52 protein-coding genes (1 of these 52 running past the window's edge) are annotated in these 57,671 nt (G+C 49.0%); 27 read left to right on the top strand and 25 right to left on the bottom strand.

Going from position 1 to position 57,671, the window contains the following annotated elements; all coding sequences use genetic code 11:
• Positions 1–770, top strand: partial view of an LPS export ABC transporter periplasmic protein LptC gene (gene lptC, locus H6G00_RS19040; RefSeq protein ID WP_190797942.1) — the 3' portion only. Its footprint begins 388 nt before the window's first position; only the last 770 of its 1,158 coding nucleotides appear in the window; its start codon lies beyond the left edge, outside the window; it ends in the stop codon at positions 768–770.
• Positions 771–779: 9 nt separating this feature from the next.
• Here the strand turns inward: lptC and tsaB are convergent, their stop codons facing one another.
• Positions 780–1,442, bottom strand: a complete 663-nt coding sequence (gene tsaB / locus H6G00_RS19035; protein ID WP_242042366.1) for a tRNA (adenosine(37)-N6)-threonylcarbamoyltransferase complex dimerization subunit type 1 TsaB — start codon at positions 1,440–1,442, stop codon at positions 780–782.
• An 86-nt stretch (positions 1,443–1,528) separates the two neighbouring features.
• Positions 1,529–3,442 (bottom strand): serine/threonine-protein kinase, encoded by a 1,914-nt coding sequence (locus H6G00_RS19030; RefSeq protein WP_190797940.1) that lies wholly within the window; start codon positions 3,440–3,442, stop codon positions 1,529–1,531.
• A 262-nt stretch (positions 3,443–3,704) separates the two neighbouring features.
• Between H6G00_RS19030 and H6G00_RS19025 the strand changes: the two genes are divergently transcribed.
• The 7 genes from H6G00_RS19025 (at position 3,705) to H6G00_RS18995 (ending at position 10,649) form a co-directional block, all read left to right on the top strand.
• Positions 3,705–4,217: a DUF4347 domain-containing protein gene (locus tag H6G00_RS19025; RefSeq protein ID WP_190797939.1), complete on the top strand. Its 513-nt coding sequence runs from the start codon at positions 3,705–3,707 to the stop codon at positions 4,215–4,217.
• Positions 4,218–4,354: 137 nt separating this feature from the next.
• Positions 4,355–4,543, top strand: coding sequence for a hypothetical protein (locus tag H6G00_RS19020; protein WP_190644706.1), 189 nt, complete (start codon positions 4,355–4,357; stop codon positions 4,541–4,543).
• A gap of 142 nt (positions 4,544–4,685) precedes the next feature.
• On the top strand, positions 4,686–5,600 hold the full coding sequence (locus H6G00_RS19015; protein ID WP_190797938.1) for a putative selenate ABC transporter substrate-binding protein: 915 nt from the start codon (positions 4,686–4,688) through the stop codon (positions 5,598–5,600).
• On the top strand, positions 5,597–6,349 hold the full coding sequence (locus tag H6G00_RS19010) for a phosphonate ABC transporter ATP-binding protein (RefSeq protein ID WP_190797937.1): 753 nt from the start codon (positions 5,597–5,599) through the stop codon (positions 6,347–6,349). Before H6G00_RS19015 ends, H6G00_RS19010 begins: the two co-directional genes overlap by 4 nt.
• A 4-nt stretch (positions 6,350–6,353) precedes the next feature.
• Positions 6,354–8,147: an ABC transporter permease subunit gene (locus H6G00_RS19005; RefSeq protein WP_190797936.1), complete on the top strand. Its 1,794-nt coding sequence runs from the start codon at positions 6,354–6,356 to the stop codon at positions 8,145–8,147.
• Between the two features lie 372 nt (positions 8,148–8,519).
• Complete coding sequence (locus H6G00_RS19000) at positions 8,520–10,232, top strand: AarF/ABC1/UbiB kinase family protein (protein ID WP_347277721.1); 1,713 nt, start codon at positions 8,520–8,522, stop codon at positions 10,230–10,232.
• A gap of 36 nt (positions 10,233–10,268) precedes the next feature.
• Positions 10,269–10,649, top strand: coding sequence for a hypothetical protein (locus H6G00_RS18995; RefSeq protein ID WP_190644710.1), 381 nt, complete (start codon positions 10,269–10,271; stop codon positions 10,647–10,649).
• A gap of 78 nt (positions 10,650–10,727) precedes the next feature.
• On the opposite strand, the gene H6G00_RS18990 is transcribed toward H6G00_RS18995, so the two are convergent.
• A complete protein-coding gene (locus tag H6G00_RS18990; protein WP_190797935.1) occupies positions 10,728–11,411 on the bottom strand; it encodes an ATP-dependent Zn protease in 684 nt (227 codons plus the stop codon).
• Between the two features lie 3 nt (positions 11,412–11,414).
• Positions 11,415–12,227 (bottom strand): M15 family metallopeptidase, encoded by an 813-nt coding sequence (locus H6G00_RS18985; RefSeq protein WP_347278202.1) that lies wholly within the window; start codon positions 12,225–12,227, stop codon positions 11,415–11,417.
• A gap of 94 nt (positions 12,228–12,321) precedes the next feature.
• On the opposite strand from H6G00_RS18985, the gene H6G00_RS18980 reads away from it, so the two are divergent.
• The gene (locus H6G00_RS18980) at positions 12,322–13,359 is read left to right on the top strand and encodes an AEC family transporter (RefSeq protein WP_190797934.1); all 1,038 of its coding nucleotides are present in this window, start codon (positions 12,322–12,324) and stop codon (positions 13,357–13,359) included.
• 149 nt (positions 13,360–13,508) lie between these two features.
• Here the strand turns inward: H6G00_RS18980 and H6G00_RS18975 are convergent, their stop codons facing one another.
• Complete coding sequence (locus H6G00_RS18975) at positions 13,509–13,973, bottom strand: hypothetical protein (RefSeq protein ID WP_190644713.1); 465 nt, start codon at positions 13,971–13,973, stop codon at positions 13,509–13,511.
• A gap of 639 nt (positions 13,974–14,612) precedes the next feature.
• On the opposite strand from H6G00_RS18975, the gene H6G00_RS18970 reads away from it, so the two are divergent.
• Positions 14,613–16,295: a HAMP domain-containing sensor histidine kinase gene (locus tag H6G00_RS18970; protein WP_190644714.1), complete on the top strand. Its 1,683-nt coding sequence runs from the start codon at positions 14,613–14,615 to the stop codon at positions 16,293–16,295.
• Here the strand turns inward: H6G00_RS18970 and H6G00_RS18965 are convergent.
• On the bottom strand, positions 16,252–16,770 hold the full coding sequence (locus H6G00_RS18965) for a phosphoribosyltransferase (protein WP_190644715.1): 519 nt from the start codon (positions 16,768–16,770) through the stop codon (positions 16,252–16,254). The two genes, H6G00_RS18970 and H6G00_RS18965, sit on opposite strands and share 44 nt — an antisense overlap.
• A gap of 295 nt (positions 16,771–17,065) precedes the next feature.
• Between H6G00_RS18965 and H6G00_RS18960 the strand changes: the two genes are divergently transcribed.
• Together H6G00_RS18960 and H6G00_RS18955 are read left to right on the top strand one after the other, a co-directional pair.
• Positions 17,066–18,568, top strand: coding sequence for an MFS transporter (locus H6G00_RS18960; protein ID WP_190689249.1), 1,503 nt, complete (start codon positions 17,066–17,068; stop codon positions 18,566–18,568).
• Between the two features lie 44 nt (positions 18,569–18,612).
• The gene (locus H6G00_RS18955) at positions 18,613–19,350 is read left to right on the top strand and encodes a 4'-phosphopantetheinyl transferase superfamily protein (RefSeq protein WP_199318590.1); all 738 of its coding nucleotides are present in this window, start codon (positions 18,613–18,615) and stop codon (positions 19,348–19,350) included.
• A gap of 46 nt (positions 19,351–19,396) precedes the next feature.
• Here the strand turns inward: H6G00_RS18955 and H6G00_RS18950 are convergent, their stop codons facing one another.
• Positions 19,397–19,993, bottom strand: a complete 597-nt coding sequence (locus H6G00_RS18950) for a rhomboid family intramembrane serine protease (protein ID WP_190797933.1) — start codon at positions 19,991–19,993, stop codon at positions 19,397–19,399.
• Between the two features lie 266 nt (positions 19,994–20,259).
• Between H6G00_RS18950 and H6G00_RS18945 the strand changes: the two genes are divergently transcribed.
• Complete coding sequence (locus H6G00_RS18945) at positions 20,260–22,383, top strand: DNA polymerase III subunit gamma/tau (RefSeq protein ID WP_190797932.1); 2,124 nt, start codon at positions 20,260–20,262, stop codon at positions 22,381–22,383.
• 155 nt (positions 22,384–22,538) lie between these two features.
• On the opposite strand, the gene H6G00_RS18940 is transcribed toward H6G00_RS18945, so the two are convergent.
• The 4 genes from H6G00_RS18940 to H6G00_RS18925 form a co-directional block, all read right to left on the bottom strand.
• Positions 22,539–23,300, bottom strand: a complete 762-nt coding sequence (locus H6G00_RS18940) for a metallophosphoesterase family protein (RefSeq protein WP_190644719.1) — start codon at positions 23,298–23,300, stop codon at positions 22,539–22,541.
• 270 nt (positions 23,301–23,570) lie between these two features.
• Entirely contained in the window at positions 23,571–24,281 is a 711-nt protein-coding gene (locus tag H6G00_RS18935; protein WP_190797931.1) for a DUF1995 family protein, read from the bottom strand.
• 42 nt (positions 24,282–24,323) lie between these two features.
• Positions 24,324–24,836: a hypothetical protein gene (locus H6G00_RS18930; protein ID WP_190797930.1), complete on the bottom strand. Its 513-nt coding sequence runs from the start codon at positions 24,834–24,836 to the stop codon at positions 24,324–24,326.
• Positions 24,837–24,973: 137 nt separating this feature from the next.
• Positions 24,974–25,282: a SemiSWEET transporter gene (locus tag H6G00_RS18925; RefSeq protein ID WP_190797929.1), complete on the bottom strand. Its 309-nt coding sequence runs from the start codon at positions 25,280–25,282 to the stop codon at positions 24,974–24,976.
• Positions 25,283–25,479: 197 nt separating this feature from the next.
• Here H6G00_RS18925 and H6G00_RS18920 point away from each other — a divergent pair, with 197 nt between their 5' ends.
• A complete protein-coding gene (locus H6G00_RS18920; protein ID WP_190797968.1) occupies positions 25,480–26,265 on the top strand; it encodes an ABC-2 family transporter protein in 786 nt (261 codons plus the stop codon).
• A gap of 73 nt (positions 26,266–26,338) precedes the next feature.
• Here the strand turns inward: H6G00_RS18920 and H6G00_RS18915 are convergent, their stop codons facing one another.
• Complete coding sequence (locus tag H6G00_RS18915) at positions 26,339–28,195, bottom strand: hypothetical protein (protein ID WP_190797928.1); 1,857 nt, start codon at positions 28,193–28,195, stop codon at positions 26,339–26,341.
• Between the two features lie 378 nt (positions 28,196–28,573).
• Entirely contained in the window at positions 28,574–30,613 is a 2,040-nt protein-coding gene (locus H6G00_RS18910) for an AarF/ABC1/UbiB kinase family protein (RefSeq protein WP_190644724.1), read from the bottom strand.
• Between the two features lie 470 nt (positions 30,614–31,083).
• Between H6G00_RS18910 and recN the strand changes: the two genes are divergently transcribed.
• Complete coding sequence (recN, locus tag H6G00_RS18905; RefSeq protein ID WP_190797927.1) at positions 31,084–32,913, top strand: DNA repair protein RecN; 1,830 nt, start codon at positions 31,084–31,086, stop codon at positions 32,911–32,913.
• Positions 32,914–33,251: 338 nt separating this feature from the next.
• Positions 33,252–33,905, top strand: a complete 654-nt coding sequence (locus H6G00_RS18900) for a hypothetical protein (RefSeq protein ID WP_190644726.1) — start codon at positions 33,252–33,254, stop codon at positions 33,903–33,905.
• Between the two features lie 358 nt (positions 33,906–34,263).
• Here the strand turns inward: H6G00_RS18900 and H6G00_RS18895 are convergent, their stop codons facing one another.
• Positions 34,264–35,862, bottom strand: coding sequence for a S8 family serine peptidase (locus tag H6G00_RS18895; RefSeq protein WP_190797967.1), 1,599 nt, complete (start codon positions 35,860–35,862; stop codon positions 34,264–34,266).
• Positions 35,863–36,002: 140 nt separating this feature from the next.
• Here H6G00_RS18895 and rpe point away from each other — a divergent pair, with 140 nt between their 5' ends.
• Positions 36,003–36,710 (top strand): ribulose-phosphate 3-epimerase, encoded by a 708-nt coding sequence (gene rpe / locus H6G00_RS18890; protein ID WP_190797926.1) that lies wholly within the window; start codon positions 36,003–36,005, stop codon positions 36,708–36,710.
• Between the two features lie 164 nt (positions 36,711–36,874).
• Here the strand turns inward: rpe and H6G00_RS18885 are convergent, their stop codons facing one another.
• Positions 36,875–37,867, bottom strand: coding sequence for an endonuclease/exonuclease/phosphatase family protein (locus tag H6G00_RS18885; RefSeq protein ID WP_190797925.1), 993 nt, complete (start codon positions 37,865–37,867; stop codon positions 36,875–36,877).
• Between the two features lie 106 nt (positions 37,868–37,973).
• On the opposite strand from H6G00_RS18885, the gene H6G00_RS34800 reads away from it, so the two are divergent.
• The 3 genes from H6G00_RS34800 (at position 37,974) to mutS (ending at position 41,551) form a co-directional block, all read left to right on the top strand.
• Positions 37,974–38,420: an Rpn family recombination-promoting nuclease/putative transposase gene (locus H6G00_RS34800; protein ID WP_199318588.1), complete on the top strand. Its 447-nt coding sequence runs from the start codon at positions 37,974–37,976 to the stop codon at positions 38,418–38,420.
• A 120-nt stretch (positions 38,421–38,540) separates the two neighbouring features.
• On the top strand, positions 38,541–38,711 hold the full coding sequence (locus H6G00_RS34795; RefSeq protein WP_199318587.1) for a DUF4351 domain-containing protein: 171 nt from the start codon (positions 38,541–38,543) through the stop codon (positions 38,709–38,711).
• Between the two features lie 38 nt (positions 38,712–38,749).
• A complete protein-coding gene (gene mutS / locus H6G00_RS18875; RefSeq protein ID WP_190797924.1) occupies positions 38,750–41,551 on the top strand; it encodes a DNA mismatch repair protein MutS in 2,802 nt (933 codons plus the stop codon).
• Here mutS and H6G00_RS18870 read toward each other — a convergent pair.
• The 3 genes from H6G00_RS18870 to H6G00_RS18860 all read right to left on the bottom strand — a co-directional run bounded on the left by H6G00_RS18870 (position 41,535) and on the right by H6G00_RS18860 (position 42,516).
• Positions 41,535–41,738 carry a hypothetical protein gene (locus H6G00_RS18870; protein ID WP_190644731.1) on the bottom strand — a complete coding sequence of 68 codons (204 nt, stop codon included), beginning with the start codon at positions 41,736–41,738 and terminating at the stop codon, positions 41,535–41,537. The genes mutS and H6G00_RS18870 overlap by 17 nt on opposite strands.
• 183 nt (positions 41,739–41,921) lie before the next feature.
• Complete coding sequence (locus H6G00_RS18865) at positions 41,922–42,245, bottom strand: hypothetical protein (protein ID WP_190644732.1); 324 nt, start codon at positions 42,243–42,245, stop codon at positions 41,922–41,924.
• Positions 42,246–42,315: 70 nt separating this feature from the next.
• A complete protein-coding gene (locus H6G00_RS18860; RefSeq protein ID WP_190644733.1) occupies positions 42,316–42,516 on the bottom strand; it encodes a hypothetical protein in 201 nt (66 codons plus the stop codon).
• Between the two features lie 138 nt (positions 42,517–42,654).
• Between H6G00_RS18860 and H6G00_RS18855 the strand changes: the two genes are divergently transcribed.
• The 3 genes from H6G00_RS18855 to H6G00_RS18845 all read left to right on the top strand — a co-directional run bounded on the left by H6G00_RS18855 (position 42,655) and on the right by H6G00_RS18845 (position 46,132).
• Positions 42,655–43,944, top strand: coding sequence for a serpin family protein (locus tag H6G00_RS18855; protein ID WP_190797923.1), 1,290 nt, complete (start codon positions 42,655–42,657; stop codon positions 43,942–43,944).
• A gap of 161 nt (positions 43,945–44,105) precedes the next feature.
• The gene (locus H6G00_RS18850; RefSeq protein ID WP_190644735.1) at positions 44,106–44,465 is read left to right on the top strand and encodes a hypothetical protein; all 360 of its coding nucleotides are present in this window, start codon (positions 44,106–44,108) and stop codon (positions 44,463–44,465) included.
• Positions 44,466–44,761: 296 nt separating this feature from the next.
• On the top strand, positions 44,762–46,132 hold the full coding sequence (locus H6G00_RS18845) for an LCP family protein (protein ID WP_190797966.1): 1,371 nt from the start codon (positions 44,762–44,764) through the stop codon (positions 46,130–46,132).
• 189 nt (positions 46,133–46,321) lie between these two features.
• On the opposite strand, the gene H6G00_RS18840 is transcribed toward H6G00_RS18845, so the two are convergent.
• From H6G00_RS18840 to H6G00_RS18820, 5 genes are all read right to left on the bottom strand, one after another.
• A complete protein-coding gene (locus H6G00_RS18840; protein ID WP_190797922.1) occupies positions 46,322–47,248 on the bottom strand; it encodes an alpha/beta fold hydrolase in 927 nt (308 codons plus the stop codon).
• A 217-nt stretch (positions 47,249–47,465) separates the two neighbouring features.
• Entirely contained in the window at positions 47,466–48,272 is an 807-nt protein-coding gene (gene pstB / locus H6G00_RS18835; RefSeq protein ID WP_190689282.1) for a phosphate ABC transporter ATP-binding protein PstB, read from the bottom strand.
• A gap of 62 nt (positions 48,273–48,334) precedes the next feature.
• A complete protein-coding gene (gene pstA / locus H6G00_RS18830; RefSeq protein ID WP_190797921.1) occupies positions 48,335–49,255 on the bottom strand; it encodes a phosphate ABC transporter permease PstA in 921 nt (306 codons plus the stop codon).
• Positions 49,252–50,193 carry a phosphate ABC transporter permease subunit PstC gene (gene pstC / locus H6G00_RS18825; protein WP_190797920.1) on the bottom strand — a complete coding sequence of 314 codons (942 nt, stop codon included), beginning with the start codon at positions 50,191–50,193 and terminating at the stop codon, positions 49,252–49,254. The genes pstA and pstC overlap by 4 nt, the downstream gene beginning before the upstream one ends.
• A gap of 108 nt (positions 50,194–50,301) precedes the next feature.
• A complete protein-coding gene (locus tag H6G00_RS18820; RefSeq protein ID WP_190797919.1) occupies positions 50,302–51,366 on the bottom strand; it encodes a PstS family phosphate ABC transporter substrate-binding protein in 1,065 nt (354 codons plus the stop codon).
• Positions 51,367–51,604: 238 nt separating this feature from the next.
• On the opposite strand from H6G00_RS18820, the gene H6G00_RS18815 reads away from it, so the two are divergent.
• From H6G00_RS18815 to H6G00_RS18805, 3 genes are all read left to right on the top strand, one after another.
• A complete protein-coding gene (locus tag H6G00_RS18815; protein WP_190797918.1) occupies positions 51,605–52,015 on the top strand; it encodes a DCC1-like thiol-disulfide oxidoreductase family protein in 411 nt (136 codons plus the stop codon).
• A 427-nt stretch (positions 52,016–52,442) separates the two neighbouring features.
• Positions 52,443–54,107, top strand: a complete 1,665-nt coding sequence (locus H6G00_RS18810; protein WP_190797917.1) for a Ppx/GppA phosphatase family protein — start codon at positions 52,443–52,445, stop codon at positions 54,105–54,107.
• A 381-nt stretch (positions 54,108–54,488) separates the two neighbouring features.
• Entirely contained in the window at positions 54,489–54,677 is a 189-nt protein-coding gene (locus H6G00_RS18805) for a hypothetical protein (RefSeq protein ID WP_190642812.1), read from the top strand.
• A 139-nt stretch (positions 54,678–54,816) separates the two neighbouring features.
• Here the strand turns inward: H6G00_RS18805 and H6G00_RS18800 are convergent, their stop codons facing one another.
• Entirely contained in the window at positions 54,817–55,308 is a 492-nt protein-coding gene (locus H6G00_RS18800) for a Tic20 family protein (protein ID WP_190642811.1), read from the bottom strand.
• Positions 55,309–55,432: 124 nt separating this feature from the next.
• Entirely contained in the window at positions 55,433–55,630 is a 198-nt protein-coding gene (locus H6G00_RS18795; RefSeq protein ID WP_190642810.1) for a hypothetical protein, read from the bottom strand.
• Between the two features lie 276 nt (positions 55,631–55,906).
• On the opposite strand from H6G00_RS18795, the gene glyA reads away from it, so the two are divergent.
• Positions 55,907–57,193, top strand: a complete 1,287-nt coding sequence (glyA, locus tag H6G00_RS18790) for a serine hydroxymethyltransferase (protein ID WP_190797916.1) — start codon at positions 55,907–55,909, stop codon at positions 57,191–57,193.
• Positions 57,194–57,671 lie beyond the last annotated feature (478 nt).

The following is a 57,671-nucleotide window of genomic DNA, read 5'->3' as shown; positions in this document are numbered from 1 at the left end:
TGCGGGATGGAATGGTGTTGCGGGGCAATCAGCTAGAGTGGCGTCCTGAGGAGGATCTGCTGGTTGTGCGAAACAATCTCAGTGCAACCCATCCTCAGCTTCGAGTTTCGGCGACAGAAGCGCGAGCCTACAGTCGGGATCGCCGAGTAGAGCTATTAGGCAAAGTGGTTGTGACCTCACGTGACCCAGCTTTGCGGCTCAATGCTGAGCATTTGACCTGGAGGCCACAAGACCAAAGGATTGTGAGCGATCGCCGCATTCAGGTTGAGCGTCTGAATGGCAATCGAGTCACGGATCGAGCAAACGCCGATCGAGCAGAAGTCAATCTCAAAACTAAAGTTGCCACCCTCAGGCAAAGAGCGAACCTGGCTCTGCAAGACCCTCCAGTCGTAGTCACCAGCAACCTACTGGTGTGGAATCTGCAGAACGAGACTCTAGTTTCCACCCAACCTGTTACAGTGCAGCAGCGTCAACAGCAGATCACTCTGACGGCTGACCAGGGACGCATGGACATCAACCGCAAAATCGTTTACCTGAATCGCAACGTCACAGCAGTCAGCCAGCGCAACCAGTCAGAACTGGATTCAGATAGCTTGACGTGGAATATGAACAACCAACAGGTTGTCGCTGAAGGGAACGTAACCTACAACCAGTCTAATCCACCGCTGAATTTGCGAGGTCCTAGAGCCGTTGGAAGGCTTCAGGACCGAACAGTTGTTGTGAGCGGTGGGCGAGTCGTTACAGAGATTATTCCTGGCAGTATTAATTGAGTTAGCTCATTAAGCAGAAACAGGATGCTGTCCATAAAATGGCAAGACGGTTGACCAGTCAGGACGCAATTCTTGTTGCCAGCCAAGGTGAGCTAACTCCAGCAAACTCATAGCAGTCATTCCTAAACCGCCTTCAGCTTGAATCAAGCGATAGGGACGTGTCCAGGTCTGTAACATCTGCTGCCATCTTTCCTCTGGCATAACGGTATCTGGCAAAAGCTCGACTAGTCCTACATCATTAATGCCATAGATGGCAACAAACAGCTCTCCTCGCTGGGCACGCATTTGTACAGCTATATCAGCCCTATTAGCTTGATCAATCAAAGCAGTAGAACTAGCTTCAACGCTGGCAGGGTTTAAACCAATCGTTTGCGATCGCCCATGCCACGCTACTGCTGCCAGAGATGAAATACCGAAGAGCGGAAGATTAAGCTGCTGTGCCAAAGTTCGAGCGGCAACGACACCAATTCGCGTTCCAGTGAAGCCGCCTGGACCTTTAGCAACAGCAATGTACTGTAGATCTGCCCAGGTTTGAGGTTGCATAAAGTCGATCAAATATTGATGTAGGTGACTGGAGAGCGATCGCCCCAAATCCCAATGCTGCGATCGCCCTTCTCCAGCAAAGTTGCTTAACGCCAACCCTAAATCAGAACTACTAGTATGAATCGCCAATCCATAGCTGCTCAACTGTTATTGCTCCCTTTCATGCTTAAACGGTAAGTGATAAATCAGAAGGAATTCTTCACCCCTCATCCTGCTTACCTATCCTCCTGCCAAATCTTTATTTTCCGATCCCAGCCGCCGCTGGCAAACATTCTTCCGTCCGAGCTAAAGGCGATCGCCGTCACATTTCCAGTATGTCCCTCAAGATCACATAACCGTTTTCCAGTTTCAACCTGCCAAATTCTTACTTTTTTACCGCTGCCGCTAACGAGGTGTGACCCATCAGGACTAAACGCAATGGAGCGAATGCCTGCACTACCAGAAGCTTCCTTAGAAAAGGTATTAAGAACTCCCCCTGTACCCAAATCCCAAAGTTTAATCGTATCCGCATAACAAGCAGCAAGTGTTTTCCTGTCTGGGTTGAAGGCGAGGGCGTAAACAATTTCTAAAAAGCCCTTTAGCGTAAGCAACAATTCTCCTGTATCAACTTCCCACAAATTAACCACATAGTCATATCCGACACTGGCAAGAATTTTTCCGTCAGGACTAAAGGCGATCGCTTTCACTCCATTGACCCAACCTACATGTCCTCTCAACGTGCGGATTTCCTTCCCTGTACGAAGATCCCAGAGTTTAATTGTGCAATCATCGCTACCACTAGCCAAAATTTGCCCATCAGGATGAATTGCAACAGTAGTTATAGCTCTGGAATGTCCAGCAAAAGTACGAATCTTAGGGCCAGTTTTTAAATCCCACTGCTTAATTGTGCAATCATAGCTACCGCTAATCAAAAACTGCCCTTTTGGGCTGAAGGCTACAGCGCTGACAAAATCCAGGTGTCCAGGTAATGTCAGTTTTGCTTGCCCAAGCTGGGGGTTCCACAGCCTCACATTTCTGTCCTGACCCACACTAGCTAACGTTTGCCCGTCGGGACTAAAAGCTAGCGCCAGAATTGGAGTGAAAACGCTCCGCTGCCCCTGTACCGTGTAAGTACATTGCCAGATGGAAGCTGCGGGAGCGGGCGAGGTTTGCTCAACTTCACGCAATGGTGCAGCGATAGAAGCAGACTTTGCTTTTTGTAGCGTTTTTGCCTGTTCCACTAGTTGAAGTGACGATACCGTATGCGAGGACTCAGCCACATACAAATCTTGAAGAATTTGGTCGGGAGCCTGGTAGCGTTTGTTGGTTGCCCGCTCTAGCATTTTGTCGAGAATTTGACCGAGGCGATCGCTCACTGGGTAACTCAAATAATCTCGCCAAATCCAAGCATCATCTCCGACACTCAGCAAATCAAACAAGTGCATTCCGGTCAGCAGGTGCACACACACAACCCCCAAGCTGTAAAGATCACTTGAATATCCGGCTTTGCCAACCGTCTGCTCTGGTGACGCATATCCGGCACTGCCAATCATGGTGCCAGTTCTAGCCAGGGCAGTTTCTGAGGCGCGTTTAGCAGCACCAAAATCAACCAGCACCAATTGTTGATCGACCCTACGCCGAATCATATTTTCAGGTTTAATGTCTCGATGAATGACCTGATGATTGTGGACAAACTTCAGTACAGGCAGAATCGCAATCAAAAGCTGGCGAATCTGAGCTTCATCAAAGCAGCCCACTTCCAACAACTCTTCGGACAAATTGCGTCCATCTACAAATTCCTGAACCAGATATTGAGATTGCTCCTGTTCAAAGTAAGCAATCAGCGCTGGAATCTGAGCATGTTTGCCCAACTCATCCAAGCGGCAAGCCTCTTGACGAAATAACTCTGCCGCCTTGTCACTATCGCGCAGGTGGGGCGTTTGTGGAAAAAACTGCTTAATCACATAGCGCTGATCCGTTGGGTCTTGCTCATCTGTGACTAAAAAAGTTCTGCCAAAGCCGCCCTGCCCAATGGGTTTCAATGCTCGGTAGCGATCGCCCACTAGCAGTTTCGAGCCACAACTCTGACAATACTTCGCCTCAGTAGGGCTATAAGGCTTTTGGCAAGCAGGATTGAAACAGTAACTCATGCAAAAGAGTGGCAACGAAAGCGGTGTAGGCAAAAAAAACACCTACTTTCATCATGAACAACTTTCATAACTTGTGCAGTTCCATCTCCGTCTAAATACTGCAAGTCCTACAAAACCATCCAAAGACTGCGTATTTCCTGCATTTCGAAGGCAAAGTCACTTCTGTTAGCTTACTTTCTAAACCAGACTGGAAGCTGCTTTAAAGCCTTTCAGTCTGACACCAAGCCAAGCTTCGCTCACAAGAATCTGGAGTTCTAATCTTATGGTTTCAGCAAACGGACAGGGTGCGGCATGTAGCACCGATATCTTGGAGCGATCGCTACCCGTCAAAGACCTACATGGCAACGCGCTTTATTTCCCATCCTCCATCCTAGAGTCACCTCAGAAGCTAGTGATCGTTGATCCCAGTATTGAGAACCACCGCGCCTGGATGAAGCAGACTGAAATCAAAACCAAGAAGTTTTTGCTCAATCCCGACTCAGATGGAGTTGAGCAAATCACCCAAATCCTTGATCGACATTCTGAAATCTTTGGACTTCACATCATTTCTAGCGGAACATCCAACCACCTCTGTCTGGGCAGTACTAAACTGGGACTCCACAACCTCGATCGCTACGCTTGGGATTTACAAGACTGGTGCAGTTCCTTTTCTGCCACAGGTAGCGGAAAGATTGTTCTTTACGGCTGTACTGTTGTAGCTGAAAGTCATGGCTTTGAGTTTGTACACCGCTTCAGTCAACTTACAGGTGTAGATGTAATCGCTTCCAGTACCTAGTTCACAACTTTGCCTTTGAGCTTCATGATCCCTTGATAATCAGGGTTTTCTTGCTTTTGAGGGATAAAAACTGAAGATTATCGGGCATTCTGCAAATAGTTCTGGTGGAAGTACGACCTTAATAGTGCAACCTCATCATGTGCGACATTCCTGATTGCATTAGCCCAAGAGATCTGTTTTGGCTGTGGTATAACCGGGCAACGTTACGCCAGAAGAAGAACGCACGTCAACTTTTCAAGCGGTTTGTTACAGCCGCAGAAACTGAACGGGTGCTTCAGGTAATGTTGCAGCTTGAAAGCTTGTCCGATAATTCCCCTCACCTATAGTCTGGCTGACATACAGTTTGCGTGACCCACATTCTGTCTGCCTTCCTGTTTGCTCCCCTCCCGGTGCATCCTATTCTGGTAGATTTAGCGATACCATCAACTCTTGGTTTATTTCTGCTAAAGAAACAAGATTGGTGCGCTAATGAAAAGAATATTGCTGTCTGCTCTGCTGGTGCTGATGCTGCCCTTGGCTGCTTGTTCACCTGGTTCAGAGACAGCTTCATCGCCACAAGACTCTGTTACCCAACCCTTTGTCACAGGTGCGATTCCTGACCAAGATCCAGAAAAGCTCCAGCGACTTTACAGCAAGCTGGCAGATTATCTGGAGGCAGAGTTGGGGGTGCCTGTCGAATATCAGCCCGTCACGGACTACACAGCAGCGGTCACAGCTTTTCGAGTAGGTGACTTAGACATGGTCTGGTTTGGCGGATTGACTGGGGTGCAGGCTCGGTTGCAGGTTGAGGGATCGGAGGCGATCGCCCAGCGTGACATTGATGCTGACTTTCACAGTGTCTTCATCGCCAACAAAAATACTGGCATTGCTCCACTCAATGACCTGAATGAATTGACCAACCTCAAAGGGCGAACGTTTACCTTTGGCAGTGAGTCTTCTACGTCGGGTCGGCTGATGCCGCAATACTTCCTGGAACAAGCAGGTGTGAGCCTGGAAGATTTCCGTGGAGAAGTTGGCTTTTCACAATCACACGATGCCACAATCCAGCTTGTGGAAGCTGGCACGTATGAAGTTGGTGTGCTTAATGAGCAAGTCTGGAAGAGCCGGGTTGAGGCAGGCGATATTGATTTGAGTAAGGTGGATGTGATCTGGCGATCGCCCGCATACTTTGACTACCACTGGGTGATCAACCCCCAAGTCAAAGAGCGTTATGGGGAAGACTTTGTCGAGCAGGTGCAGGCAGCACTGCTGAAGCTTGACCCCAATGTGCCGGAGCAAAAGGAAATTTTAGAGTTGTTTGGTGCAAATCAGTTTATCGAAACGGAGAATTCTAACTATCAGCAGATTGAGGACGTTGGGCGGGCGATCGGCAAGATTCAATGAGCTCAGATCCCATCTTTGAACTGAGACAAGTGACTCAGCAGTTTGGACATTTCCTGGCGCTCGATGACATTAACCTGCAAATTTATCCTGGTGAACGGGTAGCACTAGTGGGGTCAAGTGGTGCCGGGAAAAGCACGCTATTGCGCTTGCTCAATGGAACTTTGTTGCCCAGTCAAGGAGAAGTGTGGGCGTTAGGACAAAATCTCAGTTGCCTCTCTTCTCGCCAACTGCGTCGTGTTCAGCGACAGATCGGCACAATTTATCAGCAGTTTCATTTAGTTGATAGCCTGCGAGTGATTCACAATGTGAACGCTGGTCATTTGGGGCGCTGGTCATTTTGGCGGGCTGCCCTGTCCCTGATTTACCCGCTGGAGGTGAAAACTGCCGCTGCCGCCTTGCATCGAGTTGGCATTCCCGAAAAGCTCTATGCCCGAACAGATCAGCTCTCAGGAGGGCAGCAGCAGCGGGTGGCGATCGCACGAGTTCTAGTCCAAGATCCGCTAGCAATTTTGGCGGACGAACCTGTCTCTAGCCTTGATCCAGCACTTAGCCAGGAGGTAATGAGTTTATTGCAAACTCTGGTGCAGGAATCAGGTAAGACACTTGTAACCAGCCTTCATTCAGTCGAACTAGCAAGGAGCCATTGCGATCGCATCATTGGGCTGCGAAACGGCAAAATTCTCTTTGATGCACCACCCGCTTCTGTTTCGGCTGAAATGATCGATGCCCTCTATCGGCTGAAGGAGTAAAGGCATGGATCAGCCGCTATCACGTCCTTCACTGCTAAATCAGCGTGCTATTTGGGGATTGGTTGCGTTAGGGGCGATCGCCCTTTCCCTTTACCAAGCAGGACTGTTTCAGCGGGACTGGCTCAACCTGGGTGGATTGTCCCAACTGGGGCGATTTTTCCAAGCTAGCGTACAGCCCGACCTCAGCCCAGAGTTTTTGCGTTTGACCCTTAATGCCATAGTCGTCACACTGGCTTACGCGGTTTGTGGAACGTGCCTTAGTCTGCTGTTTGGGTTAGTCGGTGGTGTGCTCGTCTCAGAAGTATGGTGGCAGTCCGTCTTTCCTCGCCAAGCAAAGCAACGTTCAATTTGGCTGACGATTCGAGCAGGTTTAGCAATACCCAGGGCAATTCACGAACTGATCTGGGGATTGTTTTTAATCAATATTTTTGGCTTAGATCCACTGGTGGCAATTGTGGCGATCGCCATTCCCTACGGGGCGATCGTTGCCAAGGTGTTCTCCGAAATTCTAGATGAAACGCCCCGTCAACCGTTGATGGCGCTCTTAAACAGTGGCGTTGCGCCGCTGACTGCGTTTACCTACAGTCTCTTACCCCAAGCATTTCTAGATTTGCTTTCCTACAGTTTTTACCGCTTTGAGTGTTCGATTCGGTCAGCGGCAGTACTGGGGATCATCGGTGCAGGTGGGTTAGGCTACCAGATTTTGCTCAGCCTTCAGTCCCTTCGCTATGAGCAACTTTGGACACTCTTCTATGCGCTGTTTGTGTTGAATGGGACTGTCGATCTCACCAGCGCTGTCCTACGTCATCGTCTAGGGTCACCTAATCGCCTAGATTTAAACTTGCGGCGGGACAATCGATCTAAGAGCCAGGAATTAGAGGGGTTGCGGGATGGTTATTCCACCAGTTCGGGCGGGCAAGAGTCCCATCCCACTCAAAATGCAGCTGATCAAGTTTCTATGCCTAAGCAACAGCGACAACCCCGCGATCGCGGGGTGATGGTAGCAGGTTTGGGAGCAGTGTTGCTCATTCCTTTCTGCTTTTGGTATGTGTCAGCCGATTTCAGCAAGCTGTGGTCACCGCGCACAATGCAGCTCTTGGCAGATATCACTCAATCCTCCCTGCCACCCAACTTTGATGGAGAGCAGCTTCCTCAACTGCTAGCGCTCTCATGGCAAACTTTGGCGATGTCGATTTTGGCGATCGCCGCAGCAGGCATCGGCGGAATTCTGCTTTCCTTTCCAGCGGCTCACAACTTCTTCTTGCCTGGTGGATTGCTCAATCCTACACAGTCCAGCCGATCAGGTCGCCTGCTTGCCTGGGGAATGCTGCTGCTCGCCCGATCGGTTCTGCTGATTGCTCGTGCAGTGCCTGCGCCAATTTGGGCACTAGTGGCGCTATTTGTGCTGTTTCCAGGAATATTACCCGGGGCGATCGCTCTGGGGTTACATAACCTGGGAATTCTTGGTCGGCTGATGGCAGAAGTCACTGAAAACCTGGACCAGCGACCCCTACTAGCTTTGAAAGCGCAGGGAACGCCTGCCTCCCTGGTTTTTCTGTATGGCGTGTTGCCCACCACAATGACGCGATTCCTGGCTTACATTCTTTACCGTTGGGAGGTCTGTATGCGAGAAACTGTCATTGTCGGGCTGGTCGGCGCTGGCGGATTGGGGCGTTTGTTGACTGAGCAGTTGAGCAGTTTTGATTACAGCAGTGTCATCGTGACATTGAGTAGTTTTGTTGTCCTTACGTTTATTGTGGATTGGGTCAGCGGCAGGATGAGGCGATCGCTACGTTAGCCTTCATCAAAACCTTTGCACTGCCCACACGAATCCACTGTGAATTAGCGTCTTCAAATGCTAACTTGTTACAAAAATTAATGAGTGAACCGATAAGCAATAAAAATATTTGTAGTTTTCTATACTATAGTTAATAAAAGAAAAGCTGGGCAATCTAAAGGGATTTAGGTTTATGACTTTGTCTTCTGCCCCCCTGTAGACTGCCTGGAACTGTAGCTGTCGTAGGGTGGTCTCTCATAGGTGGTGGCTGGTGTTTAACGCCCCACGGGGTCTTAGCAGGCAATGTCAGTGAGACAATGCCTCAGCAGATATTGAGTCTAGTCTACGCAAAACCTAAATCGCAAATCCCCAGTTTGAGAGGTATAGAGAGGCGTGAGTCAGCATCCATTAAATCGGCTGAGACGCTATGATGCGGGCGCGATCGCCCAACACTATCGCTACCGTCCCTGGAAAACCTGGTGGCGTTCTCTGATGGTTATGTTAGCGTTTGCTGGATTCATACTGGGACTGAAGTGGGATGAGTGGCAGCACCGAGTTGAGGCAAATAAGTCTAAGCGTGCCGTTCAGCTACGTCAGTTGTTGACCCGATTGGGTCCAACCTTCATCAAAGTTGGTCAGGCGCTCTCCACTCGACCTGACCTTATTCGTAAAGACTTTTTGGAAGAGCTGATCAAACTGCAGGATCAGCTACCTCCCTTCCCTACTGCTCAAGCATTTCCCATTGTCGAAACTGAGCTAAACCGTTCTATCAGTGAAATTTTTAGCGAGATTTCGCCAGAACCTATTGCTGCTGCTAGTTTAGGGCAGGTCTATCGGGCTAAGCTGCACAGCGGCGAAGAAGTAGCGGTTAAGGTGCAGCGTCCTAACCTGCTGCCAACTCTGACGTTAGATCTGTACTTGATGCGTTGGGCAGCGGGCTGGATTGCTCCCTGGCTGCCTCTAAATTTGGGGCATGACCTGACTCTGATTGTGGATGAGTTTGGTATCAAACTGTTTGAGGAAATTGATTATCTAAACGAGGGACGAAACGCCGAAAAGTTTGCTGCCAACTTTCAGGATGATCCTAACGTCAAGGTTCCTGCCATTTATTGGCGCTACAGCAGCACTCATGTCCTGACACTGGAGTGGATCAACGGCTTTAAGCTCACTGACATGCAGAAAATTCAGGAGTTTGGTCTAGATACAGATACCTTGATTCAAATTGGGGTCACTTCGGGGCTGAGGCAGCTTTTAGAGTTTGGCTTCTTTCATGCTGACCCACATCCTGGCAACCTGTTTGCGATGCCAGATGGTCGGATGGCCTATATCGACTTTGGCATGATGGATCAACTCAGCCAGGAGATGAAAGAAACGCTGGTTGACTCCTTGGTTCATCTCGTCAATAAAGATTACCCCGAACTTGCAGAGGACTTTGTAAAGCTTGGTTTCCTTACACCGCAAACCAACATTTGGGAAATTGTCCCAGCTCTAGAAATGGTCTTGGGTAAGGCAATTGGGGAAAGCGTTGGCAGTTTTAACTTCAAAACTATTACTGATCAGTTTTCTGAACTGATGTATGAATACCCGTTTCGGGTACCTGCTAAGTTTGCGCTGATTATCCGCTCTTTGGTAACTCAGGAAGGTCTGGCGCTTAGCCTTAACCCCAATTTCAAAATTGTTGAGGTTGCCTACCCCTATGTGGCTCGACGGCTACTCACCGGTGAATCGCCTGAACTACGGCGCAGGCTGATTGAGATCTTGTTTAAGAATGGCAAGTTCCAGTGGGAGCGCCTAGAGGATCTGATTGCGATCGCCCGTTCTGACCAAAACTTCGACATATTGCCAACGGCTCAATTAGGTTTACAATACCTGTTGTCTGATGAAGGTCAATTTTTGAGGCGGCAACTTGTCTTGGCATTAGTTGAAGACGATCGCCTGCACACCGACGAAGTACGACGGCTGTGGAATTTGATCAAACCAGACTTTAAGCCCTCGCGTTTATTAAACGCAGCCTTAGGAGCACTGACCGGACTATCTACTGAGGAAGTTGCTCTACTTCCAACCTTTGCAGCCTTCTCAGGATTTCAGAACAGGGCAAATCATTAAGTAGACAAACTACTCGCATTTTTAAGGATCTACCCCGTGCCCGTACCCTTATACTATTATTCTCCGCCTTATTTCCTGCTATTTGCCGGTCTTCTAGCTGGAATCGCCTCTGGAATCGCCTTTAAGACGACGCTTGAGCAGGCAGTCCAGGAGTGGTCACGAAATCGCTCGACTCGTACTTTAGCAAATTTACAGGGAATTCAACTGCTTGTGCCCTTTGTCGGAATTGGCATCGGAGCCTGTGTGTTTCTCTCATCGGGGCTGGAGATTTTTGGCTTCCCTACTTGGTTAGCGTATGCGATCGCTCTTCCCCTTACCGCTTTCATCAGCCTTTTGGTGTGGTATCAACTCAGCAGTATTCTTGTACAGCTCGAAAAAGGTGGCTCTAAAGCACTGGACTTAGACCTATTCAACTAAATTGGGTCATTTTTGAAGCGAATGGGGGCACGGCTTCGCCGTGCCCCCATTCACGTAGGGACATCTAGAACGATGCTTTTACTTGATGGCTACTTGCTCAATTACCTCGTAGCATTTACTCACGGGTTCAGCCTGAGTCATCGCAATCACTAGTTCTTCATAGGCAGAGCGGTGGACTTCTAGTAGCGATCGTGCTTGCAAAGATGCCCAGCGCTGCTTGGTTTCACATTCGCTCAGGGGTTGCTTAAGCTGTGTCCAGAGGATGCGTAGTTTTTGGCGATCGTCAGCGCCTCCCTCGGCATTCCCATAAACTAGCTTCTCAGCCGCCGCTCCTGCCATCCAAACCGTACAATAGCGATCTACTAACTGAGCAGAAAGTATGCCCTTTTCCAATTCTGCATTGAGTTCCTGGCTGTCAAAACTCACACCGCCTAGACCCGGTTGTCCCTGTCGAAAAGCTTCCCAGGCGCTTAAGGTGTAGCCCGTGATTGGAATTCCTAGAAGATGAGCCACCAGAAAATGCCCAGCTTCATGATGAATGACCCGCTCTCGGTGTTGGGGTGAAAAGCGAGCCAGCCAATCTAGCAGCAGCGTACCCCCACGCCCCTGCCAACTCAGTGTGTCCAGCGTTGCTGCCCCTAATAGCCCAAAAACAGCGATCGCAGGCACCACGGGTGATAAGTTCACCAGTGGTCCTAGCAAACTTGACATCACCAGGGTAAAAATTGTGATTGCAATTAGATTTAGAGCAGTTTGACTCATCGGTTAGCTTCCCAATCTGGCAGTCGGGGTACGGGCTTTGTAGAAGGTTTCGAGGCTGTCGCGATCGCCCACAAAGCGCCAATGCCAAGGTTCGTAGCTAACCCCTTGAGGATTATTTTCAGGGAAAGATAGCTCGAAATTGAAGTAAGCAGCGTTTTCCTTGAGCCACTTAAAGGCGGGTGTATTTTCAAAACTGATCTCTAAATCTGTCTCTGGTTGAGAGGAATCTGCTACGTCAACCGCGTAACCTGTATGGTGTTCACTGTAACCTGGTGGGGCGCTGACCTCAGCTCGCTCGGTTGAAGCCTGCCCTTGTTCAGCCTGGATGCCAAAAAACAGATATTGCTGTTCTTCAACGGTACGAAAACCAGAGATGGTAACCAGGTCAACTCCATCGGCACGAGCTGCATTACTCATTTCAGTAAACCGCTCCGCCGCCGCTTGCCGCAAACGGATGCTGCCATCTGTAGTGATGGGTGCTAGTTCTGTTTCGGGTGCTTCCTCATAGGGGAGGTGCCCCAGCAGCAAATCAGAAGACTGAGTGCCAGCGGGAGCCAGAGCTGTCTGGAGCCCAGCTTGTAGAGGAATAGCTGCACCACCAGTGAGGGAACCAGGGCTGATCGACTGAGTCAGCCAGGCCGCCAGACCACCTGCAATGAGGGCGATCGCAAACCCCATAAATCCCCACCAAAACAGCCGCCAGCCAGAACGAGTCGGCTTAGGCTTAAGAGCAGGAGTTTCGCGCAATGCTTCAGGAATATCATCTCCATGAGCCGATAGCCCTGGAGGCTTTCTGGGCGAACCCGCATTATTCACAGACCAACTCCCATACTTAGAAGTCCTCACATTAGTGATTGTAGAAGCGATTGTAAACTGAGGCACCCCCAACCTAATTTAACTTCTGATAAATATGCCGGGTCTGGAAATAAGTCTGTTAAAACTCTATGTTCCCCTAATCGGGTGGATTGGTCTGGGTGTCCTGTTGGGGTACAAGCTGCCTAAAGCCGTTCCCCTATTTCTCGGCAAGTTCCTGTTTTGGGTTGGAGTGCCGCTTAGCATTGTATCTTTTCTACGTCAGACAGATTTGTCTGAGTCGGTTTGGCTAGCTCCCATTGCTGCCTGGACAGCGATGCTGTTAGGAGGAGGACTAGCCTGGATTTGGATACAAGGGCGATCGCACTGGAAACACTGGCAGCAACAGCAAACTCGGCACAGCGGCAGTCAGGCAGATTCTGCACTGAGAAATTTTACACAGAGAAATTCTGCACAGAGCAAGAGGCGATCGCCCCAAGCAAACTGGAGCAAACCTACTCAAGGCAGCTTTTTATTAGCAGCAATGGTAGGCAATACAGGATACCTGGGCTATCCCGTTTCGCTAGCACTAGTTGGACCGCAGTATTTTGCTTGGGCGATTTTCTATGACACCCTCGGCAGTACATTGGGAGCTTATGGGTTAGGGGTTGCGCTAGCAGCCCGATTTGGTATGGGCGGACAGGGGCAACGACTACTGATTGAAGCCCTATTGAAGAACCCTGCTTTATGGAGTTTTTGGTTGGGTTTGGGGTTCCGCACTATTCCATTACCAGAGCTAGCAGAGCAGGCATTAAAGGGCTGCGGTTGGGCGGTCATTGCTCTGTCTTTACTGTTGTTAGGAATGCGACTGAGCCAACTCACCTCATGGCAAAGCGTCAAACCCGCCTCGATCAGCTTGGGCATCAAAATGCTGCTTGTCCCCTTAATGGTCGGGTTTGGGCTGTCATACTTTGGGGTAACAGGACCACCTCAATTGGCGATCGTCCTACAAATGTCCATGCCTCCAGCCTTCGCAACTCTAGTGATTGCTGAAGCCTACAATCTTGACCGAGAGTTAACGGTAACAGCATTAGCCGTCGGCTCACTGGGCTTACTGCTAACACTCCCCATTTGGTTATGGCTCTTCTCAAACTGACTCAAACTCAATAGACTCTCTGCATGAGTCCTTTCTTGAAGCATGAATGAAGGCGCGCCTCCATTCGTGCAGAAGGTCTAACAAAAAAGGAGGACAAACAATGCTGCACTCCTTTTCGGATTTTTTAGCTTCATCAAAAATTAAATTACCTATCCGACCCAATTCACATCTCCATCAGAAGTCCCCACTGAGGGTAGAGGCTTAGAGATCGGCAAATCTTTGCGGACAGAAGACTGCCCTTCGGTGGAGCTAGACTGACGACCCGGTACAGAAAGGCGAGGTGGCAAAGAAATTTCATCCCCGGCTGCCTTGGAAGGTTGGTTTGCGCTCAGCCCATCAGTTCTAGATTTTGACTGACCTACCCGTTGCTTAAAGGAATGGCGCTCTGGCACCACAATTTTTTCCATCAGATAGTCAACGGTTTGCTGTTTGACCCAGCCACGCGCGGCCAAAATTTCACCAAACCGCATCCCAGTTACCTTTTGGTCGTTGAGAGCGACTTCGATTTGACCAGCGGTCAACAAACCCGCATCGACTAGATAACTGCCTATTCGCTTCGTACCAGTGAGCGTTGGCACCGTTTTAACCCGGTAACGATCGCTCTTGTCTTGCATGCTCAGCTCCAGAAATCACTGTAAAAGGTGTGAGGAAGGTATCGAAACAGTCAACCGATAGTTCAAGGAGGGTGAAACGTACCAAGCCATCTGTCCTTGTATTTGCTGATACTCGTACTTGCTGGATGTTAGAGGGGCATCTCAAGCAATTACGTACTTTAAGTGGTCAAAGGATGCAGATGTCCTAATTACTACAGCGTAATTCCACACAGTATATCAACTATTTTATGCAAGCTTCATGAATCTGCTTATAGGTTGACAAAGAAGACTACGGAGTTGTTCCAGCCATGTTAGAGAATTTCCATAGGCGATCGCTCTCCTTCCTATACTCTTCATGGCTTCTTCATCGTTTTCCTGACATTACTGACTGATTGCTTAACATAGCTGAGCTTTAGAGATTGTCTTGAAATTTCTTTAAAATTTTTGAGAACTCTCAATCCCTTTGACCAGCGAGCAGAAAAGCAGAGGGAATAATAAACAGATACAGCCAGCAACTCTAGAGCTTGAAGCTAGACCGATTCAACCTCGTGTGGAGTGAGACGAGCAGCGGCAAAACCATCACCCAATTGAAAGCTGTTCATTTCCATTCAAAAAGTTCTATCAAACGGATCGACTTTTCTCATCATGTCAAGGCCAAATATGTCACCTCTTCAGTGGTTTGGTCGTCAGCCTCACACTGTTACTGTTACACCCACTCCTAAAAAACCAAAATTTATTAGCCTACGAACAAAATTGTTAGTGGGGTGCAGTTTGGCGTTTGCGACTGTCTGGGCAGGGGTTTTCTATCGGGCCTATAGCCTTGCAACAGAGCAAGCCATCTCCCATATCAAGGATGATTTGGCTAGTACCCTAACGGCTGCGGCTAACCAGGTCAATGGCGACACATTCTTATCTTTGTACCGGGAAGGAAAACGTAGAGAAGATGGCTACAGCAATGACTTACGTTATTGGCAACATGTCAGGTGGTTGGCAACCGTAGAGAGCATTGAACCAAGAGCCTTTACCTACACCTATGTAGCCGCACCAGAACCAGGGGCAATCTTTTTTATCGGTAGCGGCAGTGCCATTAACCATAGGATCGACGGAGCAAAATTCCTTCAGTATTACGACGTTGAAGCAGAGGAAGGGTCAACCGAAGGCTCAATTCTTTACCAGGGGCTATCCAGTCAGACGATCAGCACCGAATCCTTCACCGATCAATGGGGAACCTGGATTTCTGGAGTCGCACCCATTACTAATTTACAAGGTGAAAAGGTTGGCGCTTTGGGAGTTGATTTTCGTTTTGATGAGGTGCGTAAAGTTCAACAAGCAATTCGCCACCAGTTCTTAATCTCCTTCATTCCCACCTATGGCATCATCTTCGTGCTGGTCTACATTTTGTCGGGCGAGTTGACGAAACATTTGACGAAGCTCACTGAATCAGCCGAATTCATCGGTGCAGGAAACTATGAGCAGGGACTGTCCTATTCTCGGCAAAGCCGCTTCCCAGATGAGATGGACATTCTTGCTAAGGTATTTGACCTGATGATTACCAGCATCCGTACCCGTGAGCAGTTAATTCGTGAAGGCAAACTGGTAGAAAATGAAATGCGTCATGCTCTACAGGTGGAGAAAGAACTGAGTGAACTCAAATCTCGCTTTGTCGCGATGGTTTCCCATGAACTGCGAACTCCGTTGACTGTAATCAAAACTTCTACGGAGTTGCTAGAACACTATGGGCAAAAAATAACCGAAGAGAAAAAGCAGCAATATTTTTGCCGAATGCAGACTGCAATTCAGAATATGACGCAGTTGCTTGAGGATGTTTTGGTTGCCAATCAGGCAGAAGCTGGACAGTTGGAGTTCAATCCAATTTCACTGGATCTAGAGCAGTTTTGTCGTGAGATTACAGCAGAGATGCAGCCAGAAGAAGGCAGCAGTCCGGTCATCACATTCACCAGTCAAATGAATGGCGAACCAGCGTGTGTAGACAAAAAGCTTTTACGCTTTATTCTGATCAATCTCCTCTCAAATGCTCTGAAGTACTCTAAAACCGGACAAACCATTGATTTTGAGCTAGTTTGCCACAAGCAGATAGCTACCTTCACGGTGCGCGATCGCGGAATTGGTATCCCTCCTGAAGATCAGCCTCATTTGTTTAAGCTATTTCACCGGGCTGGCAATGTCGAGGCCGTTCAAGGAACAGGACTGGGACTGGCGATCGCCCAGCAGTGTGTGCTGCGCCATCAGGGGGAGATCAGCTTTACCAGCCAGCTTGGGGAAGGCACGACTTTCACAGTTAAGATTCCGCTTCAAAAGACGCAGCCAGTTCTGCTGGGCTAATTTTTTCATACCCCTCAAACGGCTGGTGAATCCAGGGATTGTCAGACAAATAGTCAACGTAGTAGTCAGGAGCAATGACCGAGCATTCTTTGTACCACAACACGGCAGTTCGCACTTCGTCGGTGTAAAACCCGTAGTGGCGATCGAGCCAAGTCAGAGTGCGCTTTAAAGTCACACCTGAATCGACTAAATCATCAACCAGCAGAACATGGCTGCCTAGATTGGCGGTTGTCATCGTTAAGTCGCGAGAAAAGGTGACTGAGCCTCGTACTTGATTATTGGGACCACCATAGGAGGAAGTTGCCAGAATTGCCAGGGGTTTGTCATAGATGCGAGACAAAACGTCTCCAACTCGTAGTCCACCTTTAGCGAGACAAATAATTTGGTTGAAATTCCAACCGGACTGGTGAATTTTGACCGCGAGTTGCTCAATTTTTTGGTAGTAATCTGCCCAGGAAACGTGAAGGTCTGGCATGACAGGCTCAATTCAGATTGCAAAGATGAGAAGCATCATATAGGAAACTTGTTTAATTTTTGAAAGGTTGTGTCCCCTTCACCGTACAACTTTCAAAAATCAAACTTCAAAATTCCACAAAATCATGACACCCTGAGATGATGGCACAAGGTAACTGTTTTGACATGTAACCAGACGCAATACTGGCACTTGTATCAGCGCGCTGTTGCTATACCTCCCCTAACCTGCTGTTATAGGTTTGCCAGAGGAAACGCTTGCCTAAGTTCCCTATCGTTCAGCCTGCCTTAAATTCGACATGACTCAATCTGCACCTGCTGACACTCAACCATCTCAAAAGCTCAACCTTTTCACCAAGCTATCTTACGGCGCTGGAGATATGAGTGGAGGCATCACTGCAAACTTACAGGCCTGGTCGCTGCTGATTTTTCTCACTAATGTTGCTGGGTTAAATCCAGCTTTGGCAGGGCAAGTATTGCTGATTGGCAAAGTGTGGGATGCATTTAATGATCCTGCGGTGGGGGTGTTGAGCGATCGCACCCATTCTCCTCGCTGGGGCCGTCGTCATCCCTGGATGTTGTATGGCACCATTCCAATGGGGTTGAGCTTTTGCCTAATGTGGCTAGTGCCAGATTTTAATATCACACTCAAGTTTTGGTATTACGTCCTGGTTGGCATTCTTTTTAACGCAGCTTACACCGTGGTCAATGTACCTTACTCTGCTCTGACTGCGGAGCTAACCCAAGACTATGACGAGCGCACCAGCTTAAACAGCTTTAGGCTTGCCTTTTCACTGGGTGGTGCAGTCTTAGCCCTGGTTTTGGGCTTCGTGATGGGGGAAGTTTTCTCCAATGCCAGACAACAATATTGGGTCACGGGAATTGTGTGCGCCGTCCTGTCGATCTTGACACTGTATTGGTGTATTTGGGGCACCATTGGCAGAACGCGGCAAAACATGCAGCAAGCCAGCTTGCAGCCAGAAAACGATGCAGAATCGATGCCAATTTTAGAACAATTCAAAGTTGCCCTAAGCAATCGTCCTTTTCTCTATGTGATTGGTATTTATCTGTTCTCCTGGCTGGCACTCCAGTTTACGGCTGCAATCATTCCCTACTTTGTTGTGAGCTGGATGGGGCTGGACTCTTATTTTTTGGTAGCAGCGGCCGTCCAGGGAACGGCAATTATCATGCTGTTTGTTTGCAACGCCATTAGCAAGCGGGTTGGTAAGCGATCGCTCTATTTCATGGGTATGGGCTTGTGGATTATTGTTCAGGCAGGTCTATTCTTTGTGCAGCCTGGTCAGGTTGGGCTGATGTATTTACTTTGTTTTGCTGCCAGTTTTGGAGTTGCTACCGCTTATCTAGTGCCTTGGGCGATGTTGCCTGACGTGATCGAGCTAGACGAGTTAGAAACCGGGCAGCGGCGAGAAGGTGTTTTCTACGCGTTTATGACCCTGCTGCAAAAAATTGGACTAGCAGTCGGACTGGCTCTGGTGGGTATCGCACTGGAGCAATCAGGCTTCATCGAAGCCACTCCTGGAGAGCCGCTTCCGGTGCAACCTGAGTCTGCGCTGTTGGCCATTCGCGTGGCGATCGGGCCATTGCCTACCGTGTCACTGATTTTAGGCGTGATTTTGGCTTACTTTTATCCAATTACCCGTGAAAAGCACGCTGAAATCCTTCTAAAGTTGCACCAGCGCAAGCAAGCTCGCCAACTCGCAATTGCAGAAGCCGTTTCCGACGAATTGCCTCAGCCTCCACTAGCTAGCGATGAACCGACAGAAGATGAAACCAGACTTTAAGATGAACCTTGCTGAGCTACGGGCTTATCTGCTTTCACATTGTGATGATGAGGCATTCTATTAGCTCTGGTTGGGGTTCTCCCCCGCTTCACCCGGTCCTAGACAAAGATCAGGTTCACCTTTGGCTAACCTGGGTTGATCAGGCGATCGCCCACGTTCCCCAACTTCGACAAATTCTCTCTGCCGACGAGCAAGCAAGAGCCGATCGCTTCCACTTTGAGCGCGATCGCCACCGCTTCACCATTAGCCGAGGACGATTGCGGCAAATCTTGAGCCGTTATTTGAATACTCCCGCTGAACAAATTCAGTTTTGCTATGGAATTCACGGAAAACCATCATTAGCAGGTTCTCTTACCAACACCGGACTGCAATTTAACCTGGCGCATTCTGGGGAACTCGTATTGTGCGGAGTAACACGCGATCGCCAAATCGGGGTTGATGTTGAGCAAATTCGCCCGCTGCCCAAAGTTCATCAGCTTGCAGAACGTTGCCTTTCCCTTCAAGAACAAAATTCACTCACCGATTCAAACAGCCCTGAAGAAACTTTTTTGACCTATTGGACTTGTAAAGAGGCTTATTTAAAGGCGATCGGCAGCGGTTTGAGCCAACCTATGGATCAAATCGAATTTGCCCTAACTCCAAGGGTTCAACTGCAGAGGGTTTTAGGCAGTTCTGAAACAGCAAACCTCTGGTCGTTACAGCTACTCGATCTTTCGGCTAGCTACAAAGCAGCCCTTGCGGTAGAAGGGCAGGACTATCAGCTAAGGTGCTGGGAGATCTGATTAAGTTTGCTGGAAAGCAGAAGGGGAGATTGCTCCTGCACTTACCCTACAATTGAGAATCAATTTTTTTATCGTGCGTCAGTCGCCTCAGTCCCATAATCAGTGCAACCCCCGCCAATGCCCCACCAATGTGAGCAATCCGATTAACTCCATCTTGCAGCCCAACCTGCTGCAATTCAGTCACCACCTGCTGAATCACAAACTGCCCCAAAATCAGAACTTCTAGAATTTTGCGCCAGCTCCAGCTCAGCTTAATCAGAACACTGACCACAAACAAGCCAAATACTGCGCCAGAAGCCCCCAAAGAAAGAGTTGCTCCAGGCTGCAACAGCACACTCAACAGGTTTGCACCCAGCCCTGTAACGAGATAGCTTGCAACAACACCTAAAATCCCTTCTTCTTCCTCAACTAGCTTGCCAAAAATGTAGAGAAAAAACAGGTTGCCTGAAAGGTGCGCCCAATTTGCGTGAAGGAACATGGACGTAAAAAACTGATACCAAACAGGGCGAGCATGGTTTAGATAAAGAAACTGGAGCGGTAAAGCCTGATCCAGCACAAACAGGATTAGATTGATCAGAATCAGCGCAAAAACGCCATTATAAAAACGTTCTTGCTTTCGGTCAGGTCGGTTAAGTTCTAACATCTATAGGTTTCGGTTGAGAACAGCAGAGCAGCAATTCTGTCAGGCTCAAGCGTATGCTTGCTTCTATTTTAGGAAGGCTAGAATCCAGGTTTGACTGAGGACAGGGAGCAAGCAGGGAGAGGAAGGCGATCGCTCCAAAGCTGGCTGCTTGTATCTTAGCGAAGTGAATTAGGGTGGCGTGAATTCACAAAATTGTACGAGAAAATAGTTCATATGTTCGTCTTGGCGATCGCTTACCCTAAAGGATGGGAACTTACAAACGCTCTATGTCCTACGAACCGCTTCATCACAAATATCGTCCGCAGACGTTTGCAGAACTGGTAGGACAGGGGGCGATCGCCACCACGCTTAGCAATGCCCTTCAGCAACAGCGAATTGCCCCTGCATACCTATTTACTGGACCTAGAGGAACGGGAAAAACGTCCAGCGCCCGAATTTTGGCAAAATCACTGAACTGCATCAAAAGTGATGTGCCTACGGCCAAACCCTGTGGCGTGTGTGATGTGTGCCGGGCGATCGCCAAAGGTTCAGCTTTAGATGTGATCGAAATCGACGCAGCTAGCAACACAGGCGTAGACAACATCCGTGAACTGATCGAACGTGCCCAGTTTGCTCCAGTTCAGTGTCGCTTTAAGGTCTACGTCATCGATGAGTGCCACATGCTCAGCACAGCGGCGTTTAACGCTTTACTCAAAACCCTGGAAGAACCGCCCGATCGGGTTGTATTTGTGCTAGCAACGACCGATCCACAGCGGGTGCTGCCAACAATCATTTCTCGGTGCCAGCGGTTCGATTTTCGCCGGATTCCGCTAGAGGCAATGGTGGAGCACTTAGGCGTAATTGCGTCTAAGGAACAGATCAACATCGCCCCTGATGCCGTGCAACTAGTCGCCCAAATCTCTCAAGGCGGACTGCGAGATGCCGAAAGCTTGCTCGATCAGTTGAGCTTACTGGAAGGCGAAATCACAGTTGAGCGGGTTTGGGAACTGGTAGGCGCAGTGCCAGAACGAGATTTACTAGAGCTGGTGCGGGCGATCGCCCAGGATGATCCTGCGACGCTGCTAGACCAAGCGCGTCACCTGATGGATCGAGGTCGGGAGCCGCTGATCGTACTGCAAAACCTCGCTAGCTTTTATCGAGATTTGCTGATTGCCAAAACTGCCCCCAATCGCAACGATCTGGTTGCCATTACACCGCCAACCTGGGCTGAGCTACGAGAATTCGTGCAGGATCTGGAGCTGACGATCATCCTGATGGGGCAGCAGCATCTTCGGGCCGCTGAGGTACAGGTCAAAAACACAACTCAGCCTCGGCTTTGGCTAGAGGTGATTTTGATGGGGCTGTTGCCTTCTGCGATCGCCAGTCAAGCTGCACCCGTCCAGCAGCGGAGTACAGCAGTTCAACCAGTTAACAGGGGGCGATCGCCATCCACAGCCCCTGTCGCTCAAACACCCAATCCTGCCGCTATTCCTACTCCCGTCAAACCCGATCTTGCTAAACCGGAACAAGTTGCAGCGCAGGAAACAGCAGCTATTCCTCCCCAAGAAACTGGTGAAGCAGTGCATCAACCCGCAGAAATTGCTGCCTCACCCGTCAAAGACATTGAACCCCTCACAGAAGAAATTTCTGAAGAGCCTGAAACTGACCCGATAGTTTCTCAACCTACCACTAGCTCTACTGAGCAAACAGATCTCAACCAGCTTTGGCAAGAAGTTTTGTCCTACTTGCAGCCGCCCTCAACTCAGATGCTCTTACGCCAACAGGGTAACTTGGTTAGCTTCGATGGTCAGGTTGCCCAGATTGCAATTAGCGCCAAGTGGCATCCGACCGTCAAAGAGAGAGCATCTAGAGTTGAAGCTGCTTTCCAGAAAGCCTGCAATCATCCAGTTGTTGTCAGAATCGATGCTACAGGTTCGCCGCCACCGCAATTGGGTAATACAGACTCCGCGAAAGGAATTTCTTCTGCTTCACACCCCCTCCCCTCAAACCTAGCCAATCATACAGACACAAACCATCCAGCAGCTTTCAGCCCCCCATCCTCAACTCCTGCTCCTGCCAAACCCAGTTTCATCCAGAAGGAGCCTACCAACGGGCAAACTTACCCATCAAAAAATGGACATGTCCAACCGCTCGAACAGCCCTTAAATCTGCCACTAGCAAAATTTTCGGTTGATGCGCCTGATGTCGGACTGTCTCTACCTGCCTGGGAAGCAGAGGATAAAGTGACGGAGGCAGCTAAAAGTCTAGCCAACTTTTTTAATGGGCAAGTTGTTAGCTTAGAGGGCGATATTGAGCTACCTCAAAGCTCCGAAGTTTTCTCGACCGATGGCGATGGAGCCGGAATCAATGAAAACGACCTGGATGCTGAAGACGATGAGCTTCCCTTTTAATACCACTTCCAAAAATTAGAGCTACAGAATGGAAGGGCACCCCGCTTAGCGGGGTGCCCTTCCATTCTGTAGCTTGTTTTTGTAGAAACAGTATAAGAGCATCTTCTAGGGTCGAAAGGCATTACTCTGATTCGCCAGCCAGCACAACATCGGTACTATAGCTGCAATAACTGACGGCGACGAGCAAGAATTTGCTCCGGCTCGATCTGGACAACGGCTTCTGCTAGCGGCAGTGCCCGTTTTGCCCCTTGAAATACGTTCACCTGATAAACCCGCTGGTTGGTCATATCCACTCCAGTCAACCAACCGCTTTTGGGATGATACGCGCCCGTGTCGATGTCTAACCAGCCTCGCCCCTGCGCTAGCGCGCCAGGAGTTACGTTCGGCAACGTAAAGGTAATCGTGTGCCCTGTAACAATCAGCTTGTCTGGAAAGTAGGGTTTTTGAATGCTGTGAAACTCTTCCCGAATCCAGCAGTAGTCCTGCACGGTCTGGTCAACCAGTGGCACGCCCGGATGTACTCCCGCATGAACCAGCCAAACGTCTCCCAAGTCTAGATGGGTTGGCAGTTGACGAATCCAGTCTAAATGTTCAAGCAGTGCTTCGGGTTGCTTGTAGCTAGAGATTGTTGTCTGTCCGCCGCTGTAGAGCCATGCTTGAAGCGCATTGGGACAAACTTTGCCTTGAGGGAAAGAGTCAACCAAAAGCTGTTCATGGTTTCCAAGCAGGCAAGTATAACCATTTTGCCTGACAAAACTGACTACCTGAGCACTTTTTGGACCTCGGTCAATCAGGTCGCCTAGAAAATAGACTTGGTCTGCTGAGCTTGGAGCGATCGCCTCCAACAGTCTCATCAAGCCATCGTAGTGACCATGTACATCACCAATAAAAATGCGACGACCACTAACCACGCTCAATCAGTCCTTCTACTAAAAACACTAGATAGGATCACGGGGCCAAGGGCCATGAACCCACTCTGAAACCCAGAACCAGCTTCTCAGTGCGACGGCTCTATAAAAAATTACGCGCTTCCGAGAGAATTTCAGGAAATCAGTTTTGATTGTTCACAGTCGTTGTTTTTGCCGGGAAAAAGGAATGCTGGATAAAGCCCCATTTATTCAATTATGCCCAACAGAATCAACAACTATCACGATTAGAGTGTTAAATATGATACCTACACTCAATCTTCATTGGCTTAAAGCTCGTAAAAACTGCTGTAAACCAGACAACAGCCCTTTTCGGGAAGTTTGTTGAGCAGTTGGTTGCCCTGTTGCTCTTGCAAAGATTTCATCTAGAGCTTCTCCCACAGGTTTCTGTGGTTCCTCTGCAATCAACTGATATCCTGTATCTTTTTCTATCCAAACTTGCCAGGGATCAGGGAAAGAGCGCAACAGGGCGGCACCCTCTAGGGGTTTGAGGTAGTAGCAAGACTCAAAGGTGCTGAGCAAGCGATCGCGAAGCTGTCGTCCAGCATAGCCAATCCCAATTGTGGCAATGTCTTCCAGACGGGGATTGAGCAAAACAACGGGACGGTCCAACGCTGTTTCACACAGTTTTTCGACTTGTGCGATTTCTACAGCGGAAGGTTCTACAAAAACAAATAGCTTGTCTTCTGGCTGAATTTCAGCCCTCATTTCTCCCATTGCCCGAATTGAGTAGGGCTTTTCGCCCCAATCTCGCCGTGCTAGAGCCGCTGATCCGGCATCTGGAAAAAATACCCGCAGTTGACTGCCCAAATCCTCAAAAGCCGGAATAAATTTCTCGGCAACAGGCATAATTTTGAGTTCTGGGAAGGCTAGTTCTACCTGAAGCCGAGTACGACCAGCAGCAATCGCTGCTTGAGTCGCTTGCTGCGCTTGAGCGATCGCGTCATCAAGGTTGTTGGGAAGTTCGGACATGAGGGAAAGGGGGACTAGAAATTAGGGACTAGAAATTAGGGGCTAGGCGGTGGGATCAACGTAGCCCTGGATGTTCTCGGGATCGAACTGTTTGAGGATGCGGGTAGCCTGGTTCGTGATGTTAGGCGAACCGTTGACCACAACCAAGTATTTGCCTTCTTTGAGGCGATTACGGTAGGGAAGTGCGTCGCCGCTACCAAAAGCGAGCCCTGCGCCACCGCCTATGAAATAGCTGCCCATTGCACCTGCGATCGCCCCAAAAACACCACCTATAACGTGGTTGCCTAGAGAACCTGCCCAGTTGAACAGCTCAATCCCAGTCAGTGAGTTGAAGACAAAGCCTGAGATGAAGCCAAATGGCACCAGCCAGTAAGACATCAGCGTTGCTTGTTTTTGAGCTTGCTGCTTGGGGTCAATTAAGCCATACTCGTCAGCAGTTTTGTAGCCCTTGCCCAAAATGCTGACTTTCTCCATAGGTAATCCTTCTCTTTCAAGGGCGGAGTAGGCTTCTTCTGCCTGAATGCGGTCTGGTAGAACGGCGATCAAATAGTTCATATCTCAAGCACGATGGGGGCTTGTAGCTTTAATATCAGGATACTAAAGCTTGGCTGCTTGATTAAAGAAAAAACTTGGACTTGGAAGTTTAGCGTCAAGCCCAAATTTCTCCTCGGTGTATAAATTGTCTAAAATATCTATAGCTTAACGGTTGTTTTCTTAACTCGGCTGTACCGCAGCTTCAGTATCAAAATGATTGAGGATAAGACTAGAGTTACGATGTTCGCCAAGATTACGGGCAAATCATGAACGTAAGTTCCATAGATTAGCCAAAGGACAATGCCGACACAGAGCGTAATTAACATGCTCCAGGAGAGGTCTTCGGCCGATTTTGACTTCCAAGTTTTGATTAACTGGGGCAGGTAGGCGATGGTAGTCAAAGCTCCTGCCACGAGTCCCAAAACAGTTGTAAAATCCGTCGTTGCTAAAATTTTTGCAAAATCCATAGCTGGGTGAGTTAAAAGAACGATTAGAGGATGGTTGTGAATATGTGAGGTAAGTAGATCACTTTGAGAGCTTGCAATCAGTTTATAGTCTGCCCGCAATCTTAATTTTTTTGTCAATAGAATCGATTGTAAACACAACTATAGAATTGTGAAAATTCGTCGTAAGGGTGAGAGTGTCCGTAAATATTACTATGTCTATTCAGCAATACATGCGGGTACTACGGCTATTTTGGGGAGCGGCGATCGCAGCCGAGTTAGAATACCGCCTCAATTTTCTAATTGCTGCACTCACTAGCTTGTTTAGTCTGACGGGGAGTCTGTTTTCACTATCTCTGTTCTACTACCAAACAGGCTACACCTTTGAAGGTTGGTCGTGGGAAGAAGCGCTAATCGTATTGGGCATGTTCACGCTCTTGCAAGGGTTTGCGGCAACTTTTTTAGCCCCCAACCTAAATCAAATTGTGCGGCAGGTTCAGGAAGGAACGTTAGATTTTGTGTTGCTCAAGCCAATTAGCTCCCAGTTCTGGCTGTCTACTCGCACGGTTTCCCCTTGGGGATTGCCGGACTTGATTTTTGGCGTGATTCTAATTGGTTATGCGGGCGGGCGTTTAGGGCTTGACGGAAGTAACTATTTGCTAGGCGTAGCCCCAATCCTGCTGGGTTTTCTGAGCCTTTATAGTCTCTGGTTTATGCTGGGTGCAACGAGTATTTGGTTTGTCAAGATTTATAACGTGACCGAGGTGCTGCGTGGGTTGCTGGAGGCAGGCAGATTTCCGATGGTGGCTTATCCAGTTGCCTATCGGGTTTTCTTTACCTTTGTGATTCCGGTTGCTTTTTTGACAACAGTTCCTGCAGAGGCGTTGCTCAACCAGTCCGAGGTGGAGTGGGTATTGGGTGCGGCTGGATTGGCGATCGCCCTCCTCTTTGCCTCACGCCAATTCTGGCGGTTTGCTCTACGGTTCTATACCAGTGCATCTTCCTGAATTTCTGGACAACCACAAAAGCTTGGGACGCGATTGAATCGCGTCCCAAGAGGGAAACCAATAAGTTTAGGTTTTAGCGGGGAAACGTTGGTAGTTTAACCGCAGCTAAAGATTCAATCTTTTTAGATGTTCGCAAGGGATAAACGATTGGTGACGGCCAATTTGAATGGGTGGTGAAGGCAGCAGGTACCATTTGCTCCGATTCACTGGTTTTAGGGTCAGACGTATCGGGTGCAGGTGTGGGCTGTTCGGAGTCCGTTGCTTGGGCAGAAGAAAGCAGCAGTTTGGCAATCGAAATTCCCTCGGCAATTTGTTGCTCTACATCAAGCAATGTTGATTGAGGCTGATTTGAAGGGGTTTCTGCGGGTAAATCGCTCAGTGATGGAGCAGGCTGAGGTTCTGAAGATGGGGCGATCGCCTCAAAGGAATCAAAATCGTCCGATACGCTGACCTTCACCACGTCATCCGTTGAAACATCGATCAGGCGAGCCAGGTCTTGCCAAAGTGCGTCTTCAGCGTCGCTTGATTGCGACGGTACAGATTCTTCAGAAAAGGTTGGGGTTGTGTGCAGCTCGTTCTCAACCGCTTCTACTGAAATTGGAGCTGAAATTGAGGCTTCTGAGGATGTCGCTGGATAATCTACCTGCTGAATCTCTGAGCGCGTTTGGTCTGCTTGGGGTAATTTTGGCGCTAAGTTAGCAGATCTCGGCTGGGACGCTGCCTCATTCCACCAACCCGCAGATTTTTTCAAATCATAGCTGAGAGGCTGCAAGTTGACAGGGGTAGCAGCGTTACTCGCTGTAGACGGCGGCTCGGTCGGCAATTCAATGGCTGGTTCATCTGATGCAGACGAATCGGGATGAATAATGGAAGCCAAAACTGTGGGAAGGTCTAATGCGGCGGCGGCAAGCGGATGAAACTGGCGGCTATCCTGTGTCTCTACCTGAGACCGTAGGGATATCTGTGTCTCATCTAGATTTTCCAGTTCACCTACATTTAGATCGCTTAGATCGCCCAAAAATTGCGGTTGAGCAGACCAGGGCTGAATTCGTTTTGCTTTAGGCAGAAAAGATTGAGGTGTAGAGGAGTCGTGTTTGTCCTCGGAGGGAGCGATCGCCTCCACCGCTTGTTCCTTTACCTCATAGCTAGGAGGCGGCACTTCCAAGCATTTCTCTAGTGCTGCTTTGAACTGGAGCGTGTACTGTTGTTGGCGTTGAAGGCGGGCATGCAAATCACGACAGGCAGTTTCAGACTGGGTCAGTTGATGAGACTGCTCACTATAGCGCTGCTGAGTTAGAGCGCACTCTCGCTCTAATTGAGCCACCCGTTCTTGGCTGCCCTCTAGTTGTCCAGTCAGGGTTTCGATCAAAATTTGCTGACGCTGGTTCGTCTGCTGAGCAAACTCTAAATCTTGAGAAAGTTGGGTGATTTCAGCTTGGGCGGCAATCAGTTCTTGGGTGATTTGGCTAGATGTCTGATGGGCATCAGAGGCTTGAGACGATCTATTTGCTTGGGACTGAGCTTTTTGACTGCGCTCCAGCGATTCTTCTAGCTGTGATACGCGATCGAGCAAAACGTCATTGCATTGGTTTAGCTCTTGAATCAGAGCAATCAGGTCGGCGATCTCAGGCGGTTCGATCGAGTTACCCGCTCCAGTTGACCATAATTGAGCTGCACTGGGAGTTGGAGTTGCCTGAGCGAGCCAATCGAGCGGCGGTACATCATCCGACGAATAGATCGACTGACGCTCAATTGCATCTGCGCTCACGGCATTAGGAAAATCGACTGTTTGCCAGTCTTGCCAATCCTCAACTTGAGTTTCTGCAATTCCATCCGTGTTAATTTGATCTGCATTTGCCGAGTTGTCCCAGATTGAATGAGGTGGTGTTTGTTTTTGGGATGGATCAGATGGAAGATTTGCTTCACTCATAGCTCTAACTCGTGGCTTGGGGTCAAGGAGAATTTGGAGAACGGGTATCGCACCCTAATTCAGGCAGTGCTGCTTAATATTTCAGGGTAAACCAATTAAAACTCACTGGTGCGATCGCTGAAGCGATATTTTATTGCTTACAATTGCTTGCAATTTTGCTACTTAATCTAAACTGATTTAATCAAGATTCCAATAGTTTTGATCAAGATTCCAACACTTACTTAACTCGGTTTCCCTACACAAGGTAGAAGGACAGATATAAAAGCTGGGAGAGCAACCTGTAGGTTGCTCTCCCAGCTTTAGTGATGTGTTTAATTATGGCTGCTTGAATTAATCAAGAAATTTGATTGTTTATGTGGTGCACGCCCTCTTCGGGAGCTATCGCGTTGAGGCGGGAAGAGAGAGGGTTGGACGAGGCGAGGGCTGAGGATTTGCTCCATTACCATTCCGGTGACCGTTGCCGTTTTGAGTAGCAGGCTCATCGGTTAGCAACAATTCCCGAATCAGACGGGCAGCAGCACGCTGAGCCAATCCCCCTGCAATTTGTTGACCCATCTGCTGAGTTTCGGGTTTTGTAATCAGGCGAGGCAGTTTGCTAACCAGTTGCAGCGGATCAAACCCAGGTGTTTCCTGCAAAATGTCGATAATGCGGGTGAGATGTTCCAGATTTTTTTGGTCATTGGGGGCGATCGCTGGTTTTGCCCCATTTGACCCATTCAACCCAACGCGCTTACGCAGGCTATAGGCAAGGTTGCTGACGGTATTCCGCCCAAACACATCAATTCCCTTGACGATTTCTCCGACTAGCTGCTCGCGGATGAACTCTCCTCGCTCTGAGAACAGGAAGTCTAGTGTCTGGTCAAGCACCTGATTAAAATCATAGTCTTGACTGTCACGAGCGTTGCGAAGCAGGTTTTCTAACCGATTCCAGCGGAAGCTACCCTCTTTGAACAGCAAATCTCGTAGAGAGGATCGAAGCTGTGGAGAGGGGTCAGTGAGCAACCGCTTGGCAACATAGGGGTAAGCCTTGCTCAACACCTTGAAGTTTGGATCAACATTGATCGCAATTCCTTCCAGGGTGACGAGCGATCGAATAATCAGGGCATAGTAAGCAGGCACCCGGAAGGGAAACTCATACATTACTTCAGAGAGCTGATCGGTCATGCTCTTGAAATTTAGTTCTGCAACACTTGCACCCAAAGCACCATCAAACACGTTGGCAAGCGCTGGAATAATCGGAGTTAGGTCAGTTTCTGGTGAGAGGAAATCTAGCTTAACGTAGTCTTTAGCAAGCCCCTCATAGTCTCGATTGACCAGGTGTACAACGGCTTCAATCAGTCCATAACGTTGATAAGGCTTGACCTCACTCATCATGCCAAAGTCGAGGTAGGCTAGCTTGCCATCGGTAGTTGCCAGCAGGTTACCAGGATGAGGATCAGCGTGAAAGAAACCATGCTCTAGCAACTGCCGTAGAGAACACTGAACCCCAACCTCAATTAAATATCTGGCATCAATTCCTTGACTCAGCAACACATCGGGACGGGTAAGCTTTGTGCCCGTAATCCATTCCATCGTCAGCACGCGCCGCTGAGTATACTGCCAATAGATCCGAGGCACATAGATGTCGGGCAAACGTCCGTAGAGCTGAGCAAACTTTTCGGCGTTTTTGCCTTCTTGGGTGTAGTCCATCTCCTCAAAGATACGGGCACCAAATTCATCCATGATGCCAACCAAGTCGCTGCGGACTTGCTCAGACTTGCTTGCCCAGATCGCTAGCTGCCGAAGAATGTATATGTCTAAGGTGATTCGCTGAGCCAGACCAGGACGCTGTACCTTGACGGCTACCGTTTCACCGCTTTTTAGCTTGCCTTTGTAAACTTGTCCTAGTGAGGCAGCCGCGATGGGATTTGGCGAAAGCTCAGCGTAAACATTCTCAGGGCGATCGCCCAACTCTTCTTCAATAAACCGGAAAGCCACTTCATTAGGAAAGGGTGGCAGTTGATCCTGTAGCTTTGTCAACTCCTCCATATAAAGCGGCGGAATCAAGTCAGGACGGGTAGACAGAGCCTGCCCCACCTTGATGTAAGCCGGACCAAGGCTTGTCAGAATTTCTCTCAACCGAGCCGCTCGACGAAACTGATTGCGCCCAACAGTGCCCCAACGCTTGTCCCAAAATAGCCGTAGACCAAGCCCCAAGAAAGGCAAAATAATGCTAACCAGCCTTGCCCATACCTGAAACGGACGAGTGCGGTAGTGGGCAGCGATCGCCACTGGGTCGTATCGCAGAGCCGCATCTGTATCCATCAGGTCATTCACCTGAACGGATTTCAAATGCTCTTCGGGTGCAGGATGATTTTCGATTGCGATCGCCTCTAGCTGGGTTACGTCCTGGGCTGTGGAAGTGACTACGGTAGGCATAGTGTAGAGAAGGTAAGGGTGAGCAGTCTGGACTCTAAGCCACGTGGGGTCGGTCTAGCATCCATGCTTCTAGGAGTCAGGGCAGAACAGCCCATGTAAAGCATTGTAACAACAGGTTTAGTAAGAACTACATCTTCTTTTAACAAATAGACATTATCAAAGCGGTGCCTCCAGGAATTTTCGGTTGTGCTAGAAAGACTGACCATACCTCAACGGGATCGCCGTTAGAAACACCTACAGTCCTGCAAACTGCTACTAAACTGAATAAGTACAGGATAAGTACAAGCGTTTAGAAACATCATTCGAGAGATAGAGAGTTAGGGACTGGGGGTTAGTTCCAAAACTCTGATTTAGAACTTGAGACCTCGTATCCCAGAAATCAGTCCCCTCCAAATTTCTAAGCCCTAGCCCCTTTAGGATCACTCAATTCTTTGCCCTGTGGCATCTTTCCCTCTGGTCAATTTTGATTCATGCTGATCTCTCTTCAGATTGAAAATTTTGCTTTAGTTGACCGCCTGGATCTGAAATTCGGTTCAGGATTGAACGTCTTAACTGGAGAAACGGGCGCAGGCAAATCAATCATTCTCGATGCTCTAGATGCGGCTTTAGGTGGCAAGGTGACGGGCCGAGCAATCCGCACTGGAGCCGATCGCGCCCTGATCGAAGCTAATTTCAAGCTCAGTTCATCTCTAGCTGCCTGGTTAAAAGAGCAGCAAATTGAATTGGTGGATGAAACAGTCTTGGTGTGTAGCCGAGAACTGACCGTCAACCGGGGTAATGTTCGCAGTCGCTCTCGCTTAAACGGGGTGCTGGTGAACAAACAGCAGATGGAAGCACTGCGCGATCACCTGGTAGAAATCACCGCCCAAGGGCAAACCGTGCTGCTGGGGCAGTCTAGCCTCCAACGGGAATGGTTAGATGCTTTTGGCGGTGCTACCCTAATGCGACAGCGAGAAACTGTAGCGACTGCTTATGTCGCAGCTCAGCAAGCACTTCAAGCACTCGAAAAACGTCGTCAGTTTGAGCAACAGCGACTTCAGCAGCTTGACCTGTTTGAGTATCAGGCAAAGGAATTAAATGCGGCTAACCTGAGTGACCCCAATGAACTGACTGACTTAGAGCAAGAACGCCAACGACTCAGTCATAGTGTTGAGCTTCAGCAGCAAAGCTATCAGGTATATCAGGCACTCTATCAAAATGACGCTGGGTCAGAAGCCTGTGCTGATCTACTGGGCAAAGCCGAGGGGCTACTCACAGACATGGTGCGCTATGACCCCGAGATACAGTCGGTACTAGACTTGGTGACCGATGCGCTAGCGCAGGTAGAGGAAGCCGGACGGCAAATTAATACTTACGGGGAAGATCTAGAAACTGACCCGGAGCGGCTGCAATTTGTTGAGCAACGGATTATTGAGCTGAAGCAGATTTGCCGTAAGTATGGCCCAACTTTGGGAGAAGCGATCGCCTACAGTCAAAAGCTCCAAACTGACCTGGCAGAATTAAACGGTGGCGCTCAGTCTACAGAAGTTTTAGAGCAAACCTATCAAACCCGTCAGGCAGAGTTGCTGCAAGCTTGCGATCGCCTAACTGAGTCGCGTCGAACGACCGCCCAACAGCTAGAGACGCTATTGCTCAGCCAACTAAAGCCGCTAGCAATGGACAAAGTCCAGTTTCAGGTGAACATTGCTGCGGTTTCCCCTAGTGCAACCGGAGCTGACCGGATTACGTTTCTGTTTAGCCCCAACCCTGGCGAACCGCTGCAACCGTTAACTGAAATTGCCTCAGGCGGGGAAATGAGTCGATTTTTGTTGGCGCTAAAAGCTTGCTTTTCTCAGATTGATTCGGTCGGCACAATGGTGTTTGACGAAATTGATGTAGGAGTTTCCGGGCGGGTGGCACAGGCGATCGCCGAAAAGCTGCACCAGCTTAGCCAAAACCATCAGGTGCTTTGTGTGACTCACCAGCCTATCGTAGCGGCGATGGCAGACGCTCACTTCCGAGTAAATAAGCAAGTGATTGACCAGATTTTCAGCAATGGCAAGGCGATCGCCGCTGACACAAGTAAAACCGAAGACGTCAGAACGGTTGTCCGAGTTGCTGCACTCGACGACCAGCAGCGACGCGAAGAATTGGCCCAACTAGCAGGTGGACAGACTGCTCAAGAGGCGATCGCCTTTGCTGAGTCGCTGCTTAATCAAGCCGCGAACGCCCGCCTAACTCACGCCACCCCATCGCTTAACTCCAACACTTCCCCACCAAAATCAAGAACAGGACGCAAATCTCGCGCCAAAAAAGCTTAGATAAAAGCCGAATCTTCAAAGATTCAAAATTAGGATAACTGCTTTTAGAACTTCTAATTCTGAGTATTTGATCTGCTTATTTTCCTTCAAAATTCCTCCTTGGATAGATGCACACATAAGCAACCTGAAAAGCCTCAAACATATCTAGCTTGCTTCGTATACTTAGTTGCTCAGGGGCAATCCAATCGTATTGGTGTCACATTTCTACAACAACTGGATAGGCAATGCATCTTAGGTTGCAAAAAGTCTCTCGCTAAATTAAACCCAGCGATGGATTCAAATGCTTGCTTTTTTAAGCAACAGTGAGCAGTTAGCACCTTATCTGAGAGGAATGATTAATGAGCGTCCAAAATCGTCTCGTTTCGCTTAAACAGCTGATCAGCCTCGGCGCGATCGCGGGCACTAGTGTTTTCTTTGGGTTTCCTGCTCTAGCACAATCCAACGTCAATTCCGATGCTTCTACTAACACTATTCTGGCCCAAGCAGAATCTACAGGAGATGATTTTGAGCTTTCTCCAGAAGGCTTCGAGATTCTTTGTGAGCGCTTTCCACTCAATTCCCGTTGCGAAGGAACCGCTGGCTCTGGAAGTGGTGGTATATCAGGCTCCGCTGGAGATCCAAACACAGATACGTCTGATCCACCTATTGAGCCAGGAAATGCACCTTCTGATGACTCAGAGGGCGGTACACAGCAGACTTCTCCTAGCGATGAGTCTGATGGGTTAGGCACACCATCTGACAGCTCAAACGATGGCATTCCCGAATCGCCTTCAGACCCCAACACCGACACAACAAACCCACCTTTTGACCCTGGCAATGCTCCTTCAGACGATTCGGAAGGTGGTACGCAAGAGCGCCCTGGTGACCCATCAGGTGGCGGAATGATGCAGTCCCCTGGCGGAACAATGTCTCCTGGTGGAGCACCTCTCGATAACCGCCCTCCAGCTGCCGAGCCAGATGACTCTACAGTTCCTCCAACCGAAAACGAATAGCGGTTGAGGAACAGTAGATCCGAAGGTGTCACTTGAGCAACTTGTCAAGTTATCGTTCAGCCTTTTAGAATCCTTTCCAAACGGGTTCTTAGAGCTACTCAGTTATAAAGTGTAGCCATACAGGTTAGGACAAAAAAGGGAGGCAGGACTTAGTCCTGCCTCCCTTTTTTGTCCTAACTTAAGTCACTAGCACTGCAAAAACGTGGGGCTGATTAGTGCTCCACGCTTTTGCAGAATAAGATGTGGCTGTAGCCGCAAAGGCTATATCAACGTTTGAAAACAGTTCCTAAAATCGGTTAAGGACATTGCGCGGAACGCCCGTACGAGGTTTTGTACGGGTCTGTCTGTTCAAGAGAAACTACTGGGCAGGCATTGTCCACCAGGCGAGCGCATAGTCCTGAGTGGGAGCGTTGACGCGATCGCGATATACCACACGAATCTTGTACTGTCCGGTTTCGGGCACTTCGTGGAAGATGTGCTCAACACTATCAACCTCGCTTACAGATGACCAGATACTATCTGAAATATCATCATCTTCAGCACGCATCAGGTAAATATCCAGGTTGTTTAAGCCTGCATCTTCAAACAGTTCTCCCAGATTATATTCCTCACTGCTATTTGCATCTTGCAAGGACACTTCACGATCCCAGGTCAGCGTCGCTGACACAAAGCTGCCACCCTGGAGCGGCTGCTCTAGCACATAATCCTGAAATTCGGGTGCGTCTGAGCTGTCCCCAACCGTGCGATAGTCCCAACCGATCGCCGGAACTGGTTCGTCAGGACTCCACTGTCCAGGACTAAACTGCTGATAAGCGCGGAATACATTTAAGTGCCCCGTACCAATTTCAGCATCTAGGGGAAGTGACGGATCGCGATAAGCGTCAGAGTCAAGCCAGGTTTTGTTGTTTTGCATCAGCATGGTACGGCTCATCCCTAGACGCAAACCGTCGCCGCTGTCTTGGATCTTGTCGGCAGAGTTCATTAACACCGCTTTGGTGACTTCATGGCGACGGGCATCTAGACTCCAGTTGGGCTGATTGGTGCTGATCTGGCGATCGCCATGCTGATGCAGCAGCGCCACTGCTGCCGTAACGTGCGGTGCCGCAAAGCTGCTACCGGTTGCCCGGATGCTGCTGCCATCAGGGTTAAACATCTCGATGTTAGTGCCAGGAGCGACCAGGCTAACCGAGCGACGTGGTCCAACGTTGCTTTCAGAGTCAGGCGATCGCCCAAGCACCGTTGCAGGTTCGCTACCCAGGTTGGAATAATCGACTTTCGAGAATACTCCATTAACCTGAGTCGAATTTGCGATCGTCATGCCGTTAAAGTTATCTGTTGGAATCGGAATACCACCTGTTCCTTGATTTCCAGCGATCACATACAGGACATCGTGAAACGATGATGACCAATCAACACATTGCGTCAGCAGCGCATTCCCATCCAAAACTGCATCCGGGCGCGGATCTTGAACCAGCGATTCGCCAAAGCTGAAATTGATCGCCCGCACTTGTCCACCATCCTGCATTGCCACCATTTGAGATGACAGGCACTCTTCTGGCTGCCCGCTGCGCTCAACGATCCCCACTGCTGAAGAATAGAGAGTTGCATCAGGCGCAACTCCTGTCAGGTATTTGTCCTCGCTAACCATGACGCTGGCAACATTGGATGCATGACCATCCACATAGTCATTTGCCTGCGCTCGGTCGTCTCGAAAAAAGACTTGCCCGACCTGCACTACATTGTTATTAACAGCAGCTTTATCCAACCCAAACTGAGCGGGACGACCAATCTCAACCTGACCAATCGAAATTTTGCTGCCCGTCAAGTTATAGGGAGCAGCGTGCAGCCTGAGTGCATCAATGCCTGCTTCCCCAACCGAAACTGCTAAACCCCACACTGGCGTTGCTAAAAGGGAAGCGGAAAAGCCCCCAATTAACCATCCCAGCCTTTTCACCATTCGCTGCTGCACGGAAGTCTCTCCACAAAAAAATAAATTTCGTGTGAATCTGAGCCTTTGGGGATCAAGTTTTCGAGGGCTTGGGAGCACGCTTTGTTAAACTAACATTACGAGACCAGGACGCAGGAGACATCGTAGCCATGACCCAAGCCAATTCCCACAAGTCAGTTGTTATTGCCCCATCTATCCTATCAGCAGATTTCAGTCGCCTGGGAGATGAAATCCGGGCTGTTGACCAAGCAGGAGCCGATTGGATTCACGTTGATGTGATGGATGGTCGGTTTGTACCTAACATTACGATTGGTCCGCTGATTGTGGAAGCAATTCGGCCGGTTACGCAAAAGCCGCTGGATGTCCACCTGATGATCGTTGAGCCAGAAAAGTACGTCGAAGATTTTGCCAAGGCGGGAGCTGACCATATTTACGTTCACGCCGAGCATAATGCTTCTCCACACTTGCACCGCACTCTAGGTCAGATTAAAGAACTCGGTAAGAAAGCAGGCGTTGTGCTAAATCCCGGTTCTCCTCTAGAACTAATCGAGTACGTGCTGGAACTGTGCGACCTGGTGCTAATCATGAGCGTTAACCCAGGGTTTGGCGGTCAAAGCTTCATTCCTGAAATGCTGCCCAAAATCCAGAAGCTGCGCCAGATCTGCAATGAGCGAGGACTCGATCCCTGGATTGAGGTAGACGGCGGATTGAAGGCAAACAATACCTGGCAGGTTTTGGAAGCAGGCGCAAATGCAATTGTTGCCGGATCAGCGGTGTTTAAGGCAAAAGATTATGCTGAGGCGATCGCCGATATTCGCAACAGCAAACGCCCCACCCCTGAGCTAGCTAAAGTCTAGACCTTACATTCTGGTAACTAAGCAGAATTTTGGTAACTGTCTTGCAAAAGCTCCAGCTTCTTTCCAACTTTTAGGAAGCTGGAGCTTCTCATTTGTACTACCGATTTGAAGCTTGATTGCAAGTACAGGTAGATTCCATCTCAGAGCCTTAATTTTGGGTTGCATTAAGGAATCACCAAATCCGCAATTAACGGCAGATGATCAGAATCCACATCTCGCCCTGTATGAATTGCTGCAACTTTAATATCTGAACTAACCAGACAGTGATCAATCGGAATTTGCAGCAGCCGATGTAGCAAATTGGGCAACACAGTGTAGGTTCCTGGCATGGGCCAAGTTGGCAAAACTCCAAACCCTCGCCGCGCATTCTGCAAACCTGTATTTCGAGCAAACCGCTTATAGTAAGGCGACCACATGGTAATGTTCAAATCCCCCAGCACCACAACGGGCGTTTCAAGCTGCTGAACATACTGCCCAATTTGGTCAAGTTGCAGATTGCGAGAGTGAAAAAAGCTGCGTCTCACTGGAGGTAATGGATGAGTTGCAACCAGTGAAACTGTTTTTCCCTCAACCGTCAAACTCGTTAGAATACTGGGATTTTTGGAAGTGCCAAAGAAGTCAATCACAGCATTTTCTAAAGGCAACCGACTGTAGACCGCAATCCCCAAATTGTAAGGATTCGCCTGTCCAAATTCGTAGGGGAGAATGTCTTTAAGACGCTGAAGTTGCGCCACCCAAGTGTCATCCACTTCCAGAAACACGGCAATATCTGGGCTTTCTTCCCTCACCATCGTCAACACCTTTTTATAACTGCGGTTTCTAGTGTTGATGTTTGCCGTGAGCACCCTCAGTTCTGCTGCTGCTGCACTTCGACTTAGCGGGTTGTACCAGGGCAGTATGGGTGTGGAGAGCAATGCAACACAAAACAGCGCAATTAGAATAGGTACCTTTCGTCGAGTTAGAAATAGCAGCAGCAGCAAAATTAGACTGAGCAGAAAATATTGCAGCCTGAAGTGAGACAACAGTTCTAGGACTTGAGTCCAGCCGCGATCGCTCACCAGCGCAATCAGCGTAATCCCAACTATCGCCAGACTCAGTACAACTGAAAAAATCGCCGAAAACTTATCCTTTGGGCTACTTTTTCTGTGTAAACTCATTGTTCATCCAGTTTTACTGAAAGTCACTTCCTGATCTTGAGCTTCAACCTGTTGAGTCTCAATTCCTGTACTGCCTCACAAACATGGCTGTTTTCAATATCCCTACGTGACCTACGACAACACCGAACCTATTCGGGCTGATGCCGTGACGTTTCTCAAAACTGCCAGCCAAATCCTGCATTTGGAAGTGCAAACTCTGCCAACCTCTACGCCACCACTGCCGCTTCGAATGCTCGACTCCTGGGTCAGGCTGCACCGGCAGTATAGCTGTGACATTGAGCAGGTCGTCATTTTCCTCAAGCCGACCACTTCAGAACTAGCATTTGCCGAGCAGTTTACAGCACGGAATACCTCACACCGCTATCGGGTCATTCGCATGTGGGAGCAGCCTCCTGAGCCCCTGCTATCAGCTCCCGGACTGTTGCCCCTGGCGACTCTGGCGCAAACTGATTCCCCTCAGCAACTTCTCGAACAAGTCGCCGTACAAGTGAACATGATTGAAGAAAAGGCTCGACAGCAAAGTATTACTGCTTGTGTGCAGCTGCGGGACTGATTCTAGACAGTTGATTCAACAGCTTTTTCGGAGGGACATCATGCGGGAGTCTGTGATTTACCAGGAAATTCTTCAGGAAGGCAGAGAGGAGGGCAGGGAGGAGGACAAGCTCAACTAAACTTGGTATTGCGTTTGCTGCATCGCCAACTCCGCGAACTGAATCCTGACCTTCAAGCTCAAATTGAGGCACTGTCGCTGGTTCAACTCACTGAACTGGGGGAAGCATCGCTGGACCTTATAAGTGAAGCAGACCTAGTGAATTGGCTGGATTCAGACGAAACCCCGAAGTAAATACTAGAATGCTTCTGTCGCCGATTGCTGAACGATCCATGACTGATGCTGCATCTATGTCGAATCCTGTGGGTGACTTGCCAGAGCGCCTGGTCAAGCATGAGGTGCGCTATGCCGACCATCGAGTAGTCAACCGGGACGATTTGACTCCGATGATGCGTCATTATGTGGAGCTAAAGGATCAGTATCCCCATGCGCTGCTGTTGTATCGAGTGGGGGATTTTTTTGAAACATTTTTTCAGGATGCGATCGCCGTTTCCCGCGAGATCGAGATCGTCCTCACCAGCAAAGATGCAGGCAAAGAAATTGGGCGCGTTCCCTTAGCCGGAATTCCCCATCATGCGCTCGATCGCTACTGCACCATGCTGGTTGAGAAAGGCTATGCCGTTGCCATCTGTGATCAGCTTGAGGATGCTGCCGAAGCGCAGGGACGGCTGGTGCAGCGAGACGTTACCCGTGTAATTACCCCCGGCACGGTGTTAGAAGAGGGAATGTTGGTTGCCCGCCGCAACAATTTTTTGGCGGCTGTGGTGATTGCAGCAACCCATTGGGGGTTAGCTTATGCTGATGTTTCAACAGGCGAATTTCTAACAACGCAATCGAGCAATCTGGAGCAGTTAACCCAAGAATTGATGCGGCTTCAGCCGTCAGAGGTGCTGGTACCCACGAATGCACCAGATCTAGGTGGGTTATTGCGACCGGGAGAAAAGTCTGATCAGTTGCCGGACTGTTTGCCGCCGCAGTTGTGCTATACCTTGCGATCGCAATCTCCCTTCACTCAAAGCGAAGCTCGACAGCGTTTGCTCGAACGATTTCGGGTGCGATCGCTAGAAGGCATGGGCTGTGAACACCTGCCGCTAGCTGTCCGTGCTGCTGGAGGCTTGCTGGAATATTTGGAAGACACCCAAAAGCAAAACCAGGTATTGCTTCAGCCACTTTGCACCTATACCCTGACCGAATATCTCACCCTCGATCACCAGACTCGCCGCAATCTGGAAATTACTCAAACGGCCAGAGACGGCACCTTTCACGGTTCGCTATTGTGGGCACTCGATCGCAATGTTACGTCAATGGGCGGACGGGCATTGCGCCGCTGGCTGCTGCAACCGCTGCTAGACATTGCGAGTATCCAGTCTCGCCAGGATACGATCGCCGAATTAGTCAGCAATGGAGCGCTGCGGCAAGACCTCCAGCAGTTGCTTAAGCAAATTTATGACCTGGAGCGACTCACCGGACGGGCTGGTTCTGGCACTGCCAATGCGCGTGATTTGGTGGCGATCGCTGACTCGCTCGAAAAACTGCCCGACTTGGCACAACTTGTTGCCTCAGCTCGTTCCCCCTATTTGACTGCCTTACAAACGGTTTCCCCAGTTCTAGAACACTTGGGGCAACGATTGCGATCGCACCTGGTCGATCGCCCACCGCTCTATCTCACTGAAGGCAACCTGATTCGCTCTGGAGTAAATTCCCAGTTAGATAATCTAAGACAGCAGGTTGAAGTAGATCAGCAGTGGCTCACCCAGCTTGAGGTCACAGAACGCCAGCGCACAGGCATTCCTACCCTAAAAGTCAGCTTTAACAAAACCTTTGGCTACTACATCAGTATCTCTCGCGCCAAATCGCAGCAGGCACCGGACAACTACATCCGCAAGCAAACGCTGACCAACGAAGAACGCTATATTACCGCTGACCTAAAAGACTGCGAGACCCGCATTCTCAATGCCCAGCAAGATCTGAATCGGCTGGAGTACGAAATTTTTAACGGCTTGCGTGATGAAGTCAGTGAACAAGCAGAATTGATTCGGGCTGTGGCAAAGGCGATCGCCGCTGTAGACGTACTAGCGGCTCTTGCGGAAGTCGCCGTCTACCAGGGCTATTGCCGTCCTCAAATTACTTGCGATCGCCAAATCTATATCGAAAACGGTCGCCACCCAGTCGTCGAGCAGTCGTTACCGACTGGCTTCTTTGTGCCGAATTCCACAGAGTTAGGGGCTGGTTTAGAAGGGGTTAGGGGCTGGGGGCTAGGGGCTAGTTCCGAACCTCGAACCTCGAACCTTGAACTTGAAAATCCAAAGTCTCAGTCTCTAACCCCCTCCGAAACCCTAGCCCCCAGTCCTCAGCCCTTAGCCCCTGACCTAATCGTTCTTACCGGACCCAATGCCAGTGGCAAAAGCTGCTACTTGCGTCAGGTTGGTTTGATTCAACTGATGGCGCAGGTGGGAAGTTTTGTGCCTGCTCAGGCGGCAACGTTGAGTGTGTGCGATCGCATCTTTACTCGTGTGGGTGCGGTGGATGACCTGGCAACCGGACAATCTACCTTTATGGTTGAGATGAACGAAACCGCCAACATTCTCAACCACGCTACGCCAAAATCTTTAGTGTTGCTGGATGAAATTGGTCGTGGCACTGCAACCTTCGATGGGCTTTCGATCGCCTGGGCAGTAGCAGAACACTTAGCAACTGAAATTCGCGCCCGCACTATTTTTGCGACTCATTACCATGAACTCAACGAGCTAGCGTCTATTTTGTCTAACGTCGCCAACTATCAGGTGACGGTAAAAGAAATGCCTGACCAAATTATCTTTTTGCATCAGGTGCGCCCTGGTGGAGCCGATCGCTCCTATGGCATTGAGGCAGGACGCCTAGCTGGACTGCCTGCTAGTGTCATTCAGCGAGCGCGGCAGGTGATGGGTCAAATCGAAAAGCATTCACATATTGCGGTTGGGTTACGCAAAGGCAATTCTGGCAACTCGGTTCAGGAAAAGAACGGTAAGAGTAAAAGAGTTTCTGAAAAACCAGCGGACTTGGCTCAACTAGACATTTTCAATCCACGACTTTAAGCCGTCCAGACCGCAACCCATCAAAGACACGATTAACTTGAGTCTGCTCAGCAGGAGTCAAAACCTGCTTGGAGAGCAGTAATGACATAAATTTTGACTGATCGGCAGAGCTAATCTGACGGGCAGCAAACATTTGCTCTACAATTTGCTCAACCGATGCATCTGATAAACTCACTTCAACTCGCATCGCAACCTCAGCCTTTATGCTTCAATCTGCTTTACAGAAGGTTTGCAGAATCTTTAAATCCATTTCAGTTGATCCTGCCATACCTGACGGGCATTGAAATCCGAAGATACACAGGAGTATCGAGATTTGCTTATGTCCTTGCAAAATAGGCTCTAACGAGGAAGTTTTTTCTAAGGCACCCTTCTAGCTGGGTTGGCGATCGCTCGGTTCCAGTTGCTTCAATCGGTTCTGCAAATCAACCTCGTCTTTACCCAGAATCACCTCTAGATTTGCCACTCGCTCTTCTAAATTCTTGGAAGGATTTGAATCACCCGTAGAAGATCGACTTCCCTGTCGCCAAATCGCGACTGTTCCAACGATCGCCCCTGTAATTACCCCTAACGGCAAAATTAAGCTGCCTTGCGTCAGGGAAACCAGGGGAATGCAAAGCGCTAGCATTCCCGTCGCAAAACCCCAAATCAGCCCAGTCGCCACAACTTGCTGTGTTTTTCCGTTTTGCGGTGTCATTGCTTCCTCTCCTGAATTAGTAATAGACTGAGCCGTCCTATCGTTTCACGAAACGATAGGACGGTTTCCACTAAGTCTGAGTCGCTAACCCACTGAGATCAACACAAACGCGGATATCGCCATTGGGTTCGACGTGTTCAACTTCAGTCGAAAAACGTAGCATTATTCCATTTATGGTACGGGATGTAGAGAGTTCTTCTACTGATTGCAGCAGCGATTCATAGAGCATCTGATCATGTTCTTGGGCGATCGCATTAATCACATTCCGCATCTGGTGTTGCTACAAGCAGAACAGAAATTTAGTAGTTTGAGCTTCAACTGAGTTACTAAAACCGTAACCTCTGCCAAATTTTCTGCCACCGCTGCCATTGTGGAGCAGTAGATTTATTGACGTGGTGAGGAGTACGACATGAGTCAGCAGTGGTTTGGACGTCCTCTGATTGCTTTAGCTGGCGGCATGATTCTTTTAGGGTTAACCCTTGGAACAGCGGTTAAGTTTGGAAGACAGGCGATCGCCCAATCTCCACCCTCTTCACCTCCTACTATGAATCAGATTGAAGACTCAGATGAAGACTTAGATATGAATGCCCGCTTGGTTGCAGCGAATACTCGCTTTGGCTTCAAGCTGTTCTCTCAAATCCTGGAGCAGAACGGGCAACCAACGAATCTGATGGTTTCACCAACTAGCGTAGCGATCGCCCTGACAATGACCTACAACGGAGCCAGTGGCACTACTCAACAGGCAATGGCAGAGGCTCTGGAACTGGAAGGAATGAGCCTGGAAGAAATCAATCAAGCTAATGCAGCTTTAGAATTGGCGCTGGAAAATGCTGATCCTGAAGTGCAGTTGGCGATCGCTAATTCCCTTTGGAGTAGAGAAGATACTTCATTTAACCCAGACTTTTTGCAGCGAAATCGCGACTTTTATAGCGCTGAAGTGGCTAGCCTGGATTTCACGAATCCCAGTGCGATCGCAACCATTAATAACTGGGTAAGCCGCAATACTCAGGAGAAAATCTCTGAAATTATTCAAGACATTAGACCTAACGCAGTTCTGTTTCTGATTAACGCAACCTACTTTAAGGGCAACTGGACCACGCCGTTTAATGCCGAACGGACAAGCGATCGCCCCTTTACCTTGCTAGACAGCAGCCAAAAACAGCATCCCACCATGACTCAGAGTGGACGCTATGCTTACCTTGAGAACGACCAGTTTCAGGCAGTCAGTTTGCCCTATGGAGAGTCTAAGCGGCTCAGCATGTATGTCTTTCTACCGCGTGAAAACTCTAGCCTGAGTGCTTTTCAGCAAAGTCTCACCGCTGAGAACTGGGAAACCTGGATGAGCCAGTTTGGTAGACAGGAAGGAGCAATCAGTCTGCCCCGGTTCAAGCTGGAATATACAACGCAACTCAACGATGTGCTGGAAGCACTAGGGATGGGCGTTGCCTTCACTGACCAAGCTGACTTTTCGGGCATGAGTGACGAACCCCTGTCGATTAGCCAAGTGCAGCACAAAACATTTATCGAGGTGAATGAGGAAGGAACTGAAGCCGCCGCAGTCACTTCAGTGGAGATCCAAACACTTTCTGCACCAACTGCTCCGTTTCAGATGACTGCCGATCGCCCCTTCTTCTACGCGATTCGAGACAACCAGACAGAAACGGTTTTGTTTATGGGAACGGTGGTGGAACCGGAGTAAGGGAATTAGGGGTTAGGGGCTGGGGTTAGAATAGGGATGGAAAGGCTGCTGTGGTTGTGGTGTGGGCATCTTGCCCGCACATTTCCCGTTGAATGGGTCAAAGTCCGCAACGGTTTTTTGATTTTCCGTAATTCCGTTCCTTGCAAGGGTAGTTATCTCCCATGAAACGTGCCAACCCGTTTGTAAATCAGGATATTAGGCGCATTCAGACATTCATTTACCTGATTCCGGTGGTTGGCTTTTTCCCGGCACTGTGGACACTTTATCGACGGCAGGGCAGCCGTGAGCAACGGTCAGTGAGTCGGCTAGCAGTAACGTTGGCAACGGGTTGGCTATTTGGCTATCTGTTGCTGGGAACGGGTGCATCCGCTTCTCATGCCTGGGCATTACCGCTTTTGATTACCAGTAGTTTGCTGACCTCTGGCTATTTTCTTGTGAATATTTGGCTGATGGTGCGCCTGTGGCAGCGTAAGGCAATATGGCTGCCAGGAGTGAGCCAGGTGAGCGATCGCCTACCTTGAGTCGGCATCCCTACCACCTTTAGCAAAAACGCTGGTACCATGCTGCTGATAGCTGGAAAATCCTGTAAATCAGTCCCCAGTTGCTCACAAAGTGGTAGATTTTCTTGCAAACGTCCGCTTTGTAGCCTAATTCATCATTAACCTGTGCCCGAAATGTGCCCTCTCTGATAAACTTGCACCTTCAGACCTAGTACGTGTTGAGGAAGTTTGTGTCAACTCCAAAAGCTCATCACTCCCGTTCGCCACATCCTAGAATCCCTCAAAAGAAACCTGTCAGACGTTGGCTGTGGCTCACGATGGGTTTGGGTGGAGTGGCGATCGCCTCAGCGACAGCAGGGGCTATGTTGGCGGTGTCTCTTGCCAGCACACCTCTGCTGCAAAGTGAGCTTACAGCCGAAGAAGCTGAAGTGTTTGACCAGGGCGATCGCATTTCAACAGGCATGAACTTCCGCCTGCCCCAGCTTACTCGTCCCGTTAACATCCTTGTGCTGGGAGTGAAAGTACTAAGTTCTGATGTTGAGAATCCTCCTGAAGAAGCCTTAGATTTGGGCTATCACTCACTGGTCAATTCCTTTGAGGGACTGTCAGATACCATGCTGCTGCTGCGGTTTAATCCTGAGACTAAGCAGTTGGTTATGCTTTCTATACCACGTGATACCCGCACTTACATCGATGGACTGGGTGAAACCAAGCTCAATGCTGCTAACGCCTACGGTGGACCAGCCTTATCAGCAGAATCCGTCAGCGATCTCTTGGGCGGAGTCAGCATCGATCGCTATGTTCGCATCAACGTTCAGGGTGTAGAAAAGTTGATTGATGCTTTGGGCGGCGTAACGGTGTATGTGCCTCAAGACATGAAGTACACCGATGAGAGCCAGCACCTTTACATTGATTTGAAACAAGGGGAACAGCACCTCAACGGTGAGCAGGCAATGCAGTTTTTGCGTTTTCGCTATGACGAAAAAGGCGATATCGGACGAGTGCAGCGTCAGCAAAGCCTGATTCGCTCCATGCAGGAGCAAGCGCTAAGCCCAGCTACACTAACTCGGTTGCCACAGATCCTTTCGGTAATCCAATCCCATGTGGATACCAACCTAGCCGTTGAGGAACTGGTGGCGCTGATGGGATTTGCCGCTCAGAGCGATCGCTCAAATGTGCAAATGCTGATGCTACCCGGAGACTTCAGTGCTCCCGAGGACTACGAAGCTAGCTATTGGCTGCCTAACCTTAACCAGATTGACGAAGTAGTGAGCCAATATTTTGGCACTGGCACAAGCTACGGTAGCAGCTATGACTTTGACCCAGGATACTTGAGAGTTGCAATTCAAGATAGCACCGAAGATCCAGACGCAGTAGATAACCTGGTCAATGCGCTTTATGACATGGGCTATAGCAATGTCTACATCGACAACAGTTGGAGTGAGCCGCTCAGTGAAACTCGCATTATTGCTCAGCAGGGAAATGTCGAGGGGGCTGAAGCCATTCAGCAGGCTTTGGGATTAGGCGAAGTGCGAATTGAAAGTACAGGCAGCCTAGAGTCTGACGTAACAATTCAGCTAGGCAGAGATTGGCTACAAGGGCAAAGCTCCAGCGATGAGGCTGATGGTAATGATCCATATAGCGACGAGCAGTATGGCAACGAGCAGTATGACAGCGAGCAATACTAACCCATTACAGCCATTTTCCGATGGGTAAGCATAGCGTAGGGGGCGTTCGCGAACGCCCCCTACAGGGATTTGTGGTTAATCCAAGTGGAAACGGCTGTAAGTAGCCATACAGCTCAGGACAAGAAAGCGGGCAGGTCCTCACTCTGTCCTGCTTTCTTGTCCTGAGCTGAGGTAACTAGCGCAGCGACTTCAATACGTCTCGTGGGTCGAAGTTTGGGATAAAATCCACTCCTGCAAAATTGGGTTTACCAGTTCCGGTGCTTCATCTTGAGGACAATGACCAACACCTTCAAGGAGAATGAATTCTTTAACAGCAGGAAAGTTTGCTAAATCGCGTCCCAGAGCGATCGGCTCCCAGGGATCTTGAGTTCCCCAAAGCAAAATTGCAGGACAGGGCAGCACTTCTAGCAAATCTTCAGGCAGCGGACCCTGAGAATAACCGGTGAATGCTAGAAATACATCTGCCGCACCCGGATCAGCCGCCGGAGCCATCAGCATGTCTACCAATTCGTCGGTTACGGCTTCAGGACGGATATAAGCTTTCAGCAAAATTTTGCGGACGGTATTAGGACGAGCAATTAATCTGAAAAAATTGTGACCCAACCAGCGAACTGCTAGAACCCTCTGTAGGAGCGGTGCGCCCATGCGTCGGTACCAGGGTAAGGTAGCACGACGGCGATCGTGCAGCAATCGCAATGAGCAGTTGAGCATAGCGATTCCCAGCACGGAGTCAGCATGACTAACGGCAGTTTGCATTGCAACGATACAGCCGATTGAATTTCCAACCAGATAGGCGGGAGCACCAATGACTTCTTGGCAGAAATCAGCAACTTGCTGTGCCCAAGTTTCAAAGGTGTATTCAATTTCGGTAAAAGGAACGGGCTTAGCAGAGCTACCAAAGCCAATCAGATCGATCGCATAAACTCGACAACTCTCTGCCAGGGCAGGAATGTTTTTACGCCAATGCTGCCATGAGGCTCCAAAACCATGAATCAGCACAACTGCTGGACCCGATTCTCCTTCAGCCTGATAACAGATAGGAAATCCTTTCCACATCCAGGTTTGAGAGGGTGAAAAAGAGCTAACAGCAGCTGGGAGGTTTGAAGTTAGAGACATCGCATCGCACCGACGAATGGGCTATTACAAATCTTTACCTTTCTTTATTGTGCCAATCAATCTCTAAAAAGGCATGACCAGGATTATAGATTTGCGGCGATCGCTCCACTCCAATCAAAGCAAGCTTCCTCGGTAAAAATTAGAGGGGAGAAAAAATTAGAGCGCAGAAGCATCACCTCTACGCTCAAACTTAGCTGCATTAGCAAAATCACAGGTTTTAGCCAAAACGACCGCTAACGTAGTCTTGAGTTGCTTGCTGAGTTGGGTTGTTGAAAATATTTTGGGTGGGCGCATATTCCACCAGGTAACCCTGCTTGCCGCCTTTTTCAGTTGCTTGAGCGTTAAAGAAAGCAGTCATATCAGAGACACGAGAAGCCTGCTGCATGTTGTGCGTCACAATCACGATGGTGAACTGCTCTTTTAATTCGTGCATCAAGTCCTCAACCCGGAGGGTAGAAATGGGGTCAAGCGCAGAACAGGGTTCATCCATCAGCAGTACTTCGGGTTCGATGGCGATCGCTCGCGCAATGCAAAGCCGCTGCTGTTGACCACCCGAGATGGATAGACCACTTTCCCTGAGTTTGTCTTTAACCTCTTCCCAGAGCGCAGCTTTACGGAGCGATCGCTCTACTAACTCATCCATATCGCCCTTGTAGCCATTGATCCGCGCCCCAAACGCAATGTTTTCATAAATCGATTTAGGGAAAGGATTTGGCTTCTGAAACACCATTCCAATGCGGCGACGCAACTCGGTAGCATCCACGCTCCTATCGTAAAGGTCAACTCCACGATACTGAATCGTACCCTTGACATGAGCGCCTGGAATCAGGTCATTGAGACGGTTAAAGCAGCGCAGCACCGTACTCTTACCACAACCCGATGGGCCAATAAAAGCAGTAATTTTGCGCTCAGGAACATCTACCGAGACATTGCTAACTGCCAAAAAAGAACCGTAATAGTAACTGGCTTGATCAACATGGAAAGCTGTGCCGGTGCCAACGGCTGTAGAAGGATTAGTCTGCATGAAACATTGACCTTTTCATTTCAAATAATTAGAACCAGCGAAGATACCAACACATCCAAGGATCAAACCTTTCCAGCCTGGAACCGATTTCGCAAATAGATTGCCGTTGCATTCATGATCAACAGCACTATCATCAAGACAATAATTCCAGCCGCAGCGTTGGTGTGAAACTCTGCCTGAGGACGACCTACCCAGTTAAAAATCTGAATCGGTAAAGCGCTAAAGCCACCTTCCCGAAAAGATGGAATGTACGGTACGAAAGTTTGCGCTCCAATTACAATTAGCGGCGCAGTTTCACCGATCGCCCTAGACAAAGCCAAAATCGTACCCGTTAAAATACCTGGAAATGCCTGGGGCAGCACATGCTCTCTCACAGTCTGCCAACGCGTTGCACCTAACGCCATCCCTGCCAGTCGCAGACTATCTGGCACTGCTCTCAAAGCTTCACGGGTCGCAACAATAATAACCGGCAAAATCAGCAATGCCAGCGTCAAGCCTGCGGCAAACACAGTACGACCACCCGTGATAGGTAGAAAAACGCGAACAAACACCGCCAAGCCGAGCAATCCATAGATGATGGATGGAACAGCGGCCAGGTTACCGATGTTAATCTCAAGAATTCTGGTGAAGAGATTATCCCTAGAAAATTCTTCTAGGAAAATGCCTGCCCCAACTCCAATTGGAAAAGCAACAAGGGCCGTGATAAATAGCAACCAAACTGTGCCTACCAACGGAGCTAAAATTCCTGCCCGTTCAGCGCTACGAGAGGGGAAGCTAGTGAGAAACTGCCAATTTAACCGAGGAAGGCCATCAACTAAAACATCAATCAGCAGAAATGCCAGCACAACTAATCCCGCTATAGTAGCGACCCAGCTAGCAATTCTAAAAATATTGTCTAGCCTGTAGCGACCGGATAGGTTTGGGTTAAACCTCTGCTTAGCTAAATCATCCTGTGAAAAAGCGTTTGGATCTGTGGCTGTCATTCGTACTTCTCCCGGAAACGGCGAACGAACCAGAAACTAAAACTATTTAGCACCAGGGTGATCAGAAACAGAGTCATTCCCACCGCAAAGAGAGTGATGTACTCAATTGAGCCAGTTGGCGCGTCTCCCCCGGCAACCTGCACGATAAACGAAGTCATCGTCTGAATCGGCACGCGAGGATCAAGCGTTAGCCTTGGGTTTTGTCCGGCTGCAATGGTGACAATCATTGTCTCCCCCACCGCTCGCGCTACTCCCAGGATGAAAGAAGCCACAATTCCTGAAAGAGCAGCCGGTAAGACAACGTTAGTAATCGTCTCACGCTTAGTTGCTCCTAAAGCATAGGAACCTTGTCGGAGACTTTGGGGCACAGCATAGATTGCATCTTCACTAAGAGAGGCAATCGTGGGCAGGATTGCGATTCCCAGTACAATTCCAGCACTCAAGCCGTTAAATTGCTGAAGACCAGGAACAAAAGTCTGCAGAATTGGGGTTACCAAGAAAAGAGCAAAATAACCAAATACAACCGTTGGCACCCCTGCCAAAATTTCTAGGGCTGGCTTTAGCCAGCTGCGCACCTTGCGAGGTGCATATTCGCTTAAACAAACAGCAGCCAGAATTCCCATTGGCATCGCCACAATTAGAGCAATTACAGACGTAAGCAGCGTGGCGCTGATCAGCACCATGATGCCGTATTGGGAATTGGTGAAGAGAGGAGTCCACTGGGTATCTGTCAGAAAATCCCAGATGGGCACTTCCCGAAAGAACAAAATGGTTTCAAAGACCAGAGTGAGAACGATTCCGATGGTTGTAAAAATGGAAAGAATGCCAAAAGCTCCAAACAAGCCTTTTGCCAACATTTCCATTGTCTTGCTGAGCTTGCGGTTTGGTTGCCAGAGCCCACTGTTTTGAGATGGGTCTGGTAATTGACTGGTAGTCATAATGACAAATTTGGAGGGGAGGCAGGGAACTAGCTCTCTAAGACGAATGCTTAAACTGAAGCCGATCGCCCCCATTCGGTGAAATGGGGGCGATCGGCACTAGCCAAACTACTGGGCCAAAATCTCAGGTAGGGACGCACCTTCGGCGGCTTCTGCAAACGCCGATCCCGTTACACCATTCTCTAAACGAGCCTGTACGAGTGGAGTAAGCTCATCACCCAGAGGTACATAGCCAACTTCCTCTACTAATGAGGCGTTTGCCTCATCAACGTAGAAGTTAAGAAACTCTTGAATATGGGGTTCTTCAAGCGCTGCGGTGCTGACATAGATAAAAAGCGGACGAGAGAGAGGAGCATAGCTACCGTCTAGCACAGTTTCGGCACTGGGTGCAACGCAACCTTCACCACCATCGACTTGAACTGCTTTGAGGCTATCTGCGTTCTCCTCATAGTAAGCGTAGCCAAAATATCCAAGTGCATTGGGGTCACCAACTACACCCTGAACGATCACGTTATCATCTTCGCTGGAGGTGTAGTCTCCACGACTTGCACCTTCTTCACCGTTGACAACATCTGTGAAGTAATCGAATGTACCAGAATCAGTTCCGGGACCATAGAGCGCTAGAGGCGCATCTGGGAAAGAGGGGTCAACCTGGTTCCAGTTGCTAACAGTGCCCTGAGCTTCGGGTGCCCACATGGTGTTGAGCTGCTCAATGGTCATGCACTCTGCCCAATCATTTTCGGGGTTAACCACGACGGTCAGTGCGTCTTGAGCAACTGGGAGTTCGATGAATTCAATACCTGCTGCTTCACATGCAGCAATTTCATCTGCCTCAATGATGCGAGAAGCGTTGGAGATTTGGGTTTCACCAGCGCAGAACTTTTCAAAGCCACCACCCGTACCAGAGGTACCAACCGTAACCTGAACGCCATTGTTGGCAGCCATAAACTCTTCTGCCATCGCTTCAGAGATAGGGAAGACGGTACTGGAACCATCAATAGCGATGGTTCCACTCAGATCGCCACCGCCCTCAGCTGGTGCTTCAGCCGTTTCGCCTTCGGGCGCTTCGGTGGAGGTGTCAGTGCCACCCCCCGCACAAGAGGACACAACGAAAGTGAGAGCAATTGAGGCGGCTAGATATGCAAAACGCTTTGAACGAAGTTGAAACAGCATGATCTTTGGGTGTTGTAAATCTGTTTGGGAAACGCCTGCATCCTACCGTTTGAGTGTAAAGATAAGGTTAAGTAAACTTGTCTTCTGGAATACTTGGCCCGAAATTCTGTAGTCCACTATACGTTAAAAGTTCAATAACTGCTGCTAATAGAGATTTTTAGGCTAAATTTGAAGTATTAATTTTGTTTAAATTTGTTCATTTCTACGTACTGACGATCACTTTTTGATCACATTTACCATGACCCACTACGTAATCTATGACGGTAACTGTAATCTCTGCTCTACGCTAGTTCAGTTGCTTGAAAAACTGGATCAGGGTAAGCAATTTCAATATGCACCAATGCAGGACCAGGCAGCACTGGAGCAGTTTGGCATTACGTCACAGGACTGCGAAAAAGGAATGCTTTTAATCAATGCTAACGTTCCCCAACAGCGATGGCAGGGCAGTGATGCGGCTGAAGAAATTGGGCGTTTGCTACCGCTAGGTGAAGTGTTTGTAAATGCGTATCGAGCAATGCCTGGGGTGAAGTGGGGGGGCGATCGCCTCTACGTCCAAGTTCGCGATAATCGCTATGCCTGGTTTGGCCGACGCTCTAGCCTCTATGAGTCTGCTTATCCAATCTGCAACACCGATGCTTGCAGAAAGTAGAAGAAGGGCTGAAACGAGCCACGATGAAGGTATAGCACTGTTTTAGCTCGTGAATCAAATCCAAACCGTTAGACTGTAAACTCTATGTAAATTCCTGGGATCTAGCTGCAGCCAGATGTGACTCTTGGCGACAATCTGGTAGACAATAGGGGGTGAAACAGGAGTGTGGTAGCACAGGTAACTCCCCGTTGCCAGTGTTTCTGTCTGAATTTGATCGCTTGCCACAGATCAGCCCTAAAGAAGCCTCCGGACGCTGTAATCCCAGTGGAGTAACTGGATAAAGACTTCAATCTAGCAAGGTTCCTCGGTAGTTCAGGCAAAACTTAGTTTGTCTGGATTAGTGTGCTGCGGCTAGATTACCTTTGTTGTTACCTCATTCAGATCTAGACAGAAGTCCGTCCCAACATTGAAAACCCTGGATGTTTGGATGATTAATTCGATTTACGAGACTAAAGATCACTTGTTTAGTTTTCCATCAAGTAGCGTTACTCAAGATCGTATTTTGGCGGCGATCGACGTTGGGACTAATTCTATTCACATGGTTGTAGTGCGAATTCAGCCTGCAATTCCTGCATTCACCATTATTGCTAAAGAAAAAGCGACAGTGCGTCTGGGCGATCGCGACAGAGAGACAGGCAAGCTGACTCCAGAGGCAATGACGCGGGCAATGGATGCTCTCAAGCGCTGCCAAAAAATTGCTCACAGCCTCAATGCTGAAGATATCGTTGCCGTTGCCACTAGCGCTGTCCGAGAAGCCCCAAATGGGCGAGACTTTCTTCAGCAGATCGAGAGCGAACTGCGGCTAATGGTCAACCTGATTTCAGGACAAGAGGAAGCCCGCCGAATTTATTTAGGTGTGCTGTCGGGGATGGAGTTTGGCAACCACCCTCACGTCATCATCGATATTGGTGGCGGTTCCACAGAACTAGTGCTGGGCGACGGGCACGAACCCCGTACCCTCAGTAGCACAAAAGTTGGAGCAGTACGACTGACGGCTGACATTGTTAACACTGACCCGATCAGCAACAACGAATTTAACCATCTGCAAGCCTTCGTTCGAGGAATGCTAGAGCGATCGGTAGAAGAATTACAGGCTCACCTAAACGCTGGCGAACTGCCTCGCTTAGTCGGTACCTCTGGCACGATTGAAGCTTTAGCCGCAATTCACGCTCGGGAAAAGCTAGGAGTCATTCCCACTCCACTCAATGGCTATCAGTTCAGCTTGAAAGACCTGCGAGAACTCGTTAACCGTCTGCGTAGACTGAACTACCAGGAACGGCTAAATATTCCTGGAATGTCAGACCGTCGCGCCGAAATCATTGTAGCTGGGGCAGTCATTTTGCAAGAGGCAATGACCCTGCTGGGTATGGAGACGGTCACGATTTGCGAGCGATCGCTCCGAGAAGGAGTCGTTGTTGATTGGATGCTAACCCACGGGCTGATCGAAGACCGACTGCGCTTTCAAAGCTCTGTACGCCAGCGCAGCGTTGTCAAAATTGCTCGCAAATATGGAATTAACCTAGAGCACAGCGAACGAGTTGCCCAATTTGCGCTTACCCTATTTGACCAAACCCAAGGCACGTTACACGACTGGGGTGCAGAAGAGCGAGAATTGCTGTGGGCGGCCGCCATGCTCCACAACTGCGGACACTTCGTCAATCATTCCTCTCACCACAAACATTCCTATTACTTAATTCGGCAGGGAGACTTATTAGGCTATACCGAAACCGAAATCGAAACCATCGCCAATTTGGCCCGCTATCATCGCAAAAGTTGCCCTAAGAAAAAGCACGAAAACTATCGAAACCTGACTAGCAAGCAACATCGTCGCATCGTCGAACAGCTCAGTACCCTATTACGTCTAGCCGTTGCGCTCGATCGCCGTCAAATAGGTGCAGTTCGGCAAGTCACCCTCAAGTACGACTCCAACCAGCGGGAACTGCACCTGTTGCTTCAGGCAAAGAAACCTGGAGATGATTGTGCCCTCGAACTTTGGAGCCTCGACTACAAAAAAGGCTGCTTCGAGTCCGAGTTCAACCTGAAACTCATTCCCCAACTAGAACAATCTGAGCTGTTAAATGCCTCATCCTAATCCTCAACTTAAGCTGCTTCAAAGCCCTCATTAAGCCGAGTATCGAGATAAAGATAAAGCTCCTCGCTAGCTTGGAAATAAATACCGATCCATTCCTGGCAACCGTCCTTGCGTGTGAAATACGGGGCGCGTGGGCACAATAGGAATACTTTTAGACCTAGTCGTTTGGCTTGATAAAAGTTGAAATAGGGTGAGAACACTGAGCAGGAGATAGCTAAACTATCTCCTTTTTTGTCTTAACTGATAGCGGTGCTTGTTGAATGGAATACAAAGCGTGGCATACAGCAACAGCTCGATCCGCTGCCGCCGCTATACGCCACGCAATTAGAATTACTATAAGTGACTAGCGCGTTAGGTTAAGCAGTTTCAGGTAAACCTTGAATGGATAGTAATGCAATTTATATTTTGAAAGTATTCATCGTTTCGGGGGGTCTAGCAGTAGCCATCAAATATGTTATGCCCCTTTTGTCTATTTCATCCAGTACAGCAATTGTTTTAACTTTGGTACTCTTGCCAAGTGTTGCACTGGCGATCGCCTTGGCATGGCGGGCACAACAGCAGCTTTCGTGAAAGTAGCAAAGTTGACGTGACATAGGACTGGGAAAGCTAGGGCTGGGAAAGCATTCTCGTAAGCTTCACTCCAATAAAAAAGCGCTGGCTCAATCTGCACCAGCGCTTAGCATTTAGAGCAGTAAGAGTACTAGCCTTGCTAGCGAACCTGCATGTAAACCGCATCTGAAAGGGTCGGAATCTCTGCGTAGCGGCCCATCGCAGACTGAATAATGGAGTAAACAACTGCGGCAATCATGCCAAAGAAAATGACGTTATAGACTGTTTCAATAATCAGTCCGCCACCTAGACCTGAACCAAACAGGCTTAAAATAAATTTGCACAAAACTAGAATGATGTCTAACAAGATCGCTTGCATCGCATTGAACCGGATGAAGTGGTTAATGCTTTCGTTCCTGACTACAAGCAGGAACAAGGCAAAGAATACGATCAATCCACCAAATCCAAATAAAGCCCTATCTATGGTGCTGTAAACTAGCAAAATTGGAGTTAGGGGCAGAAGAATTACTTCAAGCGCAGGAAACTGCCGGAAGAAATATATACCAAAAGCTAGCCCGTCAATCAGGGGCAAAAGATAGGGCAGACAAGCGAAAAAGCGATCCTTGGGGTTAGTGGAGCCACGCCAGCTCATGTTTTGCTCTCCTCAAATTGGGGCTACTTTCTTACATTTCTACACTAAGACCAGGATAGCGCAGTCGCTCAGTCAACAAAAATCTGTCTAAGCGGGTAGTTGGAGTAGGACAGGGCTAATTCAATCACTCAATGTTCGCAATTCGGAACCCCATCTGACACTCAAATTGAGCGGGTTGACTGTCAGTCAACTTACCAAGAGAACGACCGCACAAAAGCTGACCTTGCTGCCAGCGAGGTTGCCCGGTTTGACTAGCCATCAAGCAAGTTTGACAAACTTGATGGGGAGAGAGCAGTTGATTTTCCATCAAGATGACTAGCATGAAGCACCTACCTTAAGCGGGTAAGCCTAGCCCACTAGCTCTAATCTTAAGCTACTCCTTTAGAGGAGTTGTCAAGGGTATTACATACTTTAACGAGTCCTTAATGAAAAGACTTGAATGGCTGATCCAACCCATGAAGTCGATGCAGTGAAGCGTTATGATCATTAACTCGGGATAAATTTAGCTTGTGAATTGTGAGCAGCCAAGAACGGTTGATCATCAATCCGGCTACCGTGAATGAAACTGTGCTGAATTGTGGATTTTGGGGGTTTGTCTGTGACTCAAGCTGTAGCTAAAACGACCGTTCAAACTAATTTAGATTTTGTAGAAAAAACCGATCCGGCGGTTGCTGGCTTGATTCAGAATGAACTCCAGCGCCAGCGTGATCACCTAGAACTGATTGCGAGTGAGAATTTTACGTCTCCCTCAGTGCTGGCTGCTCAAGGTTCCGTATTGACCAACAAATATGCAGAGGGTTTGCCCCAAAAGCGCTACTACGGCGGTTGTGAATTTGCTGATCAAATCGAGCAAATTGCAATCGATCGCGCAAAAGAGCTGTTTGGCGCAGCTCATGCCAACGTCCAACCTCATTCTGGCGCACAGGCAAACTTTGCGGTTTTCCTGTCCCTGCTAGAGCCAGGTGACACAATCATGGGCATGGATTTGTCTCATGGTGGGCATTTGACGCACGGTTCCCCAGTCAACGTGTCGGGCAAGTGGTTTAAGGTGCAGCACTACGGCGTTAGTGCGGAAACAGAGCAGCTTGACTACGACCAGATAAGAGATCTGGCGCTAAAACATCGTCCTAAGCTATTGATTTGCGGGTATTCGGCTTATCCACGAGTGATTCGGTTTGACCAGTTTAGGGCGATCGCCGACGAAGTTGGGGCCTTGCTGCTAGCAGACATCGCTCACATCGCCGGATTAGTCGCAACCGGACATCACCCCAATCCACTACCCTATTGCGATGTCGTCACCACCACCACCCATAAAACGCTGCGTGGACCACGGGGCGGTCTGATTTTGACCCGTGATGCAGAACTGGGCAAAAAACTGGACAAAGCTGTCTTTCCAGGTTCTCAGGGTGGGCCACTAGAGCATGTGATCGCAGGGAAAGCCGTTGCCTTTGGTGAAGCCCTTCAACCTGAATTCAAAACCTACTCAGCTCAAGTGATTCGCAATGCTCAGGCAATGGCAACGCAACTCCAGGAGCGTGGATTTAAGCTAGTTTCAGGCGGCACTGACAATCATCTAATTTTGGTTGACTTGCGCTCTGTTGGCATGACGGGTAAGCGGGCAGACCAACTTGTAAGTGGAGTCAACATTACGGCAAACAAAAATACGGTGCCCTTTGACCCAGAATCACCTTTTGTCACGAGTGGGCTGCGACTCGGCTCACCTGCAATGACCACTCGCGGCATGGGTACACCAGAGTTTACCGAAATCGCCAACATTATTGCCGATCGCCTGTTGAATCCAGAAGATGAGGCAGTAGCTCAAAACTGCCGACAGCGAGTTTCAGCCTTGTGCGATCGCTTCCCCCTCTATCCCCACTTGGGCTAATTACCTAGCCAAGGTTGCTTTATGAAGTTGATTTTTCGTGCATAGAACACGAAAAATCAACTTTTTTTACTTAAGTTGCTAAATACATCTCAGGGGTTGAGAGAGCCACACCTTGTGTCAAGAAGCCCCATTGGAAAAGAAAATTGAAAGCCTGCCTCTTTGTGAAGCAAGAATGATGCTCTTAACTCTACAAAGAGCTTTTATTAGACAAGTCGTCACCCTTAGTTCAAAAAATGGCATTGCTGATTTGATGTATGAAATTCGTAGAGTCATGCATTGCCATGACTCTACAGAGGGAACTAAGATTCGCAAATCATACCTGCATTCAGCAACGCCCAAAAAATATCTCTTGCAACTTTTCCTATTAAGGGGTTTGCGGAAAAATAAAGTACCCATTACTGTGGAACAATAGTGATGTCCCATTTGGGCAATGTTTCAGAACGTTGCCAGAAGGGTAAGTAGTCTTCTAACTCGTGTT

Source organism: Leptolyngbya sp. FACHB-541 (assembly GCF_014695875.1).
Classification (GTDB): domain Bacteria; phylum Cyanobacteriota; class Cyanobacteriia; order Elainellales; family Elainellaceae; genus JAAUTN01.
This window is presented reverse-complemented; position numbering and strand designations above follow the sequence as displayed.

Bases quoted from the DNA above. Each gene is read 5' to 3' on its own strand.
- H6G00_RS19030 (WP_190797940.1), bottom strand. From the start codon at position 3,442: ATGAGTTACTGTTTCAATCCTGCTTGCCAAAAGCCTTATAGCCCTACT.
- H6G00_RS19025 (WP_190797939.1), top strand. From the start codon at position 3,705: ATGGTTTCAGCAAACGGACAGGGTGCGGCATGTAGCACCGATATCTTG.
- H6G00_RS19020 (WP_190644706.1), top strand. From the start codon at position 4,355: ATGTGCGACATTCCTGATTGCATTAGCCCAAGAGATCTGTTTTGGCTG.
- H6G00_RS19015 (WP_190797938.1), top strand. From the start codon at position 4,686: ATGAAAAGAATATTGCTGTCTGCTCTGCTGGTGCTGATGCTGCCCTTG.
- H6G00_RS19010 (WP_190797937.1), top strand. From the start codon at position 5,597: ATGAGCTCAGATCCCATCTTTGAACTGAGACAAGTGACTCAGCAGTTT.
- H6G00_RS19005 (WP_190797936.1), top strand. From the start codon at position 6,354: ATGGATCAGCCGCTATCACGTCCTTCACTGCTAAATCAGCGTGCTATT.
- H6G00_RS18990 (WP_190797935.1), bottom strand. From the start codon at position 11,411: ATGAGTCAAACTGCTCTAAATCTAATTGCAATCACAATTTTTACCCTG.
- H6G00_RS18980 (WP_190797934.1), top strand. From the start codon at position 12,322: ATGCCGGGTCTGGAAATAAGTCTGTTAAAACTCTATGTTCCCCTAATC.
- H6G00_RS18975 (WP_190644713.1), bottom strand. From the start codon at position 13,973: ATGCAAGACAAGAGCGATCGTTACCGGGTTAAAACGGTGCCAACGCTC.
- H6G00_RS18970 (WP_190644714.1), top strand. From the start codon at position 14,613: ATGTCACCTCTTCAGTGGTTTGGTCGTCAGCCTCACACTGTTACTGTT.
- H6G00_RS18965 (WP_190644715.1), bottom strand. From the start codon at position 16,770: ATGCCAGACCTTCACGTTTCCTGGGCAGATTACTACCAAAAAATTGAG.
- H6G00_RS18960 (WP_190689249.1), top strand. From the start codon at position 17,066: ATGACTCAATCTGCACCTGCTGACACTCAACCATCTCAAAAGCTCAAC.
- H6G00_RS18955 (WP_199318590.1), top strand. From the start codon at position 18,613: ATGATGAGGCATTCTATTAGCTCTGGTTGGGGTTCTCCCCCGCTTCAC.
- H6G00_RS18950 (WP_190797933.1), bottom strand. From the start codon at position 19,993: ATGTTAGAACTTAACCGACCTGACCGAAAGCAAGAACGTTTTTATAAT.
- H6G00_RS18945 (WP_190797932.1), top strand. From the start codon at position 20,260: ATGTCCTACGAACCGCTTCATCACAAATATCGTCCGCAGACGTTTGCA.
- H6G00_RS18935 (WP_190797931.1), bottom strand. From the start codon at position 24,281: ATGTCCGAACTTCCCAACAACCTTGATGACGCGATCGCTCAAGCGCAG.
- H6G00_RS18930 (WP_190797930.1), bottom strand. From the start codon at position 24,836: ATGAACTATTTGATCGCCGTTCTACCAGACCGCATTCAGGCAGAAGAA.
- H6G00_RS18925 (WP_190797929.1), bottom strand. From the start codon at position 25,282: ATGGATTTTGCAAAAATTTTAGCAACGACGGATTTTACAACTGTTTTG.
- H6G00_RS18915 (WP_190797928.1), bottom strand. From the start codon at position 28,195: ATGAGTGAAGCAAATCTTCCATCTGATCCATCCCAAAAACAAACACCA.
- H6G00_RS18910 (WP_190644724.1), bottom strand. From the start codon at position 30,613: ATGCCTACCGTAGTCACTTCCACAGCCCAGGACGTAACCCAGCTAGAG.
- recN (WP_190797927.1), top strand. From the start codon at position 31,084: ATGCTGATCTCTCTTCAGATTGAAAATTTTGCTTTAGTTGACCGCCTG.
- H6G00_RS18900 (WP_190644726.1), top strand. From the start codon at position 33,252: ATGAGCGTCCAAAATCGTCTCGTTTCGCTTAAACAGCTGATCAGCCTC.
- H6G00_RS18895 (WP_190797967.1), bottom strand. From the start codon at position 35,862: ATGGTGAAAAGGCTGGGATGGTTAATTGGGGGCTTTTCCGCTTCCCTT.
- rpe (WP_190797926.1), top strand. From the start codon at position 36,003: ATGACCCAAGCCAATTCCCACAAGTCAGTTGTTATTGCCCCATCTATC.
- H6G00_RS18885 (WP_190797925.1), bottom strand. From the start codon at position 37,867: ATGAGTTTACACAGAAAAAGTAGCCCAAAGGATAAGTTTTCGGCGATT.
- mutS (WP_190797924.1), top strand. From the start codon at position 38,750: ATGACTGATGCTGCATCTATGTCGAATCCTGTGGGTGACTTGCCAGAG.
- H6G00_RS18870 (WP_190644731.1), bottom strand. From the start codon at position 41,738: ATGCGAGTTGAAGTGAGTTTATCAGATGCATCGGTTGAGCAAATTGTA.
- H6G00_RS18865 (WP_190644732.1), bottom strand. From the start codon at position 42,245: ATGACACCGCAAAACGGAAAAACACAGCAAGTTGTGGCGACTGGGCTG.
- H6G00_RS18860 (WP_190644733.1), bottom strand. From the start codon at position 42,516: ATGCGGAATGTGATTAATGCGATCGCCCAAGAACATGATCAGATGCTC.
- H6G00_RS18855 (WP_190797923.1), top strand. From the start codon at position 42,655: ATGAGTCAGCAGTGGTTTGGACGTCCTCTGATTGCTTTAGCTGGCGGC.
- H6G00_RS18850 (WP_190644735.1), top strand. From the start codon at position 44,106: ATGAAACGTGCCAACCCGTTTGTAAATCAGGATATTAGGCGCATTCAG.
- H6G00_RS18845 (WP_190797966.1), top strand. From the start codon at position 44,762: ATGGGTTTGGGTGGAGTGGCGATCGCCTCAGCGACAGCAGGGGCTATG.
- H6G00_RS18840 (WP_190797922.1), bottom strand. From the start codon at position 47,248: ATGTCTCTAACTTCAAACCTCCCAGCTGCTGTTAGCTCTTTTTCACCC.
- pstB (WP_190689282.1), bottom strand. From the start codon at position 48,272: ATGCAGACTAATCCTTCTACAGCCGTTGGCACCGGCACAGCTTTCCAT.
- pstA (WP_190797921.1), bottom strand. From the start codon at position 49,255: ATGACAGCCACAGATCCAAACGCTTTTTCACAGGATGATTTAGCTAAG.
- pstC (WP_190797920.1), bottom strand. From the start codon at position 50,193: ATGACTACCAGTCAATTACCAGACCCATCTCAAAACAGTGGGCTCTGG.
- H6G00_RS18820 (WP_190797919.1), bottom strand. From the start codon at position 51,366: ATGCTGTTTCAACTTCGTTCAAAGCGTTTTGCATATCTAGCCGCCTCA.
- H6G00_RS18815 (WP_190797918.1), top strand. From the start codon at position 51,605: ATGACCCACTACGTAATCTATGACGGTAACTGTAATCTCTGCTCTACG.
- H6G00_RS18810 (WP_190797917.1), top strand. From the start codon at position 52,443: ATGATTAATTCGATTTACGAGACTAAAGATCACTTGTTTAGTTTTCCA.
- H6G00_RS18805 (WP_190642812.1), top strand. From the start codon at position 54,489: ATGGATAGTAATGCAATTTATATTTTGAAAGTATTCATCGTTTCGGGG.
- H6G00_RS18800 (WP_190642811.1), bottom strand. From the start codon at position 55,308: ATGAGCTGGCGTGGCTCCACTAACCCCAAGGATCGCTTTTTCGCTTGT.
- H6G00_RS18795 (WP_190642810.1), bottom strand. From the start codon at position 55,630: ATGCTAGTCATCTTGATGGAAAATCAACTGCTCTCTCCCCATCAAGTT.